The organism is Exiguobacterium sp. SH5S4 (assembly GCF_004337045.1).
In the GTDB taxonomy this organism is placed as follows: Bacteria; Bacillota; Bacilli; order Exiguobacteriales; family Exiguobacteriaceae; genus Exiguobacterium; species Exiguobacterium aurantiacum_A.
The window spans coordinates 1-54,036 of sequence record NZ_SJUQ01000022.1 but is presented as its reverse complement, the minus strand read 5'-3'; the positions used below and the strand labels follow the sequence as shown (position 1 = coordinate 54,036).

Here is a 54,036-nt window from a genome sequence, read left to right as displayed (position 1 = left end):
ACAGCGTCGCCCCGAGGGCACGCCGACTCCCGGGGGAACAGCGGGCAAGGCGAGACCCAGCAGCGACATCGTCGCGATGCGGCTCGCTGACCGCCCCCAGGAAAGCGGCGTGCCGGACAGGGCGGCTTGAAGGGCAATGAAAGCAGAGGAGCGCCATCCCATCCGGGATGACGCTCCTCTGCTCAAAATTATTTGAAGTTTTTCAGTGCCCTCCACGTGGGAAGAGATGTTTTTCAGCTTAGTAGATGCCGACCGCGTCAAACGATTTCGCGGCAGCAACGGCTTGTGTGCTCGTCGAACCGTAAAGGTCTTTAGCCGATTGGACGACCGCTTGGCGAAGACTCGAGAAGTTCGAAGTCGGTGTCAAGTAGACCGTGAGGGCGCGGTAGTAGATGTCCCCCATCTCCATGACGCCGACACCTTGGACCGAGACACCGTAATGCGATCCGCCATTCCCTAACAAGTAGGCCGCTTTGTTGACGATTCCTGAGTTGATATGGACACCGCCATTGTCTTGCGTTCCTGTATAACGCACCGAATAGTGATCCGGGTCACCGTAAGCGGCCGGGTTCGACATCGAACGTAGAGCGTCCCCCGCAACGCCTGGCGTGTAGATATCCTCCCCGACCAACCAGTCAAAGTTCGATCCGACACTGTATTCGGCGACCGTACCAAAGATATCAGACACCGCTTCGTTGATCGCACCCGATTCGTTCTGGTAGATCAAGCCGGCCGTGTACTCGGTGACGGCGTGTGACAACTCGTGGGCGACGACATCGAGCGCACCCGAGAGGTACGTGAACGTCTGTCCATCCCCGTCCCCGTAAACCATCTTGCTGCCGTCCCAGAACGCGTTGTTGTAACTGCGGCTGTAATGGACCGTCGAGTTGAGAGCCGCCCCGTTGTTGTCGTAACTATTGCGGCCGTAAGTGTTTTTGAAGAAATCGTACGTTTTAGTCGCATTCACGTGCGCACTGACCGCGGCCCGATCATACGTCGTGTTCAAGACGTTATCGACATCGGCCCAAAGTGATCCGGGAAGACGTGTCCGGTTGCCGGCATCGTACGTATAGATGCCTTTACCGCGCGTCGAGTCTTGTAAATAGTAATATGAACCGCTCTTCGTCGTCTTGAACGTTTGGCTCTGTCCGAGCACGTCGATGCCCGTTCCGGTAAACGTCGTTCCTGTGACGCCGTTCACCGGTTTGGCGTGGGCCAACTGGTTGTATTTGTTCAACACCTCGCCGCTCGCCGCATCGATGAAGTACGTCCAACGTGATGGTTCCTCAGCATCAAGGATCGTCCCGGTCACCTCATAGGCATAAGCCGCTTCACCTTTGTTCGGGTAGATGACGAGTTCCGCTGCCGGCTCGAGCTCGTAGGCGCCTGTATGACCGACAAGTTCTTTATAGCGGGCGATCGCTTTTCGTTCGTTCAGTTTGATCGATTTATGTAGTCCTTTCAGTTGCTTCGTGTCATCGACGACCGTCTTCAATTGCCCGGCCTCGTCGACCACTCCGACGACGATACCGCCGAATACGGGAACACCGTCCACCGTCTGTTGGAGTTTGACGACTTGTCCGACTTTGTCGCGCTTCGATTCGATCGTCTTGAATTCTCCTTTCGCTTTGGCGAACTCTTTGACGATCGTCGCCGGCGCCTCAGTCGATGGTTTTGTCAACGTGCCTGTCTTCAGTTCTGCCGCCCCGGCGAATTGTGGAACGAGTAAGACGCCTGCGATCAATGATGTCGATAAAACTTTTTTCATATGTGTTTCCCTCCTTATGTGGTGTCTCTTACTTTACATAGTTTCCCACAGTTAAGGAATCCAACTTATTGATTATTTTGACAATTCTAACTATTGAGACATTTAACCTATTCAGTCTTCCTGTTTAGTGCTTTCAACCGTATAAAAAAAGCGTCACCGGGATGGTGACACTTTCTCATTTAATAGACATCTTTTTGGGTGAAGTGATAGAACGCGTACGCCAACGCCGCGAGCGTCCAAACTAAAATGACGATGAGCGAGAACGGCAGTGTCATCCCATCGATCGGCGGGGCTTGTCCCTCGAGATAGGTATGAAGACCGAAGTTGACGTTCACCAAGTATTTCGAGCTGTCCCAGTTCGACCCGAGCGACGTGAGGAGTGGTCCTGAAATGAGGATGGCCATCATGATCCCGATCCCGGTCGCCGTATTTTTGACGAGGACCGAAATCATGAGTGCGATCGTACCGACGGCCGCCACGACGAACCACGATAGACCGACCGACATGAGCAAGTATTGCCACATCGGCAGCGTATGGACGAAGTCGGTCGAGAACGTCCCGGTCGCTGAGGCCTGGAATCCGGTCAAGATCGGTGCGGTCCAACCGTCCCATCCGAGCACGATCCCGGAAATGGCGTAACTGACGAACGCCGTGATGAAGATGAGGATCGATGTGTACAACAGCGTCGTCATCCATTTCGCCAACAAAATCTTAAAGCGCCGGACCGGACGTGACAACAGCGTCTTGATCGTCCCGTCGTTATGCTCGCCGCTGACGATGTCTGCCATCAGAACGATGATGAACAGCGGCAGGACGAGCGTCGTCCCTTGGGAGAAGAAGACACGCATGAACGTCGGCGCCCCAGGATAACTCGGGTTGATGTCGTTATCTAAGTAGTATTGATTTTGTTGCACTTGGAACTCGAGGATTTGCCGGAACTCGTCTTGGACGTTCGCCGAGGCGAGCCGGTTTTGCGTATCGACGATTTCTTGTTGCAGGTCGACACGCCAGTCGATCGTCCCTTGCTCTTCACGCTGCTTCTCGATTTGACGATAGTTGGCGTACGTGAACATCGAGACGAGTACGACGAGGATGACCGAGACGACCAATAGCCGTCGTTTCTTATGGATCTTCAACACTTCGTTACGAATCAGGCCGAGTAAAGATGGATTAGACAATATGGTCACCCCCGGTCAATGTGATAAACAGTTCTTCGAGCGTCTGAACACGTCGTTCGAGACCGAAGACTTCCACATCACGATCAAGCAAATAACGGTTTAATCGGGCCGTGTCTTCTAAGTTCATCGAGACACGAATCGTCCGTTCGTCGACGACGTCCGCCTGCTCGATCGATTCAAAACCACGAACAATCGGCAACACCGCAAAACTGTCCGCCACGTGAACGTCGACTGTCGACGCCAATTCGTTGATCAGTTCTTGAACGGTACCGACTTTCACAATTTTGCCGCGCGACATGATGGCGACACGGTCAGCAAGCAACTCGATTTCCGCCAAGATGTGGCTTGAAACGAGCACACTGAGCCCGGTCTCTTCGACGAGGCGACGGATAAACAGTCGCAAATCACGGATCCCCATCGGATCGAGCCCGTTCGTCGGTTCATCTAAAATCAACACACGCGGGTTATTGAGCATCGCCTGCGCGATTCCAAGCCGTTGGCGCATCCCGAGCGAGTACGTCTTCACTTTGTCATCGATTCGGGCCGTCAAATCGACGAGGTCGATCACTTCCTGAATCCGGGCCTCCGTGATACCCGGTAACATGCGCGCGAACACGTTCAAGTTCTCGCGGCCGCTCAAAAACTTATACAGCTCAGGGTTCTCGACAATCGCCCCGATCTGGTTCATCGCTTGGACGAACTGGCGCTCGACGCCAAAACCACAAATCGAGACGGACCCTTTCGTCGGTTTGATCAAGCCGACGATCATCCGGATCGTCGTCGTCTTACCGGCGCCGTTCGGTCCTAAAAAGCCGAACACTTCCCCAGGAAACACATCGAACGAGATATCGTCGATAATGGTTTTTTTTCCGATTACTTTTGTCAAATGGTCTATTTTCAATGTTGGTTGCATCGTCTCACCTCAACTCTATTCTAGCGGACTCGTCCGCTTCTGTCCTATTCGAACATTCACATAGGGCAGGTTCAAATATATTTGATATGATGGTTACATAGAAAGCGAGGTCATCAGATGAAAAATGGGAAATGGTATGCCTTTTTAATCGGCTCTGTCTTGTTGACGGCAACGGCCTTGTTTGGGCTGTGGATTGGGTATCAAGACATCGTCAATCCGCCAGAGCGTACATTATCAATTAGTGAAGAAGCAAGACCTGAACCGGACGGCGAGATTTATGTCGCCCTCGGCGATTCAATCACGCGCGGCGTCGGCTCGACGTCAGGTGCCGGTTACGTTCAACCGGTCCGCGCCGCTCTCGAAAACCAAGATATCCGGACACAAAACTTGGCCATATCGGGGGCACGCACCGAGGACCTGCTCGCTCAGCTCGCTCAGCCGGAAGTTCAGCGGACAATCAAAAACGCCCGCTACATCACGCTCACGATCGGCGGCAACGACCTGTTCAACCGGGGCGAGAACGTCGATAACTTCGAATCCGTCGATATCGAACAAGTCGTCACGTACGCTAAAGCAAACTTAAATGATATCTTTGCACAAATCCGTGGTCTGAACGACTCGGCTCAAATCGTCTATATCGCCCTCTACAACCCGTTCCCCGAGAACACGAACGGACAGGCGTTCAACCAGCTGATTCTCGACTGGAACGCTGCGGCGGCTAATCTTGGGAATACGTACCGCATCGACGTGATCGATCCGTTCGCGTACGTGAGCGACGTCACCCGAGACCTCGCAAGCGACCAGTTCCACCCGAGCGATCGGACGTATGGAAAGTTTGCCGAAGACATTTTGTTCATCCTCGACTAAACACGTTTGGCCTGATCCATGTGATCAGGCCATTTTTACCGTTCATATTGGATGAGCCACGTCTCGTCGACTCGTTTCATCGCCGTGCCGTACCAACCCGTCTTCAACAATTCGACTTGCCCGTCCGTATCACTCATCTCAAGCCACGCCGTCTCACCTAACGGTCGCCAACCCGTATGCAGTTCTTTCATAAAGATATAACGAAGTTTACCGCCATACTTTTGTTTGAGGGCGCCGATTCTTAGGCCCAGGACAAACTTGTCCTTCAAGCTCGGGATGTTGAACGGGGCGACGGTCGCACAGACGAGGTCAAACCGCTCGTCTTGGCTCAACTCTTCCATCAACAGCTTCCCTAAATGCTGCTGCAAACGGTAGCCCCGATAAGACGGATCGACGTTCGTCACCTCCTGATAGATGATGCGATCGAGCTCATCCTCACGCCGCCCGATGTCACGACCTAAATGTTCGTCATCGAGCGGCGGGATGAGCAACGCCCGAAACGCGATCAACACCCCTTGATGGAACGCGCCGATGATCGTCTGATCCGACAATAGCTTCATGAATTCGTCTGTCGTGAGCGCTTGGTAATGGCTACCTTCGGCCAGATCAGCAATCACGGTTTGTTGCACCGCTTCGATGGCCGTCAAGTCCATATCGGTCAGATGCCGAACGTCGAGTTCAAGTCCATTGCATTCACCGTGCCACATGATCGGCGCCTCCGACTTCGTAGTAATCGGTCGTCAGGCGGCGGAGTATGTCCTCATCGACGTCGACACCTAGACCCGGGCGGTCGTTCAAGCGGATGAACGGTAAATCGTACGTCAAATTGCCGACGTCCGTAGCGAACCGGAGCGGGCCGGTCAGTTCGACCGATTGAACGATTTTGCTCGAGAACGCGACGTGGAAGCCCGCGCTCGAGGCGATCGACGATTCGACCATCGAGCCGATTTGACACTCGATACCGGACATCTCGGCCATATGGACGAGTTTTTTCGCCGGATAGATGCCACCGCACTTCATCAATTTCACGTTCACTTTATGCGCCGCTTGCATCATCGTCAAGCGGCGCATGTCGGCGACACCCCGTACCCCTTCGTCAATCATAAGCGGGACCGATATTTTGCCTTTGACTTCGAGCATTCCTTCAAAATCGTCGGCTTTGACCGGTTGCTCGACCCAATCGATATCGAACGGTTCAAGCTTACGCATCGCCTGCAGCGTCTTCGCCGCGTTTACCCAGCCTTGGTTGACATCAACACGGATTGGGACGTCAGGACCGACCGCTTGCCTTACTGCCGCGACACGACGGACGTCCGAGGCGACATCGACGCCGACTTTCATTTTGACGGCCGTGTAACCTTCTCCGACCTGTTCCGACGCTTCCGCCGCCATCGCTTCAGGCTCACCGATACTTAAGACGTGTGTGACCGGGAAGGCGTCGTGATAGCGTCCGCCGAGCAACTCGTAGATGGGTTGCCCGAGCTTCTTCCCGATCAAGTCATGACAAGCGATATCGAGCGCTGCCTTGGCCGCTGGAACGTCGCGGATGGCCCGTTCCATCTCGTCGTGAATCCGTTCTAGATGCATCGGGTTCCGTCCGATCAACAGTGGACCGAGCAAGTGGCGAATGACACTGATCGTACTCTCAAGCGACTCGCCCGTCACGTGTTCGTCGGCAACCGCCTCACCGTACCCGACGAGACCGCATTCGGTCGTCATCTTGACGATCACCGACGGCATGACGTCATAGCGATGGTAGCTGACGATGAACGGGACTTTGAGCGGTAGTTCAATCGCAAACAGTTCTATTTTTTCTAGTTTCATGATAAGTGCTCCTTTACATTTAAAAGTTCATTGTATATATTGTCGTTAAATAGTCGCTAAATTGCAAGGAGGAGTTTTCGCATGTCGCTTCATTTAGCAATCGTCGGTTCAACCGACTTCGTCGCTACCATCACGGCGCTGGCCCCCGATTATGAAGACGTTCGCTTCGCCTACTATACGTATCAACATCCGCACGAGGCGGCCACGATCGCCAAACAGCTCGGTTCGTTCGACGGCGTCTTCTTCTCTGGCTCGTTCCCTTATTCCTACGCGCTGCCTTATCTCAGTTCGAGCCTGGCGCACCACGTCGTCCAAGACGAGACCGTGCTGTTGACGACGCTCCTGTCGGCGGCGCTCACTCGTGCCGTCTCCCTCGAACACGTGTCGATCGATGTGATCGAGCCGAAACGGTTGGCGTCGATTTTATCGTCCCTCCCCGCAGTGACGACACCACCTCGTTTAATGAAGATTCATCCTGACGTCGACTTTCAAGACGTATTCGCGTTTCATGCGGACTTACAACCCGCTCAAACGAACTTGGCCTTGACGAGCATCGAGCGTGTCCACCGCCAATTGCAAGAGCAAGGCTATGAGAGTCAGCTCATGATCGAGCCGCCGAGTACGATCCGGTACCACCTCGAGCAACTGATTCAACGTGTTCGTCAACTATTGGCGGACAACGCTCAATTTTCAATCATTTTATACGATACCGATTCCGAGGCGCTCCGCGACCATTTGGCAACGGTACACTACATCGGCGGACATCTCGAAACGACGGACGGTCCCTCGACCGCTCTACTGACGACGAAAGGCGAGACGATCAACGCCCTCGAAGAAAACACGCTCGCCCCCGCGTCTTTTGACTATTCAATCGGGATCGGCTACGGCACCCAATACCAACAAGCTTACGAACATGCACAAATCGCCTTGTCTGCAGCCACCGACGAACGAGTCCGCATCGTTGACGACTCGAAGCGATTGTCTTTCCCGAAACGCGACGACGTGATTTCTTACCGTGTGACCGAAGAAGTTGCGTTCGATATCGTCAAACAAGTCGGCATCAGCCCGGCCAACGCCGGCAAGATCATCCGGTTCTCGAAACGTAAACTCGAGTTCACCGCCAAAGAGCTGACCGACTACTTGAACGTCTCGCGACGGACGACCGAGCGGCTCATCAAAAAATTACACGACGCCCAGCTCGTCCGTGTCATCGGTGAAGAAATGAGTTACGCCCAAGGCCGCCCCCGCGCCGTCTATAAATTCAATTTCCCGGCCTAGAGGGCCGGGAAATTTTTATAATGCCGCTTGATCTTCGACTTGTGTTTCTGCTTGCAACACCGTGATCCGTTCGATCGTGAACCCTGTGAACGCATAGATGATCGAGATGACCGGGACGACGAAGTTGAGCACGGCGTACGGCGCGTACTCGAACGCCCCGACACCGAGCGTCCCGAGAATGAACACCCCGCACGTGTTCCACGGGATGAACACTGACGTCAGCGTGCCGCCGTCCTCGAGCGCCCGGGACAAGTTCTTCGAGTGGAGCCCCATCTTCTCATAGGCCCCGGCAAACATGCGTGCCGGCACGACGATCGATATGTATTGCTCGGAACACGTCGCGTTCGTCGCAATCCCGGCGAGAATCGTCGACGCGATCATCGATCCGGCCGTCTTCGCCAGTTTGACGATCTGGTTCATGATTGATTGCAGCATCCCCGAATACTCCAAAATCCCCCCGAACGTCATCGCGACGATCGTCATCGAGACGGTATACATCATCGCGTCAAGCCCACCCCGACTGAATAAGTTATCGACGAGCTCATTGCCGGTGTCGATGACATAGCCGCTTTGAAGCGCACCGACGCTATCCGAGAGCGATCCGCCTTGAATGACGACTTGGGCCAGGAAGCCGAGCGCGATCCCGACGACGAGTGCCGGGATAGCCGGTACTTTTTTCGTGACGAGCACGATGACCGCGAGCGGAATCAGTAGCAACCAAGGCGAGATGACGAAACTGTCCTCCAAAATGCCGAGCGTCTGCACGATATCTGAAGGATTCGTCGCCGTATCATTGAAACGCGTCCCGAGCCACCAATAGACGCCGAGCGCGATGATGAGTCCCGGAATCGTCGTATAAAGCATATGACGGATGTGGACGAACAAGTTCGTATGCGTCAAACCGGCCGCAAGGTTCGTCGTATCCGACAGCGGCGACATCTTATCGCCGAAGTAGGCGCCCGAGATGACGGCACCTGCGACCATCGGCGCCGGAATCCCCATGCTGAGCCCAATGCCCATCCCGGCGACACCGATCGTCCCCATCGTCGACCACGAACTGCCGATCGACAAAGCAACGACCGCACAGATGAGACAGATCGTCACGAGGAAGTAGGCCGGCGAGATGATCTTTAACCCGAAATAAATCATTGTGGCGACGACGCCTCCCCCGATCCAGGCGCCGATCGTCAAACCGACCAAGATGATGATGACGACCGCCGGCAAGGCGAGCCGTATCCCCTTGTACATCATCTCCTCGATGTCTTTCCATTTGTAGCCGTGACGCCACGCGACAAGCGAAGCGGTCGCCGTCCCGACGATGAGCGGGATGTGTGGCCCTTGCTCGAGTTTGACGATGGCGACGAGCATGACCCCAATCATGACAAGTAGCGGCAACAACGCCCAACCAAGCTTCATGTCTTGCCTGTTCCCCTGCAGTTCCATGTAAATTCCTCCCCGTTAGCGAAAATTCAGAATTGTCGTTATATTGTCGCTAATGAAATTATGATAACGCTTACATGAGAAGTTGGCAACAAAAAAATGGACGGCAAGCTCACGCCCCGTCCATTTCGTTTCACTTTATCGTATTGCAACCGCTCGGCGTAGCGTCTCGGCGAGCAAAGCCGCCCCTTCAGGCAAGACGTCGCGGTCGAACGTCATCTGCGGGTGATGCAGTCCCGGCGTCAAATTTGCCCCGATCCCGATCATTGTGGCATCGAGTCCCGGTTTCTCGACCGTGTAAAAATGAAAATCGTCACTTCCTGACGTCACGATGCGATTGACGAGCGCGTCCTCGCCATGGAGTGCGATGATCGCTTCCGCTGCAATCCGGCTCGAGTGTTTCCCGATCTCGGCACCCGGCGTGAAGTCTTGCCATTCCAACTCGATCTCGACGCCATGCAGCACGCTAATTTGATGTAACATCGTCTCGAGACGGTCACGAAGCTCGAGCAGTTCTTTATTTTGCTGGGCCCGCACGTCAATCGAGAACGTGGCGTTGCCCGGAATGATATTCATGTTGTCACTTCCTGCCTGGACACCGGTCAGCTTGATCGAATGCGGCTCAAACGGCGACAGATAGATGCTTTTCAACATCTGTTGGATCGTGAAGACAACGTCGAGCGCATTCTGACCTTGGTGTGGCCTCGCACCGTGGGCATCGTCCCCGATGATCCGTCCTTTCAAGAACAAAGCGGCGCCGTGTTGAATCGCAGCGGCGTATTGGCCGCGCTTCAGCTCTTCGAGTGGGCGCAAATGAATGCCGTATAAGTGGCTGACATCGTCAAGTGCCCCTTTATTGATCATCGCGAGCGAGCCGTTACCTTGTTCTTCCGCCGGTTGGAAGATAATGCGGATCCGTTTCGAGAGCGCCTCGTCCTTCAACAGCTCGAGCGCGCCGAGCACCATGCTTATGTTGGCGTCGTGGCCGCACGAATGGTTGGCCCGGAACTCTCCGTCGACTTGTTGCCATAAGGCATCGATATCGGCTCGGACGGCGATAACGTCGGCACCGGTGCCGATTTCAGCGATGACACCCGTCACGTCGTCAAACGTCTCGTGACGCACGTTCCATGACGCCAAGATGTCCGCAATCGTCTTCGTCGTCTTTTTTTCTTTCCAACTCACTTCCGGATGAGCATGAAAATGCTCGAACCAGCTCAGTACGTTCATAGTCATGATTGATTCCCCCGTTATGTAGTCACAGTTTCTTGACACCTTTGATCAACACCCATTGCAGCGGCAGTCGACCCCATGTCACCCATTTTGGTAACGTCTTGCCACCGATCCGAGACGGTTTGAGTGCCATATTGATGTTTGCCGGGAACACGGCAATCAAAAAAGCTGGCAACGTCTTCTTGACGAAGCCGGTCCCTTTGTTTAAGAGCAACAACACGCCATAGACGACTTCAATCACACCGCTAGCCTGTACCATGAAGCGCTTAAACGGCCATGATTTCGGAATAATCGACATGAAGGCGCGCTCTTGAACGAAATGCATGATGCCGGCCCCTAAAAATAACACACCGTATAACTTACGAATCACGTTATCCCCTCCTTTTTCTAAGCATAACAAAAAAGATGGGCATCGTGCCCATCTTTACAACGCGTCTCCGTTCGCATTTTGAATCTCGACATCGACCGTTTCGGTCTTGCCGTCCCGGACGTACTCGATCATGACGACGCCGTCCGTGTCACGAATCAATTCGCTCCGCAAATCGATGAACGAGGACACGGGTTGATCGTTGATTTTGACGATGACGTCACGAGCCTCAAGGCCCGCTGCCGCCGCCGAACTGTTCGCCTGCACGTCGACGATAATCGTCCCGGCCGTCACCGACTCCGGTAGCTTGATCTGTTCAGTCAAATAACCAGGCGGGAACTCATTAACGTCACGCAATGAGACACCGAGCGACGGATGGTTCACTTCGCCGGTCTGCTCAATTTGATTGATGAGCGGCAACGCGATGTCGACCGGAATCGAGAAGCCGACCCCTTCGACAGAATCGGTCGCGATTTTCATCGAGTTGATCCCGATCAACTGACCGGATTCATTGATCAACGCCCCACCAGAGTTACCGGGGTTGATGGCCGCATCCGTTTGGATGACTTCGGCATTGAAGTCGGCTTGTCCGTTCTCGTCCGTATCGACCGGTACGAGGCGCGACGTCGAAGAGACAATCCCTCGTGTGACCGAGTTCTCAAACTGTCCGAGCGGGTTACCGATGGCGATGACCGTCTGCCCTGGTTTCAATTCGCTCGATTTTCCGATTTTAATCACAGATGGTACGTTGTCCGCATCGACTTCGAGCACGGCCAAATCGTACGTCGCATCGCTTCCCATGAGCTTCGCCTCAGCAGTTGAGCCGTCGTTGAACGTGACGGTCAGACGGTCGGCGCCATTGACGACGTGATGGTTCGTGACGATGTAAGCCGAGCCATTTTCTTTTTTATAGATGACCCCTGATCCGACCCCCGCTTCGACCGCTTCGTTCGAGAATCCGCTCGCCGCGAAGTTGTTCACGGTCACGACTGCCGGTTGTGCCACCGCGACCGCATTGGTGACCGATGTGTCTTTGATGTTCGATGAGGTTTGGACAGGTGTCCCGTCTGGCGTCACATTCGTATTCGACGTAACGTCAGGTGCTTGATCAATAAACGGTAACGCAATCGCACCGGTCAACAACGCCCCGGCGACGCCGCCGATGAACCCTGGGAACATCCGGCTCATGAAAGAGGGCCGAGTGACTTGTTCCGCTTGCGGAGGCTCAGTCGCCCGCTTTGACGAACCTAGCTCTGTATCTAACCAATCTTCATGTCGATTTTGTTCATTTGGCCGATCATTTCGTTCCATAACATGTCATCTCCTCAATGATGTTTCCTCTAACTTCTACCCTGAGTATAATAGAAGCCGGCACCGTTTCATGGAATTGACGGAACGATTACAAGATTCTTCACAATTTGCGTCAATTTCGTCAGACGATGTCGTTCCGTAACGTGCCAAGCCCGGAAATCGTCACTTCGACCCGGTCTCCGGACTGGAGGTAGACTGGTGGCTTCATCCCATGTCCGACCCCGGCTGGCGTCCCGGTCGCAATGATGTCACCCGCTTCGAGCGTCATCCCTGTTGAGAGCGTCCGAATCAGTTCATCGATCGGCCGGATCATGTCATCCGTCGATCCGAGCTGACGGTTTTCGCCGTTCACGTCTGTGCGGATTGACAGTGGAAACTCGAGTTCTTCCGGCGTGACGATAAATGGTCCGAACGGACAGAACGTGTCGAACGACTTGCCGCGGAAAAACTGGACGTGCTGTTTTTGCACGTCTCGTGCCGTAATATCGTTAATGATGGTATACCCAAAAATGTGGTCCTCGACGTCTTGAATGTCGCGTCCTGACTTTCCGATGATGACGGCGAGCTCGCCCTCATAGTCAAGTTGGTCGGTAAGCGCTGCATGACGCTCGACGATGGCATCAGGACCGACGACCGAGGTCGGTGCTTTCGTGAAGATGACGAGCTTACCGGCTCCCGCCGTATCCATCTCTTTCACGTGCTCCTCGTAGTTTTTCCCGATGCAGATGACATTTTTCAGCGGTCGGTAAGGTGCGAGCAGTTTGACGTCTTCGAGCAATCGTACGCTTGCGACGTCTAAATCGATATCTGGCTCGAATTCGCGAGCAATCACTTCTAACAATGAGTTCGTATGTAGTTGATCACTGACGTCATATACTCGGTCCCCTTCGACCACCCCGACTCTTGTCTCCCCTTCGACTTCATAGCTACACCATTTCATAATGATTTCCCCCTTTTTTGTTAGTATACAAAAAATCGGGGCGTTGTCGCCCCGATCATGCTTTGTTCAGAAAAATGATCCGCTGGTTGCTCGACCCCCGGAAACGGAGCGAGCGGTCCATGAGCGGCTGCTCGAAACGCCCGTCGACGAGGACGTCGGCGTGGTCAAGGACGGTGTCGATGTCCTCATTTTCTAGCTGTTGTAGCGCCTCGAACGTGTAGCCAGTATAGATCCAGACGTTCTTCCCGAGTGTCTTGCAACCGCGCACGACCTCCGACAGCTCAGCCGGTTGCAGGAACGGTTCACCGCCCGATATCGTCACACCTTCCCATGCGGCCGTCTCGACACGGTCTAACAACTCTTCGACCGAGATGTCGCGACCGCCTCGCGGATTCCACGATTCAGGGTTGTGACAGCCCAGGCAACGATGCGGACAGCCCGCTGTAAAAATCACGGTTCGAATGCCCGGACCATCTACGACCGATTCTTCAAGTACGGATAGGACGCGCATGATGTTTCACCCTCGCTCGTTCTTCTTCTCGTTTTGCCGAGTTCCATCGATCCATCGTCCCGACCAAATAACCGGTGATACGACGGATCCGCTCGATCTGATCTCGTTCCCCGCACGTCGGACACGACTCGTCGATGATCCCTTCTAGACCGCAACTCCCGCAACGATCGACCGGATGATTGATCGAGCCATAGCCGACGTCATGCGCCCGCATGAGCCGCACGATCGATTCAACCGCTTCCGGGTTATGGGCGAGCGAACCGTCGACCTCGACGTACGTAATATGTCCGGCGTCACATAAGGCGTGGTATGGCGCCTCGATTCGAACCTTGTCCCGGATTGAGACGTGTTGATAAACCGGGACGTGGAACGAATTCGTGTAAAACGCGCGATCGGTCACACCGGCGATCATCCCGAAATCGTGTTGATCGTTTAACACGAACTTCCCGGACAATCCTTCGGCCGGCGTCGCCAGTAGCGAAAAGTTTAAATCATGATCGTCCGCCGCCTGCCTCATCCGGTTCGCGAGATGGGTCACGATATCAAGCCCGAGACGTTCTGCTTCTCTTGATTCAACGTGCGTCCCGCCAACGAGGACACGTAGCGCTTCGGCGAGACCGATGAATCCGAGCGACAACGTCCCTTGTTTTAACACGTCTCGTAATTCCGATTCAGGCAAAAGCGTCTCACTCCCCCGCCAGACATGCTGCGCATAAAGAAAGCGGAATTCGTCCGCATGTCGCTTACATTGATAGTCGAAGCGCTCGAGCAATTGCTCGATGGCGATGTCAACGAATCCATCCAACGTCTTATAAAATGACTCGATATCGGATGACACGAGTGCCATCTTCACTAAATTCAACGTCGAGAACGATAAATTACCTCTTCCGATCGACGTCTCTGCCCCATGACGGTTTCCCATCACCCGCGTCCGGCAGCCCATGTAGGCAACTTCCGAAGCATGTGTCCCGTCATAGTACTGAAGGTTGAACGGCGCATCAACGAACGAGAAGTTCGGGAACAACCGCTTACCCGTCACGCGGCATGCGTGGCGGAACAAATCGACGTTCGGGTCCCCGTCATTGAAATTGACGCCTTCCTTTACTTTGAAGATTTGAATCGGGAAAATCGGCGTCTCCCCGTTGCCTAACCCTCGCTCTGTCGCTTTTAACAACTCGCGGATAAACACTCGTCCCCACCGACTCGTGTCGGTGCCGTAGTTGATCGACACGAACGGAACTTGACCGCCGCCGCGCGAGTGCATCGAGTTGGCGTTATGGATGAACGCCTCGCACGCCTGGTACGTCGCCGAGACGGTTTCCGCTTCAGCGATCTGCTGTTTTTGCTCCACCGTCAGCTCAATCGGTAATCCGTTCAACCGCTCGAGTTGACGTTCATACGTCTTCTCGACGTAAGGAGCGAGATCGACGTCAAACATCGGGAACGCCTGTCCCCCGTGCTGCATGTTCTGATTCGCTTGAAGAATGATCGAGGCGAGCGCCAGCGCCGAACGAATGTCCTGCGGGGGACGAATCGTCCCGTGTCCGGTGTGGAACCCGTTCGCGAGTAACTCTCCGAGCGGGATTTGACAACACGTCGTCGATCCGGTCACATAGTAATCGGCATCATGCACATACAAGTAGTTATCACGGATCGCTAGACGTGACCGTTCCGACAATAGGTACGTGGTCGATAATTGTTTTGACACTTCTGAAGATAAGCGCGCTAGTTTGCCGAGTGGCGACTTCCCGTCGACGTTGGCGTTCTCTTGGATCAAATCTTGATCTGGTAGCACACAGACATCATTATAAAGCTGGAGCATGTTCACTCCGCATCACCTCGCTATATATTGATTATTTAACGGCTGATAACCGATAAAAATTCTATATATAGATTATGTCACGTTTTATCGATTTGAGGCACGTCGATATTGTGACAGTTGCAACCGATCCCGAACGTAAAAAAACAGCCGAATCCCTGATGTGGGCTCGACTGTGCGCTTCGTGATGTATGTCATACTTCTTTGGCTGGCTTGACGATTTTCAGTTCGACTTCTTCTTGCTCTGACTCTTGTGCTTCACGCAATCCTTTAGCGTTCAACCATGTATAGATTGCTCCCATGAATAACGCGCCTCCGATAATGTTTCCGAACGTAGCCGGAATCAAGTTGTGGATGGCTCCAGCAAAGCTGATTGCTTCTGGATGCGGAACAACGAGTGTGAGTGCGAACAAGACGAAGTTGGCGATGACGTGATCAAACCCTGAAGCGAAGAAGACGGCCACTAGGAAGATCATCGAGAAGATTTGGGCAAATTCATTTTTCATTTGTTTCGGCAAGAAGATGGCGAGACAGACCATCCAGTTACAGAAGATGGCTCTAAAAAAGATTTCGACTGTCGTATGATGCATCTTGCTCTCGACGACGGCAAATAACCAGTTGTTCATGCCGAGCTCTTGAATGACTCCAGTCGGCGCGAGCAACAAGGCGAAAAGAATGCCGCCGAGCGCGTTCCCGACGAAGCAAAGCAACCAGACGAGCATCGTATCACTCAGCGTCGTATAGCCACGCATCGTTGAAGTCGTAAAATACATCGTATTCCCGGTAAATAGTTCAGCGCCTCCGTAGATGATCATGACGAGCGCGATCCCGAACGAGAATCCCCCGATGAGCGTCGTAAATGGTGAATCTACAAGATACATGCCGTTGACGACTTTTAATGTGAAGATTGATGCGAACCCGATAAAAATCCCCGCGAGCATTGCCCGTAAAAAATATTCCATCGGCCGATAGTGAATCATCGCTGAGGAAGCCTGTGCTTTCTTCCGTAATGATTCGAGTGCATGGATTTCCATTGATGCCATGTCACAAACCCTTCTTTCTGTTTAAATGAACCATATAATAAGAACAAACATGTGAAATCATTAACAATATAAGCCCGGAGCGACATTTTTGCAACTGCCCATTCGAACTGTTGACATACTTTTCACATCGTAATCGGTTACATTTGTCGGATTTGTGACTAAAAAAAGCGACCCTTCGTAAAGGGCCGCATGAAACCAATTATTCTTTCTCAGAAGACTCTGTCGTCTCATCAGTCGATGCTTTAGTCGATTTTTCTGGAGCTGAAGCTTCTTCACCTTCAGTTTCCTCTTCTTCGACTGCTACCGGCTCGTTCACTGATGCGATTTGAAGATCGCCTTCAGATAAGATTTCGTAATCTTTATTCTTCGGAATATCAGCAACTGTGAGTGAGTCACCGATCCCTAGCTCGCTGACGTCGAGCTCGATCCGCTCTGGGATGTTAGCAGGTGTTGCCGAAACAGTGACTTTATAGAGTGCTTGCGACAAGAAGCCGCCTTCTTTGACACCTTTCGCGTCGCCGACGAGTGTGACGTCTGCTTCAACTTCAGTTGCCTCATCCATTTTGACTGCCATGAACTCGACGTGCTTGTATGTGTTCGTGAACGGGTCAACTTCCGTCCCGTGAACGAGTGTGTTTACTTTCTTGCCGTCGATGTTGAGTTCGATCAAGGCGTTGTCACCGTGTTCCCGGAGAATCTTGCGCAATGCCATTTCTTCAAACGCGACTGGTGTGCTTTCGACTTTGTAGCCGTAAACGACACCAAGTACTTTTCCTTCTTTACGTAAGTTTGTTCGAACCGAACGTGGTCGTAATTCTCGTGTCGTTACTTTAAGCGTGTCTGTCATAATCATTTCCCCCTACTGGTTTATGAATCATGTCTACATCTTGAGGGTGAGGCAGTGTGAACTCCACCTCTCAACCTCGATGCGTTTGACGACATGTGTATATTGTTCCCATAGCTAAGCATCCATAAACGTTACAGTCGGTTAAATTAAGATTACAACGTTTGTCACATGACACGTTTGAACAACTTCTCGAGTTCATACGTACTCCACTTCACTAAAATCGGACGTCCGTGTGGACACGTATACGGAGACGTCGTCTCGCCAAGGTCGCGGATCAACTGTCGCATCATCTCGAGGTTTAACGGATGGTTCGCTTTGATCGATCGTTTGCACGCCATCAGGATCGACGCCTGTTCGCGATATTTAGCGATATCGATTGATCGGTCCCGAATCGCCATCTCGATCAAATCACGGACTGTCCCTTCGAGATCGTGCTGCGGGTACCATGTCGGGATTTCCCGGACGAGAAACGTATTGCCTCCGAACGCCTCTAAATCGAGGCCCGCTTCTTTAAGAAGTGGGGCGACTTCTTCGATCGCAAGCGTCTCTTGTTGGGTGAACTCGAGCGTGAGCGGCAACAGCAACAACTGATACTCTTTTTCAGGCTGGCCGAGTTGGTCATAAAACAGCTCGTACTTGATGCGTTCTTGGGCGGCGTGTTGGTCGATGATGTACATGCCATCGTCCGCGCCGCAGACGATGTAACTCGCATGGAGTTGGCCGATGACGTCGAGCGCCGGCAACCGGCTTTCCGCCTTTTCAACCCCCGGTTCTTCTGGCAGCACTGTTTCGACCGGTGTCTCTTGAACGAGTGGTGTCGGCGACCAGCGACTCGGAGATGTCACCGGCTCGCGTGGGATCGGATAGTTCCATGCGTTCGGCTCAACTGCTGTGTCTGAGCGTTCGACGGTGAAATCAAGCTTCGATTGCTCTGTCGGAACGGACGGCTGTCTTGGTTTGACCGACGGGATCAACCGTTGCTCCCGAAGTGTCAGTTGAACCGTCTCCCGGATCAGTTGACAGAGTTCCTTCTCTTTTGACAGCCGCACTTCCCGCTTCGTCGGATGGACGTTGACATCAATCAGCATCGGGTCCATGTTCACTTCGAGCACGGCGATCGGGTAACGTCCGATCGGCAGGAGCGTATGATAGCCTTCGAGCACGCTTTGCGTGAGCGCGAAATTTTTGATGCTCCGCCCGTTCAAGATCAGGGTCACATACTGTTTATTTGAACGCGTCACTTCGGGCCGCACGAGGTGAGCACTCAAGCTGTAGTCATTCGTCTTGCTCGACGCCGTCACGATTTGGGCGGCGACTTGCCGACCGTAGATCGCGAGCATGACTTGCTTGATGTCCCCGTTCCCGTTCGTTCGGAGTAGCTCCTTGTCTTCATGGAAAGCCGTCAATCGAACTTCTGGGTGTGACAAGGCGATCCGGTTCAACGTGTCGGTGATGCTCGCGAGCTCGGTCGCAGACGTTTTCAAGTATTTCAAACGGGCTGGCGTATTATAGAACAATTGACTGACCGTGATCTCTGTCCCGACGTTAGCAGCAGTCGGTGTTTGCTCGATCACGACGCCGCCATGTAGCGTCATCTCAAAGCCGGCCTCATCAGCCCGGCGCGACTTTAACGTGACGTGACTGACCGATGCGATCGAGGCGAGCGCCTCGCCCCGGAATCCGAGCGTCCGGATCCGGAACAAATCATGTTCGTCTCGTATCTTGCTCGTCGCATGTCTTAAAAAAGCACGGGCCGCGTCATCCTCGTAAAAGCCGTGGCCGTTATCCCGCACTTTGATGAGCCGGATCCCGGCCTCTTCTAGCTCGACTTCCACTTTCGTCGCGCCGGCATCAATCGCGTTTTCGACGAGTTCTTTCACGACCGATGCCGGTCGTTCGACAACTTCCCCGGCCGCAATCCGGTTGGCTAACTGTTCTGGCAACTCTTGAATGATTCCCATCGACTCACCCTTTCTTCGCAGACTGTTGGAGCGCATAGAGCGCCTGCATCGCCTCGATCGGGTTCATCGCTAAAAGATCGAGCTCGAGCAATTGTTGTTTTAACTCATCTTTTGTCTCGAACAAAGAGAGCTGAGCGGTTTCATCGCTCGACTTCTTCGTTATCGGGTCAGTCGGGGCAGCGACCCGCTCTTTCTCTTGTTCGAGCTCTGTTAAGATCGTCCGGGCTCGTTCGATGAGCGATTGCGGCAAATCGGCCAGTTCCGCGACGTGGATGCCGTAAGACTTGTCGGCCTTGCCTGGATGAACTTCATGCAAGAAGACGACGCGTCCGTCGCGTTCGATGGCGCGGACGTGGACGTTCTCGAGCGTCGGGATCGTCGTTTCGAGGACGGTCAGCTCATGATAATGCGTCGAGAACAGCGTCTTCGCGCCGATTGAGGAGGCGATATATTCGACGATCGCTTGCGCGAGCGCCATCCCATCATACGTCGACGTCCCGCGCCCGATCTCATCAAGCAAAATCAGGCTGTTCGCCGTCGCCTCGGTCACGGCCTGGCGCGTCTCGGTCATTTCGACCATAAACGTGGACTGACCGCTCACGAGGTCGTCCGCTGCCCCGATGCGAGTGAAGATGCGGTCAAACAGCGGCAGTTCGGCCGCCTCGGCTGGGACGAACGATCCGATTTGGTGCATGATCGCGATCAACGCGAACTGGCGCATGTACGTCGATTTACCGGACATGTTCGGTCCGGTGATCAACAGCATCTGACGCGAGTCGTCAAGCGTCAAGTCGTTGGCGACATAGTCACCGCGTGGCAGAACCGTCTCGATGACCGGGTGCCGGCCGCGATCGATTTGAACGTTTGCGGACGCTGTCGGACGCACGTAGTCCCGCTTTTCGGCGACGATCGCCAAAGCGAGCAGGACGTCAAGTTCACTGAGCGACCGTGCGAGCTGTTGCAACCGTTTCGTCTCGAGTTTGACTCGGTCGCGCAGTGTGACGAACAAGTCATACTCGAGCGTGCAGCTCTTCTCTTCCGCACCGAGGATGAGCGCTTCTTTTTCTTTCAGCTCGGGCGTGACGTAGCGTTCGGCGTTCGTCAGCGTCTGTTTCCGCTCGTACCGACCTTCTTCGAGTAAACGGGCGTTCGCTTTCGTCACTTCGAGATAATACCCGAAGACACGGTTGTAGCCGATCTTTAATGACTTGATCCCGGTCGCGATCCGCTCTTGTTGCTCCAGGTTCGCGATCCACGACTTCCCGTTCGCTTTCGCTTCAAGCAACTGATCGAGCTCTTCAGAATAGCCTTTACGAATCATTCCGCCTTCTTTCGTCGAGATCGGTGGAGATTCGACGAGCGCCGCTTCAAGAAGCGCCGCCAAGTCTTCGAACGTGTCCAAGTCTTCATGGATATGATGCAACCGGCTTGATGCGACCGCTTCGAGCATCACGCTCAAAGCCGGGATGCGTGCTAGTGTGTCGCGCAATTGTACGAGATCGCGCGCGTTCGCCGTCCCGTAGCCGACTTTCGCGACGAGCCGCTCGATATCATAGACGTGTTTCAATTCGTCCCGGAGTTGGTCGCGCAGCATGAAATCGTCAAGTAAGTTCTCGACCGCGTCTTGACGCTCATGGATCGCTTGCTCTGTATAGAGCGGTTGTTCGAGCCAACGCTTTAAAAGACGTCCACCCATGGCGGTCGTCGTCTCGTCGAGCAGTGATAAGAGTGAGCCTTTCCGTTCTCCGGACCGGGCCGAGCGGAACAGTTCTAAATTGCGTGCCGTATTCGGGTCGAGCTGCATGTGGGCTTCGACCTCATAGGCGATCGCCGGCTGCAAGTGGTCGAGCGCCCGCTTTTGCGTCCGTGTCAAATAGGCGTACAGCAAATCAAACGCGCTCACTTGGGCGTCGTCTTTCGCCGATGCGGACAGTTCGCTCGACCGGCGTTCGACTTGAATCGACAGCGGGATCCCGAGCGGCTGCAACATGTCCGCGAGCTGATCGTCATCGACTAATATCTCACTCGGGATCAATCCTTCGACTTCACGGAGGACCGCTTCTTTCGTCGGCAACGTCGTCAGCCAAGATTCACCTGTCGTCACGTCACCACGGGCGACCCCGTAGGTTTCACCAACTTTGGCGACGGCGACCAAATAACGGTTGTCTTTGTCTCCGAGCGCGGCCATGTAAGTACCTGGCGTGATGACTTGGATGACTTCCCGCTTCACAAGGCCTTTTGTCGCTTTCGGATCTTCCATCTGCTCACAGATCGCGACGTTGAATCCTTTTTCGATCAACTGCTCGATGTAGACGGCTACCGAGTGATGCGGGACTCCACACATCGGGATCGGATGCTCGGCGTTTTTGCCGTTTTTCGCGGTGAGCGTCAATTCGAGTTCTTTCGCCACGATTTGGGCGTCTTCAAAAAAGAGCTCGTAAAAGTCACCGAGCCGGTAAAATACAAAGGCGTCAGGATAATCCGCCTTGATTGAAAAATATTGCTTCATCATCGGTGTCTGATGTATCGCTTCCATTTCGTCTCACCTCTATAAAGTAGAACAGCTGACCAAAGGCCAGCTGTTGTTTTTTAGTATCCGCAACCGCCGCGTGATTTCTCCGCTGCCATGCCGCTTCCTGTTTTACCTGCGAGTACGTCGCCTTCCGTCGCTTCGATGATTCGGTCCGTCACCGAGTTGGCGAGCGTCACCGTCACGTATTGAAGGAGGTCGTTCACTTCGACTTGTGTCTCTTGGAACGCCTGGACGACCGGAATCGAATCGAGTTCGTCCATCGCCTCGTCGATTTTTAGTTCGACTTTGGCAAGCGCTTCGGTCTTGCCGTAATGTTTGCAGTTGACCGCTTCTTTTTGTAAATATTTGATCCGTTTGATCAACGTTTGGACGCGTTCACTTTCGTTCACTTTCGTTTCCGCTTCTTTGAAGCGGGCCACTTCTGGAGTCTTTGCCAAAAGGTCGGCTAATTCTTTCGCTTTTTCAATTACTTGTTGGTCAGTCACCATCGTAAACCCCTTTGCACGCTATAATGTTATCGCACGTTTTCATGTGCGCATGTATTCCTCAACATTCTACCATGAACTTCTGGCGAACGGTACCGCACTGCTTTAGGAAGATTTTGTTCTTTCCCGCGTCATATCGACATGCGGGATACCGTCTTCTAAGTATTCTTCACTCGTTCGCGAAAAGCCGAAACTCGCATAGAACGGTTCGACGTATGTCTGAGCTTGTAAGTAGAGCTCGACGGACCCGAAGTCAATGACAGCTTCTTCCATTAGCCTGCGCGAGTACCCTTTGCCTCGATGTGACGCTTTCGTGACGACACGACCGATGGCGATCGGCGTTTCTTCGACGAGAACTCGGAGTGCGGCGACCATCACACCGTCTTCTTCGATCCAGTAATGATGCGCCGTGACATCTTTCCCGTCGACTTCCTGATACGGACAATCTTGCTCGACGACGAACACCTCGGTCCGCAGCGCCAACAGATCATACAGTTCTTTCGTCGTCAGCTCATTAAATGTTTTCTTATGCATGACACCGTCTCCTTCATTATAGCTTTGCACCGAGCGCACGTCCGACGTGCAACCCGCTCGTCATTGCCCCGATCGTCCCCGCTCCCGGGAACACCGTATCCCCGCACACGAAAAAGTTCGGTAGCGTCGTCCGATAGCTCGCGGCATGGAACAGAGCCTGACGCGGTGTTTGCGCATAGCCGCCGACAGCACCGTGCGGTCGTCTCGTATATTTCACCCACGCTCCTGGACCCCCGGGAAGGAGGACCGCTGATTCGCCCGTCCAGTCCGGAAACGCCCGCTTCACGGCCGAGATGAGACGCCCGGTCCATATTGCTTCTAGTTTCTCATAGGTGGCCCTGTCTTTCCAATCGTCCCACTCTGATAAATCGATATGCGTCGAGACCGTCACGGTCCGTTCGGGGAGAGACGTCCGTAACACGTCGTCCGGAGCCGACATCGAGATGAAGGCATGGCCGGACGGCAAGTCGTCCGTATACACTTGTTGGAATAAGGGCCGGTCCAGACAGACGCGCTCGGGCAACGTCACGTATAGACTGAACGTGCCCCATTGCGATTGCTTCAACTGACGTCGATATTGCCCGGCAAATCGACGCTCGTCGGCACCGCTCAGCAAGCGCTGTGTCGCCTCGAGCGGGATCGCGGCAACGACGACGTCGACGATCTCAAGCCGGCCCCGGCGATCGGTCAATAACCAGCCGTCGGCGACGCGCTCGATTTTCATGATTTGACGACCGAGCAGCGTTGTGCCTCCGCTATGTCGAATCGAGCGTTCCAAGGCGTGGGCGAGTGTGTACAATCCACCTTCGACGTAAAATGCCCCTTCATGATAAATCGATAGCGCGACGGTCGCGAGCAAGTGACTCGCCTCGCGTGCTCCCGTCTGTAAACTATCGAGTAAAATGCCATCGATGAATTGCTCGAACGGTGTCCCGCCCAACCGATGACGTCGCAACGTTTCATGTAGCGGACGATATAGTTTTACGAGTGCCGCTACTTGATTCGGCCGAAATCCGCGAAATGCGGTCAGCGCATCGTCAAGCGTCCGGAGCGGTAAAGCCGGCAATCGCTCGAACAGCGGTCGGATTCTATCAAAATCCGTCCATACTTCTTGAAAAAATGACCGGATATCCGACTGCAGTTCCGGAAACTTCATACTCAGTTCATCGAGAAACGCTTGGCGCGCTTGATAGTAGACGACCGTTCGATCACTCAGATGGACATGCATCACTTCGTCGAGCTTCTCGACTGCGACCGCCTCGTCTAAGTAGTCGAGCACGCGTTGATGGAGTCCGCCTCGTTCGAACCCCATCCCGAGCGTCGCGCCTGCCGGGAAACGGTAGTCCCCGCGGTCAAACTTACCGGCACATCCGCCCCATTCGCGCGATGATTCAAACACGATCACGTCATGTCCCGATCGACTAGCGAGAGCCGCCGTTGTCAACCCGGCAATTCCCCCGCCGATAACCCCAATCTTCATCCCAATCCCCTCCTGAATTCATCATACATCCGGTCGTCCTATTTTTGACGATTGAACGTGCTGCTCGTGACATTTTTCAAGTGTCAGGCAGGGTTCTGACAAATTATGGCGAAAAAACTCGATAAAGGACAGGTGAAGCCATATGCAAAGTCGGGTCATCATTTATTTGCTCATCCCTATCTTGATCTTTATCGGGATTCTCATCACACCGCCATCGGAAGAATCGCAAAAACTCGCGACGATGACGGCCGTCAACATTCAAGAGATGATTCCATATGAACGAGAATACACGGCGCAAGAAGTTTTATTCGAAGCGAATCAAAACGATCATGAGGCCGTGATTGAGGAATGGCGGCTCGAACGCGGGGCCCGAACGACGTACAGTTACGTACTACGACTACAAGGTTTCGAGACAGTCATCCAAGTTGACGCCGGTGCGGCCAATACCCGGTCTGACGGCTATTACGCGATGCAGGCCCACAGTCCGATTTATGAGGCGGACGAGCCGCTGTCGACCGGCTATCCGCTCGTCCTTTTTGCCTCGGAGCAACGGCTCGTACTGAGTCAGATGGAAGTCCGGGTCATTTACGAAGAAGACGGAGCGTTGAAAAAATGGAACATCACCGCAAAAGAAGACATGAACAAATAAGAAGTTATCGCTTCAACACGTTCAAAAGTATATATTGATTCCTCCAGCCATCCTAAAGGAGTGCATAGTTTGAAACATCGAATCGAACCTATCGAAGCAGCACAACAATTTGTTGATCACTACTTCCCGAACTGTCAGGCAGCTGGATTGGCAGGAAGCATCGTCCGCGGCGAAGCGACGGAAACGTCTGACTTAGACATTGTCGTCTTCGACCAAACGCTCGTCTCGTCTTATCGTGAATCGCTGATCGAATACGGATGGCGCATCGAGCTATTCGCCCACAACCTGACGTCCTACCGCGCCTTTTTCGTTCAAGATTGCCAACGCGCCATGCCGTCCTTACCGACGATGGTAGCGGAAAGCGTCGTATTGAAAGATACAGGCGTGATCGAAGCCATCAAACGTGAAGCTAAAGACTTACTCGAGCGCGGCCCAGATGTGTGGTCTGATGAGACGATTGAGATGAAACGATATTTTTTGACAGATGCGCTCGATGACTTGATTGGCTGTCAAAATCGGCAAGAAGGTCTGTTCATCAGCAGTACGATCGGGGATTTAATCTGCGAATTCATCTTGCGCACGAACGGAAAATGGACGGGTACATCAAAATGGGCGTACCGCGCCCTCGCCCGCCACGACAACGAGTTGGCTCATCAACTTGTAGCTGCTCTCGAGTCGTATTATCGAAACAACGAAATTGACGACCTCGTCTGCTTCGTTGACGAGGCGATGTTGCCGTTCGGTGGCAGGTTATTCGCCGGTTTCAGCCGTGGTAAATCAAACGAAAAGTAAGGTGAGACCATGTTCTTTTTACAAATGTCCGGATTTCCGGGCTCAGGCAAATCGACGCTGGCCCGTGCCATCGCGCCTCAGCTCAATGCGGTCATCGTCGACCATGACGTGACGAAGACAGCCTTGCTCGAATCAATGGTGGATCATCCGCTTGACCCGGCACTGGCCGGAAAAGTCGCCTATGACATCGATTGGGCGCTTGTTGCGTTCAATTTGTCACTAGGCCGGAACGTCATTCTGGACAGCCCTTGCCTGTATGATGTGATGCTTGAACGCGGATTGGCACTCGCCGAAAACCATGGCGCCACTTATCGCTACGTCGAGTGTGTCGTCGACGACGTCGATGAAATCAATCGCCGCCTTTCCGAGCGCGAACGCAAGATTAGTCAAATCGAATCCATTTCCCCGGACGATTTTCATCGAACTGTCGCAAACCGTAAAAAACCCAACTTTATGCATACGCTTACAATCGATGCAAATCGCCCGATCGAGACCTATTTGACCGACGTCATCAGCTACGTGCAGCAGATTGACGGATGATTCTTGTCATCCAGCTTAAAGCGGACTGGATGATTTTTTTAGCTTTTTTGTATTTTTATACTTTACAATTAATAATTATGCAATTACACTTAGTCTCATATCTTGAAGGAGGAATTTATACATGAAAAAGTGGATCGTTACTGGGGGACTAGTCGCAAGCGCATTATTAGCGGGATGCAGCCAAGAGACAACGGGAGAAGAAAAAAAGACACTCGTCATGGGCACAAGTGCTGATTACTTCCCGTATGAGTTCGTTGATACGGCGAACGGGGATGAGATTGTCGGCTTCGACATCGAGATTGCCGAAACCGTCACAGAGCGTCTCGGCTATGAGTTAAAGATTGAGGACATGGACTTCGGCAGTTTGCTCGGAGCCTTGAACGCTGGACGGATCGACTTCGTCATGGCCGGCATGACGCCGACCGAAGAGCGGAAAGAAAACGCGTCGTTCTCGGACATCTATTTGTCGGCGACGAACTTGATTATGACAAAAGATGAATCGTTAAAAGAAATCGAAGCGCTAGCCGGTAAGAAGATCGGTGTCCAGACCGCTTCAATTCAAGAGAATATCGCTAAAGACCAAGCGCCAGACGCTGAACTCGTGTCGTTGAACAAGATTCCAGAAATCGTTCAAGAGTTGAACACGGGCCGCATCGACGCGATGGTCATCGAAGACACGGTCGCTCAAAAATACTTAGACCAAGACGCGGGTTTTTATACGTTCGCGCTTAAAGAAGACGGCGAGAAAGGATCGGCGGCCGCTTTCAAATTGGAAGACGATTTGCGTGATCAGTTCAACGACGAGTTGAACAAGATGATCGACTCAGGGGAGATCGATGAGCTCGCTAAAAAATGGTTCTCGATGGAGCCGACGGAATGAGGCAAGTCGACCTCCCAATCTATCCCGTCACTTACCCGGAAGGATATCGATTGAATCAAAACGAAAGCCAGTTCCCGGCGCCGAAGCGGTTGCATGAACAGCTGGCAACGATCTCTTTCCATGACTTGCACGAATATCCGGTCCAACCGATCGATGAACTGTTCACCCGCTACGCGGCCTATGCTGGCGTCGAACCGAACCAGTTGCTCGTCGGCTGTGGCAGTGACGAAATGATTCACGTCGTCACGCAGGCGCTCTTGTCACCAGAAGACGTCGTCTTGTCACCGAGTCCTGACTTCTCGCTCTACCCGATCTTCACGACGATTGCGCACGGTCGGCATGTTCAGGCGGACGATTTATCGTATGAGGCGCTCGCCCTGGCGATTCAGCAACATGCACCGAAGCTGTTACTGTTGTCGAACCCGAACAATCCGACCGGTAAGTTGTGGACGGTCGGTGAGTTGACCGAACTGGCAGGCCTCGTCCCTTATTTGATCGTCGACGAGGCGTATATCGATTTCACGCCTGCATCGAGTATCGTCAAGCACTTGAATGAACTGACGAACGTGATCGTCTTACGGACGCTATCAAAGGCGTTCGGCTTAGCCAACGCCCGTCTCGGGTTTATGATCACGACGACCGAACTCGCTCAGTATTTCCGGCAATTCGTCCCTCCGTTCAATATAAGCGGTGTGAGCGCGAAAATTGCCAACGTCTTTTTGGCTGATGCGACCTACTTGAACGAGTCAATCGCTTGGCATCACGATATGCGGGTCAAGTGGTCGGAGTTACTCGGGACGATCGGTCAAGTCCAGCCAGCTGAGGCGAATTTTTTATACGTCACACTCGACCAGCCCGAAGCGGTTTGGTCTCACTTAGCCGAACACGGCATCCATACGTCGCGTCAACCGGACGGGATCCGCGTCACGCTCGGTAACGAGCAAGCACTTGCCCTTGCTCGACAAACATTGATTGCTTGGGCGCACACATCAGAAACAATTTCATAGCTAAAACTAAAAACAGGACCCAGGTCCTGTTTTTAATTTGGGTCAATATTTTTTATGCACGACGCATCATTTGTTGACTTTATAAGCATTCCCCATCAAAATTCAATTTGCTGTCTGTATATCTAACTTGAACGATAAATTTTCAATATTAGACAAGCTCGTTTCCATTGAAACAGAATTGAGGACATCACATGATTTCACGAAATGAACCGGTCGAATCGAGATGGGGACGCAATCGCATCGGGAATCGTTGGTATTGGACGATTTTGACTCGCTTTTGGTTGGCGCACGGTTTTTCATGGCTCTGGTTATTGTTTTCTATCTACATTTCTTTACCTTGGTTGACCGATTTGGCTGCAGTGACGAATTGGGTGCTCGCCTTGTTCATCATCGGTGGTATCGCTTACGTCCCGGGCTATTTGATGGCATTCTTGCTCGCGAGTCTCGTTCTCGATCGGCAGCCGCCGTTCACAAACGAACATCCGGACGAAGCCGTGACGGTCATGATTGCCGCCTACAACGAACAATCATCCATCTACGAGACGATTCGTTACGTGACACTGCAAGACTACACGGGACCGCTCCAAGTATTCGTCATTGATAACAACTCAAGCGATGCCACGTCGGCCGAAGTGATACGGGCGCAAGAAGATTTCGCCTTACAAATCGAGCTATTGCATGAACCGAGAGCCGGGAAGTTCCAAGCGCTCAATTACGGTTTAACGAAAGTGACTACCCAATACATCATCACGCTCGATGCCGATACGTTGATTCATCCGTCCGCGATTCGCTATTTGGTCGCACGGCTCGTGTCGAGTCCGAAAGACGTCTGTGCCGTCGCCGGCAGCATGCTCGTTCGCAATAGCCGCAGTTCGTTTTGGACACGGCTTCAAGAGTGGGATTATTTTCTCGGCATCGCATCAATCAAGCGGCTTCAAGGGCTTTACCAAGGGACACTCGTCGCTCAAGGTGCGTTCAGTTTGTACGAGACCGATGCCGTCAAACGAGTCGGTGGTTGGCCAGATGCGATCGGGGAAGACATCGTTCTCACGTGGCGACTCCTTGAAATGAAGCGTCGCGTCTATTTCGAACCGCTCGCCGTCGCGTTCACGGACGCACCTGAATCGTTCCGCCACTTTGCGCGTCAACGGTCGCGTTGGGCCCGTGGGATGATCGAGGGATTGCAAGAAGTGAAACCGTGGCGTCAGCCCCAGCTTTATACGAAGTACTTGACCGGGGTCAATTTGATCATGCCGTATCTCGATATCGCCTTCACGTTCTTCTGGATCCCAGGTCTCGTTCTCGCTCTGTTCGGTCATTATTGGATCGTTGGACCGATGACGCTCCTCGTCCTGCCATTGACCGTCCTTAGCTATGGACTGCTCTACTTCTACCAACGGGACTATGTATTCAAGAACTTGAACTTACGGGTACGTAAAAACTTCTTCGGATTCATCTTTTTCGTACTGAGCTATCAATTGTTCATGTCCCCGATTTCCGTTTGGGGTTATGCCCAAGAAACGCTCAACGTAAAACGAGTCTGGAAATGAACAATGACCTTTCCGAACGAGTTCGGAAAGGTCATTTTAAGATTCATGGAATTAGCTTGATCACTCGGGCCGGATTGCCTCCGACGACGGCACGGGCCGGCACGTCTTTCGTCACAACCGCACCTGAGGCGATGACTGTGTCATCCCCAATCGTCACGCCCGGATTGATGATGGCCCCGCCACCGATCCAGACGCGATGGCCGACCGTAACCGGCTTACCGTACTCGAGGCCAGAAATTCGTTCTGTCGGGTCGAGCGGATGGGTCGCCGTGTAGACGTGGACACCGGGACCGAGCATACAGTCATCCCCGAACCGGATCGGACAGATATCTAAAAACACGCAGTCGAAGTTCGCAAAAAAACGGTCCCCGAGATGAATATTGTATCCGTAGTCACACTTGAACGTCGGTTCTAGGTAGAACGATGCCCCGGTCGAACCGAACAGTTCACCGAGTACTTGCTTGCGGACGTCGAGCTCATCGATCCCGGACTGATTGAACCGCTCTGTCAGACGTCGCGCCTGTCGCCGGTCAGCGACGAGTTCCGAATCAGCGGCCAGATAAAGTTCACCTTGAATCATCTTTTCTTTTTCTGTCATGTTTTCGCCTCCATTCTGTTTTATTATAGAGGGATATTGGCACGAATAGGGAATAGGAAAATGGACGAATCTGAGGAGGTAGTTGACTATGAAACGCATTCTTGATTGCAAAGCGAGTGATTTCTTGACGTTCAACCGTAACGATTTGATTGAGTCGATCCGAAAAGCCGAAGGCCGGACCGTGCTCGCCGAGGTCATTCCGACCGTGCAGCCGCTCTATCCCGAAGTGACGAACGCCGAGCTCGCCCGGGCGTTCGGCGCCGACATGATCTTGCTCAACATGCTTGACGTGTTCCATCCGTACATAAAGGGACTTGAAAGCCACGCCTTATTCGGCGACATCCCGGGTGAGACGATGTCCGACAATCCGATCACGGAATTAAAACGGCTGATCGGACTGCCGGTCGGTGTCAATCTCGAGCCTGTCGACTTCAGCGAGAAGTCCTCGGACATGTTCGACGTGAAACAAGGCCGACTGGCGACGCAGGAAGCGTTCACCCGCGCTTCCGAACTCGGAATCGACTTCGTCTGTTTGACCGGTAATCCGAACACCGGTGTCACGAACGAGGCCATCGAAAAAGCGATCATCACGGCCCGGTCTGAATTTGCCGGCGTCATCATTGCCGGGAAGATGCATCAAGCGGGTGTCGGTAACGTGATCGACCGTGATGCGTACGTCCGCTTTGCCGAAGCTGGTGCCGACATCATCTTGATTCCCGCGCCAGGAACCGTCCCAGGTGTCCGTGAAGACGAGTTCTATCACGTGACGCAAGAAATCCAAGCACTGAACAAGCTCGTCTTGGCCGCCATCGGAACGTCACAAGAAGGCGCCGACGAAGGGACGATCCGCGACATCGCCTTATCATCAAAACGCGGCGGTACCGACATCTTCCATATCGGCGACGCCGGTCTGTCCGGAATCGCCACACCTGAGAATATTCAGGCGTTGTCGATCGCCATCCGCGGACGCCGTCATACGTACATCCGTATGGCCGCTTCCGTCAATCGTTAACCACAAAGGGAAGGAAGCCGCGGCTTCCTTCCCTTTGTCTGTCACCATTCCGTGACGTCGCGGCGCGGTTTCGCCGGTGTCGTCGTCCCATGCCGTTCGGCGAGCAACGTCTCGACGTCGTGTAAGGAGACGCCTTTGGCTGCGAGCAAGACGAGCAAGTGGTACAACAAATCAGCCGTCTCTTCGACCAAGTCTTCATCGTTCAATGCCGCAATGACGACCTCGAACGACTCTTCCCCAAACTTTTTCGCGATTTTGTCTAACCCTTCATCAAACAAGTACGACGTATAAGAACCTTCCTTCGGCTCTGTCTTTCGTTCTTGAATCAGTTTTTCGAGTTCGTGGATCATATGTTCACCTCCGTAAAAAAGCAACTGCGATTTCCAGTATGACACGTCGGTCCGTTCGCATGGACGCGGACTAACAGCGCGTCTTGATCGCAATCGACATGGATGCTCTCAAGGTCGAGCGTGTTGCCGCTCGATTCACCTTTCATCCAAAGCCGCCCTTTCGAACGTGACCAGAACGTGACTTTGTTCGTCTGGAGCGTCGCTTCGATCGCCTCGTGATTCATATATCCTAACATGAGGACGGTCTCGTCATCCGTCGACACGATAATCGCCGGGATTAGTCCGTTTGCGTCGTAACGAACCGCATCGGCAAGTTGTTCGCGCTGCATACGTGCTTCACCTCTTCTACTGTCGTTTTTCGGTCGTGCAAGATCGAAGCGAGTAAGGCGGCGTCGACTGTTTCAAGTGCCTCGACGACGTGTTCAGCGTTCCCGGCCCCGCCTGAGGCGATGATCGGGATATCGACCGCTGCCCGTAGCAATTCGAGAATTTTTAAATCATAGCCACTCTGTTTCCCGTCTTGGTTCATCGACGTGACGAGCAACTCCCCGGCCCCGAGTTCAGCGACGCGCTTAGCCCAATCGACCGCCGTCAGCTCGGTCCGGTGTTTCCCGCCGTACGTGTATACGTAATAGTCACCTTCTTCGAAACGGACGTCGATGGCGACGACGATACACTGGGAACCGAAACGTTCGGCTGCCCGCTTGATCAAGTCAGGTGACTCGACGGCGAGCGTGTTGAGCGACACTTTGTCGGCTCCTGCTTTGAGCAGGGACGAGATGTCTTCAAGGGAACGGATGCCGCCCCCGACCGTGAGCGGGATGAACACTTTCCGGGCGACGGCACTGACGACGTCAAGCATCGTCTGTCTTCGTTCCGTGCTTGCCGTAATGTCTAGAAAGACAAGTTCATCCGCACCTGAGGCGTCATAGTACTTGGCAATCTCGACAGGGTCACCGATGTCACGCAGTTCGACAAACTCGATGCCTTTGACGACACGTCCGTCTTTCACGTCTAAACATGGGATGATTCTACGCTTTAGCATGTCGCGCCTCCCATTCGATCAAGTCGTCAAGACTGACTTTGCCAGACAAGAGCGCTTTCCCGACGACCGCCTCATCAATTCCGGCCTCACTCAGTGCCTTGACGTCGGCTTCGGTCGTGACACCGCCCGAGGCGATGAGCGTGACCGAGACAGCTTCCCGGAGCGCCTTCATGCGCTCTAAGTTCGGTCCGTTCAGTTTCCCGTCCGAACCGATGTCCGTGTAAAGAATCGTCTCGACCCCGCGGCTGGCAAGATCGATGGCCACATCGATGTCTTTTAGTTCGGTCGCGTCTTGCCAGCCGTTGATGGCGACGATGCCGTCGTAGGCGTCAAGGGCGACGGCGACACGACTCCCGTACTTGGCGAGTGCCCGGTCTAGGAAATCAGGATCGGTGAACGCTTTCGTACCGAGCAGGACACGGTCCACCCCAGTTGCCATGACAGCATCAAGCGCTGCTTCGGAGCGAATCCCTCCGCCCGTCTGGACGAAAAAGCCGCACGATTTGGCGAAACGGACGACATCGAGATGTTTCGGCTCACCAGCTTTCGCACCTTCTAAATCGATCAAGTGGAGCATCGGGACGCGCCCGGTCCATTCTTTTAACTTCTCATACGGGTCGCCGTATTGCTCTTCCGTGTTGAAATCTCCTTCAGTCAGGCGGACAATCTTGCCGCCGATTAAGTCAATTGCCGGTAGCAGTTTCACGTTCGACCGCCTCCTTCCATTCTTTTAATAAGCTGAGTCCGAACGCGCCGCTCTTCTCCGGGTGAAATTGCATCCCGGTCACGAGACCTGATCGGACGATGGCCGGTACGCGCTCTCCCATATAGTCAGCTGAGGCGACGATATTGTCGTCAGCGGTCACGACGTGATACGAGTGGACGAAATAGACGTCCTCGTCGCGTAAAATCGAGTTCCAGCCGACGTGAGGCAACCGTTTGGCCCGCATCCGTTCGACTCGTCCTTCAATCAAACCGAGTCCTGGCGTCGGCATGCCTTCCGTGCTCGACTCGAATAACAGTTGCATCCCGAGACAAATCCCAAGCAACGGCTTCTCGGTCGCCACTCGCTTGAGCAACGGAATGAGTCCCGTGTCCTCAAGCGACTGCATCGCTTGCGGGAACGCACCGACGCCAGGCAAGAGGATGGCGTCGGCCGCTTCGATTTCAGCCGGATCGTTCGTGATCGTGACGTAACAACCGATCGCTTGTAGCGCCCGTTCGACGTTGAAGACGTTTCCCATGCCGTAGTCAATCACCGCGACGTTCATCCTTCGATCCGTCCTTTCGTCGAAGGGAGGCGGTCGAGCCCGTCTTTCCCGATCGCTTCGGCAAGGGCGCGGCCGAACGCTTTAAACAGCCCTTCGATCATATGGTGCGAGTTCGAGCCGTATAACACGTCAAGATGGAGCGTCAACCGCGCGTTCATCGCGACGGCGCGGAAGAACTCTTCCGCGAGTTCCGTGTCGAAGTCACCGAGCTTCGGATTGTTGATTTCAGCTCGGTAGACGAGGAACGGGCGTCCCGAGACGTCGATGACGGCCCGGGCGAGTGTCTCGTCCATCGGTAAGTAGCTCGTCCCGTAGCGACGGATCCCGACTTTGTCCCCGAGCGCTTCTAAGATCATCTGCCCGAGGGCGATGCCGACGTCTTCGACCGTGTGGTGCGCATCGACCCACGTGTCCCCTTCGACTTGCACCGTTAAGTCGATGCGGCTATGGAAGGCGAACAGCGTCAACATATGGTCGAAAAAGCCGACGCCTGTCTTAATGTCACTTTGACCTGTACCGTCTAAATCGAGACGAAGCTCGATGTTCGTTTCTTTCGTCTCACGTTTAATTTCAGCTGTTCTCAAAAGAAGTCACCTCTTCTAACATTTGTTTGATGAATCGATACGCCTCGTCCGTTCCCGCACTGACGCGCAGTCCGGTCGGAAACGCACGGACGTGGACACCGTAAGCGAGGAACCGCTCGACCCACATCTCACTATTGGGCGTCTCGACGTATAGGAAGTTGGCCCGGCTCGGCAAGACGTTGCCGATTGGCGCGAGCAGTTGTTCGAGCTTTTGACGTTGACCGTTATGGAAGGCGACGGACTGAGCGATATAATCCGGGTCGTCAAGGACGACGGTCGCAACAGCCGCGCTCAATCCACTGACGTTGAACGGCGAGCGGAACCGGTCGATCTTCTCGATCAAATCGGGATGGGCGATCATGAAGCCGATCCGTAAGTTCGCGAGTCCGAACGCTTTCGATAACGTCCGCAAAATGATGACGTTCGGGTAATCCGCGAGTCGCGACTTGAAGGAATCACTCATCGTGAAGTCGATATACGCCTCGTCGACGACGAGGTACGGGACTTTTTTCGCGATCGTCTCTAATTGGTCGAGCGTCCACATCTTCCCGGTCGGATTGTTCGGGTTCGACACGAGCACGAGTTTCGGTTCGTTCGCTTCAATCAATCGAAGCAATGAATCGATCGTGAGGCCGTCTGCCTCAGGTTGGAAGAACTGGCCCCGGGCGATGTGCGCGTAAATGCCGTACATCGAAAAGTCGGGTGCCGGTGCCAAGACGACGTCTTCTGTGTCGAGAATGGCTTGGCAAAGTATGGCGAGCAGCTCATCGCTGCCGCTCCCGACCATCAATTGGTCAGGTTGTACACCCGCATAAGTCGCATAGCTAGTTTTAAGGGCCGTCAGCTCATCGACCGGATAACGGCTGAGTGAGCGGAGCGTCACGAGCTGAATCGCTCGTTGCAGGCGCTCTGGCAGCTCGAATTGACTCTCGTTTTGATTTAGCGCGTATCCGCTCACCGCATGTGGGACATAGCGCGGGATCGCTGTATAGTTACGTCTCATACGTCCTCCAATCGGACCGCCATCGCTCGGGCGTGTCCTTCAAGCTGCTCTTGTCTCGCGATTCGGATCGCGGCGCGTGTGACCGCTTCGTCGATCGCTGTCATCTCGAGAAACGTCTGTCTGCGGTAAAAATCATCGACCGACAGTCCGCTCGAGAAGCGGGCCGTCCCGCTCGTCGGCAAGACGTGGTTCGGTCCGGCAATATAGTCACCGAACGCCTCGGCCGCCTCATGGCCGAGGAAGAACGAGCCGCCGTGGCGAATCTGTGCCATATAATCGGCTGGATCTGTCACCGCAAGTTGCACGTGTTCGGCCGCCATATCGTTCGCGTAGCGAATTGCTGCTGCTTTCGTTTTGACGAGGACGCCTCCGCGCTTGAGCGCTTCGACTGCGATGTCGCGACGTGGCAGATCGAGCAGTTGCTTGTCCAGCTCAGACCGAATCGCTTCGGCCTGTTCACTTGTCGTCACGAGGGCGAGTGCTGTCGCTTCAACGTCATGCTCGGCTTGCGCGAGCAGGTCGGCTGCGACCCATCTAGGATTGGCCGTTTCGTCGGCGATGATCAACACCTCGGACGGACCGGCGACGGAATCGATCCCGACGAAATGCGAGACGAGTGATTTCGCGGTCGCCACATAAGCGTTGCCCGGCCCGACGATCTTATCGACGGCCGAAATCGTCTCGGTGCCGAACGCGAGTGCGGCGACAGCTTGGGCGCCACCGACGAGATAACATTCGTCGGCACCGGCAATCTTCGCGGCAATCAACAGCGATAAGTCGATCCCGCCTTGTTTCGGTGGCGTCACCATGACGACCCGCTTCACTCCGGCCACTTTCGCTGGGATGATGTTCATCAACACACTCGACGGGTAGACCGCCGTCCCGCCAGGCACATAGACGCCGACCGAATCGAGCGGCATGAACCGACGACCGAGCCGGAACATCTCATCTTCAAAGACGTCGTCTTGACGCTGTTGCCGCGCATGAAACGTACGGATCCGTTTGGCCGCGAGCGTTAGCGCCTCGGTCAATTCCCGATACGCCTCCGGCGGTTCAAACGTCTCAAGGTCGACCGTTTCAATCACATCGACCCCGTCAAATTGCTTCGTCCATTCGAGGAGCGCCGCGTCACCTCTCGCCTCAACCGATTCTAAAATCGGTTTGACGGCTTCTGCCCACTGTTCTCGGCGCGTCCGATTCGTTTGTCCGTTCATCTGTCTCCCTCCTTGCTTAACCGGCGAATCCACGCTTTCAATTCGTCCGGGTCGTTCGCGAGCGCTGTCTCGCTCGTGATGAATTTCGCGTTAACCGTGAAAATCGTCTCATATTCTTCTAAATCGTTCGCGCGAAGCGTCGCCCCCGTCTCGACGATATCGACGATGCAGTCGGCGAGACCGGTCAACGGCGCGAGTTCGACCGAACCGTTCAAAGCGATCACTTCGACGTTTTGACGTTTCGAGGCAAAGTGCGAGATGGCGATATTCGGATACTTGCTGGCAACTTTCAGTTTCTTCGTACCGTTTCTCCGTTCTCTCGGACCACATACCGCCATGCGGCAACGGCCGAATGGTAAATCGACGACTTCGAGGACGCCTGGTGTCTTCTCGCGTAAAATGTCGCCGCCGACGACTCCGACGTCCGCTGCGCCATGCATGACGTATTTATAGACGTCATCGCCTTTGACGAAGATGAATTCATGACCGTCTACTTCGACGGTCAACTCACGGCCCCGCTTTTCCGGCCAAACGGTGAGACCGACTTGTTCAAAATACTCACGGGCCGCTGTTTCGATGCGCCCTTTCGCGATTGCGACTTTCATTTGATCACCTCACCTAACTGTTCTAAATCGAGCGATAGTCCGAAGGCACGTCGCGACTGTCCGAAGTGCCCGTATAACGAGTCGTAACGGCCACCTGAGAGGACGCGTCTGCCGTCGATACTGCCGGTCACGGTCAAACCTGAATAATAATCAAAGTCGCCGGTCTGTCCGAAGTCGTACGAGACGTTCAATCCGATCGCACGTAGATGTTCGACCGCATGCTCCACTTCGTCGATGGCCGGTTTTAAGCCCGGTTCCGCGAGGTCGCGTAACTCTGCTAGCGCCGAGTCACCGATCAAGAACGGCAGCTTGGCGATCAACGGGTATTGATACGATTCCGCGAGGTCGCGAAGTGACTCCAAATTACGGAGTGCTAAGTATTGACGCAACGTCCGTTCCGGGATACCGGCCTCGTTCGCCACTAACGCGATCAATGCAGCGGATCCGACTTGGATGCGTAAACTTCCTTTCGGCAGGACCCGTTCCGTCATACTAAGGAACGATTCAATCAACTCCATATCTTTTGAATCCCCATCGATCCATTCAAGACCGAGTTGCTGACGTTCATGCGGTTGTCCCGAATGCTTCGGCGTGCGTCGGTAGACGGCACCGGCGTAAGCGACGCGCATCGGTTCATGTCCGTCGGCGAGCTTCCTTGCGATCTGGAGCGTGTAGTCCGGTCGCATGACGAGCAACTCCCCATCGTTGCCGAACAAGCGATAATACGCCGACTCATCGAAGAGTGCGAGATCTTGATAATGGGAATAGTATTCAACGAGCGGCGGCTCGATCACACTATAGCCGTCCCCCTCGGCCCGCTCTAAAAATGATTTTATCCATTGCTTCGGACGCAGCACGTCCTCACCTTGCAATTCGTGCCATCCTTCCGGGATGGATCCTTTTTTATTGAACCAAATCATCAGTATCACCCTTTACCTTATTATCACTTTACCAAACTAAAGTAGTGTGTTAAATTTATCAAATCAAGCCAATGCTGTCAACCGGCGAACTCGAAAGGAACGATGTTTGATGATTGATTACACCCATGATGGCCACGTCCATACCCCATTTTGTCCGCACGGATCGACCGATTCACTCAACGCGTACGTCGAACAAGCACTTGCTCAAGGCGTTCGGACGCTGACGTTCACCGAGCACGCCCCGCTGCCGGCACGTTTCATTGATCCGACGCCAGAACAAGACTCGGCGATGGCGCTCGACTTATTGCCCCCTTATATAGAAGAGGTCGGACAGTTGAAACGAGATTACGCCGGAAGACTCGAGATTCGGGTCGGTCTCGAGATCGACTATTTGCCGGGATATGTCGATGAGACGCTCGCCTTGCTCGAGCCCTATCGCTCATACCTCGACGAGACGATCTTGTCTCAACACTTTCTACAAGTCGAAGGCGAGCTCCTGCCCGTCGACTTCTCACCGGAGACGTTTGATGCGCTCGTCAGCCGAATCGGGTCGTTCGAAGAAGTGCTACGCCGGTATTACGAAGCGCTCGGGACCGGGTTACAGTTCCCGTGGGAGCGACTGAACGTCGCGCGCATCGGGCATATCGATTTACCGATTAAATATCAGACGAACTACTCATGGAACCGTGCGAACGTCAAAGATGCCGAGTCGCGACTGTTGCGTGCAATCGCCTCACGCGGGTTCGGACTAGACTTCAACACTGCCGGTCTCCGTAAAGCCGCCTGCGGACAGCCATACGCCATGGCCGTCGCCGCTGAAGCGACCCGGCTCGGCATCCCACTCGTACTCGGTTCGGACGCCCATATCGCGGCAGATGTCGGTGCCGACTTTAAAAATATGCAAAAAAAAGCCACGTTCCTATGAACGTGGCTCCTTAACAGCGATCTAGCTATCTAGATCCCCATGTTTGGTTTGTCGACAACGATATGGCGTTCCATTTCTTCATCTACTATCTATATTACCATACTCGTCACGAGTTACAAGACAAAAGTGAACTACTCACCACTTATTTGCTTCGCAACTTGAAGTGGGAGCTTCTTGGGAAGACCGTGCTTTGACCAGCCACGGTTGTGGACCAAGCTCGTCGGGCAGTCTCTGCCCTGGAGTGTTTCAGTCGGCGAGACCCAACAGGTTGAGGCTCGCGTTGACGTCGCGGTCATGGTGCGTGCCGCATACGGCGCATGTCCACTCGCGGACGTGCAGGTCCTTCTTGCCGCCGTTCTCGCCACAGGCCGAACAAACCTGGGTCGAGGCGAACCACGGGTCGGCCTGGATCAGTGTGCGGCCGTGGAACCTGCATTTGTAGGCGAGCTGGCGGACGAACTCGCCCCACCCGGCGTCCCCGATCGATTTTGCCAGGCGGCGGTCCTGCATCATCTCCCTCGGCTTCAGCGTCTCGACCACGACGACTTGGTTCTCGTCGACGATGCGTCGCGACAGCTTGTGGAGGAAGTCGTGCCGTCGGTTCTTGACCTGCTCGTGTTTCTTCGCGAGGACGAGCCGGGCCTTCTCGCGGTTCCTGCTGCCGGGCTTCTTGCGGGAGAGCGCGCGCTGCGCCCGTTTGAGCCGTTCCTCGGCCTCGCGCAGGTTGCGCGGGTTCGCGATCTTCTCCGTCACGAGCGCGTCGTTCGTCATGACGGCGAAGTGCCCGAGGCCGAGGTCGATCCCGATTTTGTGCTCGGCCGGGACCCAGGGCTCGTCGGGCTGCTCGACGAGGAGCGACACGAAGAACTTGCCCGTCTTCGTCATCGACACGGTCGCCGAGCGGATCTCGCCGTCGAAGATTCGGTGCTGTGTGAAGCGGATGAACCCGACCTTCGGGAGCCGGACCCGGTCCCCCTCGATGCGGATCGTGCCGTGCTGGTTGTTCGTCGTGTAGGAGGCGCGCGATTTCCGTCTCGACTTGAACACCGGAAAGCCGGCCGTCCCGGCGAAGAACTTCGCGAACGCCGCGTCGAGGTGAAGCTTCGCATTCGCGAGCGCGAGGCTGTCCGCCTCGGCGAGGAACGGGAACAGGGGCTTGTACGAGGCGGGTGTCGGCAGTTTTCGCTTCGGGCCGGTCCCAGCCTTCGCCTCCTCGTGGATGGCGATGCGGTCCTCGAGCAGCTTGTTGTAGATGAACCGGGCACAGCCGATCGTCCTGACCAGGAAATCGGCCTGTTCCGACGTCGGGTGGAGCCGGTATTTGTAGCCATTCAGCATGTCTCCCCCTCCTCTCGGCCGATGATCGTGATGAACGCCTTCCTCATCCGATACCCGCGACGGGGGAAGGGAAATCTGACGGAATCACGAACTTATGTTCGTCATATCTGTCACAGGGGTGGCCAAGAAGTTTATGTACGGGCGATTCATCTCCCACCTACGCTGGGCTTCGCCCCAGACGCTTAGAGGTGGGAGAATTCTCGCTTAATTATGTTAAAAAGGATGACCCGAAAGTCATCCTAACTTTTAAACTGCCATTTCGGCATACATGTCTTTCAACTGTTTCGTCGCGGCTTCATCCATCTGAAGGGCGACGAGCTCGACGAAGCGCAGGGCTGGATCGGTATCACCTGACAAGGCGACGATTTCAGCAGCCGCGCCGTCAAGGGCGAGTAGAATTCCTGAAACACCTAGCGTCGGATAGTAACGGAGCAACGCCCGAACATGCTTCATCTCGGAGACGTCATTCCCATTAATTTTGAGTGATTTAACGGCAAGCTCTTTGTGCGTGCCGATGGCAAATTTATCTTCCCATACCTCTTCAAGTGTGATCAACGCTTCCACATCATAGGCACCATCTGTGAAACGAACTAGTTTTTCCATGTGACATATCCCCTCTCGTTTATCTACTCTTATTATAAAAAAGATTCAGCGGAATAGTTTGTGAAATATTGAACATTATGTGTAAACTTTGTCTCACCTCACGATTAGACATAAAAAAAGGCCCCTCCGAGGAGGGGCAAATAATGGAAGAGTAAAACACCATTGGCAGTACATTAATAATATAACATCGAATGTAAACGTTTACAATGTGTTTCTGAAACTTTTTTCAAGCGGCATATGTAAGACGTCAATCCCACTTTCCCGCATCAAATCAAGTCCATCCCCGTGCTCATAGCCGACAGCGTACACGACTCGGGCCACGCGCGCAGCGATGAGCGCGAGCGAGCAAGAATGGCATGGTGAATGGGTCACATAGGCGGTAGCGCCGAATGCGTTCGTCGAATCAGCGGCCAATTTCCCGATCGCATTGATTTCGGCATGGATCTCGTGTTGTTTTGACCAATTGTGATGTTCGAACGGGTCGCTACATTTAACAAATGTCACACCTTGCTCGATGATGCGCACAGACGGCTCGGTCAAGTCGACCGTATCATCCGTCACATATTCGGCTCGTTGGTAAAATCCGTCATCACGTTTTAGAAAGATTTCATTACAGTTCGTATGTCCCGGCGGTGTCCCGTTCAATCCGATCGAGATCGGTTTCTCATCTTTGACGATGACACAGGCGACACTCTTCGAGGCACATTTCGAGTGCCGTTCCGCCATCATGTCGGCGAACTGTAACCACGTCTCGTCCCACAATCGTTGTTTCTCCATCCTGATCCTCCTCATGGAAAAAGAAAGTCTGAATGCTCAGACTTTCTTTTTAGTATCCAGTCTCTTTTGGCAACTCTTTATTCTTTGAGGCAATTTCGATGACTTTTTCTTTCAGTTCGTGCTCCATCCGATCGAGCTCACGTTCGGCCTCACGACGCTTCTGCTTGCCTTCCTGTTGGATACGCAGCGTTTCGTCGAGCGTTGACAATAGATTCTCGTGCGCGACTTTGAGCGATTCGACCGAAACGATCCCTTTTTCGTTCTCGGTTGCGATCTCGATCGACGAATCTTTCAACATTTTCGAGTTTTGTTCGAGCAGTTGGTTCGTCGTCTTCGTGACGTCTTGTTGCATCCGGAGTGCCGTTTTCTGGCGCGTCAAGCTGAGGGCGAGGACGACTTGGTTTTTCCAAAGCGGAATCGTGTTGACGACAGCCGACTCGATTTTCTCGGCTAAGATTTGGTTATTTTGTTGGATGACACGGATTTGCGGCGCCATCTGCAGACTGATCGTCCGACTCAACTTCAAATCATGCAACTTCTTCTCGAACCGGTCTGTCAATTGGATCATATCGTTTAGCTGTTGCAGCTTCACTTGATCTCTCGTCGTTTCGACTTCTTGACGGAGCGGCGCGATCTCGTGATCGCGGACGTGGTCGAGCTTCGTCTCACCGGCTGCGATATAGACGTTCAATTCTTCGAAGTAGCGCTTGTTCTTATCATACATTTGATCGAGCATCGTAATGTCCTTCATCAGACCGAACTTAGCTCGGTCGAGATTGTGAATGACTTCTTCCAAATAGACGTTCATTTTTTCAAATTGAAGCTTATAGTTTTCAGCTTTCTTTTTCGCTCGTCCGATGAGCGGTAAGTTGTCTATAAAACTCTTCTTCTCCGGTTGAAGCATATCCGGGTCCATCTTCCGAACGTTTTGCATCAAATCGGACAACAACTTACCTGCGTCGCCACCGTCTTTCATGCGGACCTCGGTCAAGATTTGGTCAGAGAATTGAGACAGTTCCCGTTGGACGTTCGATCCGAATAACATGACGGAGTCTGTTTTTTTAATATCGATCGACTCGGCGATCCGGGTGATTCGTTCCCGGTGTTGTTGCGGCACGTCGGCTTTCGGTTGGATGGCCGGCACCTCATGTTTTTCTGTCATCGAGGACCAATCCACAGACGGGTCAGAGATTTCCTCTGTCTCGGTCTTTGTTTTCGTCTGTGAAGTGAGCTCTTCTTCTGGCCATGACTGCCAGTTCGTTTCATTCGATGAAGTCATGTTTTTTTCTCCCTTCCGGTTGATCTGCCAATACCCGTTCCATCATGATCAATTCGCGTTCGAAGTCGACAGCGTCGTCTTCGAGCAGACGGCTCCGTTGTTCTTTGAACTTATCGACGATGAGCCGCATATTGGTGATCAGTTGCTCTCGTGTCTCTTCTTGAATGACGACACGTTTTCCTTCTAGTTCTTTAAATTTCAAGACGACGGACACGAGCGAGTCCAAATAAAACGTGAACAGATCTCTGACGTGCTTCGCATCTTGGGGGTTCTCGAACAATTCGGCAAACAGTTCGTGTGCCTCTCTCGAGACCGCCTTCATTTCACGACGAACTTCGACATCTTTTATTTCAGGCAAGATACGATCGATCTGCTGGAGTTTTTCGTACCCTTGCTCGATCGTCCGTTGTAAAAATTGCAGTTCCAAGTCGTCTGTCGCTTCGAACTGACGGACCGGTGCCACATCTTCCATCGGTTTAAGGATGCGGGAACCGACGAACGGTTCTTCTTCATCGAGCAACAGTTTTTTCTTCGCCCGTTTCGCTACCGGTGCGGGTGCCCGCTTACGTCGTTTGTTACTCGACCACACCTCATTCAATACGAGCGCCCCGACGATGATAAACAGCCAGGAGAAATCAAACACACTTATGGCAAAATATAGGATTGCCCCGGTCAGGGCCCATTTCATCCATGTCTTCATCCTTGTCACCTCGTCTCATGATACTTCTATTGTACCTTACGTGAACCGTCAACAAAAGTTTCGTCATCTTTATAAGCTTAGCATAATGAAGCCGTTCGCTCTCTCGGTCGCAAGTACGAAAAAAAGCAAGGGGAAGTTCCCCTTGCTTAGCTGATTAACCATGTCGAGACCATAACGATTGCGACCGTCACCGGGATGACGTAACGAATGAGGAAACGCCATACCGGATACAATTTAGCGCCCGTCCCGGACGTTTTAATCTCGTCTTGCAAAATACGCTCATCGACGACATGGCCGACAAAGATTGACGTGAGTAACGCCCCTGTCGGCATGAGGATGTAACTGACGACATAGTCCATCGAGTCAAAGAACGTACGGCCGTTCAAGAACTGCAACTCACTCATCAGTCCGAACGATAAGGCCGAGGGGATCCCGACGGCGAACACGATGGCCGCTGAGAGGAGTGTGACGTTACGCTTCGACATCGTTTGTTTCTTCTCGTTCAATTTATCGGTCACACCGGCGACGACGACTTCGAGCATCGCGATCGAAGACGTGATCGAGGCAAACGTGAACAATAAGAAGAACAATACCATGAAGAAGCCGCCGAGTGGGACTTGGTTAAATACGGCCGGCAACACGACGAACAGGAGCGCCGGGCCTTCTGCCGGATCGAGCCCCGAGGCGAAGACGGCCGGGAAGATGGCGAGTCCCGCCAAAATTGAAACAGTGACGTTCAACAAGACGATCATATTTGCCGAGCGGTTGAGCGTCCCTTTCGTTTGAATGTACGAGGCGTATGTGAGCATCGCCGCCACCCCGAGCGACAGCGAGAAGAACGCTTGCCCGAGCGCGAACAAGACCGACTCGCCGGTCAGTGCCGAGAAGTCAGGCTGCAAGAAGAAGCGGACCCCTTCCATGGCACCGTCAAGTGTCAACGAGCGGATGACGAGCACGATGAAACTGACGAACAGGAGCGGCATTAAAATCTTGCTCATCCGCTCGATTCCGCCTTCTACCCCTTTCAAGACGATGAGTAGCGTGATCAATAAGAACAAAAATTGTCCGAAGATGGCAATCCCAGGAGATGCGACGACGTCCGCGAACACGGTCCCGAACTCGTCAGGTGACCGGCCACTGAGCGTCCCGCTCAAGCCGAGCCCGACATAGATCAACACCCATCCACCGATGACACTGTAGAATGATAGCAGTAAGAAGCAAGCGATTACGCCGAGGTAACCGACCAATGTCCAATGGCGATGGCCGAGTTTTTTAAAGGCAAGGAGCGCCGTCTTTTGCGTCGAGCGCCCGACGATGAACTCTCCGATGAGAAGCGGCAGACCGAGTAAGAATGTGAATGCTAAAAACATGAGCAAAAAGGCGCCGCCCCCACTTGTTCCCGTGACATATGGAAATTTCCAGATGGCACCGAGACCGATTGCGGACCCTGCGGCCGCTAAAATGAATCCAATTTTTGAGGCGAACGAATTTTGCGCCATTACTATCCCTACTTCCTAATTTCATTTCATTTTCATAATAATAGTGAAATACTAACACGGTTCAGAAACGAGAACAACAAAAAACAGAGAAAAGTCTGAATTCTTTCCTCTGCCTTCGTAAACGATTATGGGACGAGAAATGTCAGTTCATTCGGTAACACTTTAATCTGTAAATGATCCGTTTCAAAGTGTTCACCATCCACATCGATGACTTGTGGCTCACGCAAAAACACATCAAGTTGCTCCATTTGGAGATGGACCCATTCTGACGACGACTGTTCGAGTCCGAGCTGTTGCGTCAATAGCTGACGAATCATCGGGAAGCCGATGGCCGAGCTATGGACGACTTCGACGAGACCGTCCGTGAACGATTGCGTCGCGATCTTCGTCGGGACCGTGCCGAGATAGGCACCGTTGCCGACGTATAGAAAGCTGACGGCCCCATCATGGATGACCTCGCCCGCCCGCTCGATACGGACCTTGAACGGATCGAGTTCACGGAACTGACGAATCGTCGCTAAAAAGTAACCGATCGAGCCGAGCGTTTCTTTTTGGAGCGGGTCGATTTGTCGGGAAGCATCCGCGATCAATCCGACCCCGACAAAGTTGAGGGCGAACCGGTCGTTGACACGCATCACATCGACCGATTGCTGCTCGCTCATTTTAAACAGGCGAGCCGCCTCAATCGGTTCAACAGGCAGTTCAATCGCCCTCGCGAAGTCGTTGCACGTCCCCGCTGGCACGAGACCGACGCTCGGACGTTCGTCACGAGGCAACGCCATCAATCCGTTGACGACTTCATGAAGCGTCCCGTCCCCACCGATGAGGATCAAATGATCGAATCCACTGCTCGTTCGAGCAAGGTGCGCTGCATCCCCTTCAGCTAGCGTCTTTTGGATGAGGATCTCTTGATACATCGACTCGACTGTCCCGACCACTTCGCCGAGCATCGTCTCGCTCGCACCCGACTTCGGGTTCGAAATGATCATCGCTTTCATAGTAGACCAGCTTGTTCCAAGAAGTCTTGGGCTACGTCGTAGGCCCGTTCTTTCCCGTAAGCGACCCGACGGTTCAATTCAGACATCTCTTCGTCAGTGATGAGTCCGCCCAACTGGTTGAGCGCGTCCTCGATCTCCGGATGTTCTTCAAGCGTTTCTGCTTTCAAGAGTGGAGCACCTTGATAAGGCGGGAAGAACTGTTGATCGTCTTCTAACACGAGCAGGTCGTTTTCGGCGATATCCGCGTCGGTCGAATACGCATCGATAAGATTGACGTCGCCCCGTGCGATGGCGCTGTAACGAAGTTTCTGCTCCATCGAAACGACAGAAGGGAAATCAAGTCCGTACGCTTGCTGGAGTCCTGGATATCCGTCTTCACGGTCCGTGAACTCGAGCGTGAATCCGGCCTGGATGTCATTTTGCACGCTACGTAAATCTGAAATCGTCGTGACGCCTTCAGTTTCCGCATAGTCACGCGGGATTGCGATGGCGTACGTGTTATTGAATTGCATCGGTTCAAGTAAAACGAAGCCGTCATCTGCTAGCGCATCCCGTGCTTGTTCGTACACTTCACGGGCATCGTTTGAATTCGGTGTTTCTTTCACCAGACTCGCGAGTACCGTCCCGGTGAATTCAGGATAAATATCGACATCACCGGATTTCAACGCTCCCCAGACGAACGTCGTCTCTCCGAAGTTCGGACGGACCGATACGGTCAGATCCGTCTCTTCTTCGATCAACAGTTTGTACATGTTCATCAAGATCTCCGGTTCAGGACCGAGCTTCCCGGCGACGACGAGGTCGGTCTGTTGGGTACGGCCCAATGCGAGTGGTGCCGCGACAATTATCGCCAAGACGGTCGATACGGCGATCAGCTTCGTCTTGTTGCGGGTCGCCGTCGCACCTTCCATTTGACGGAGCAAGAAGTCGAACAATAATGCGAGAATGGCTGCTGGGATCGCACCGAGCAAAATCAAATAGTTGTCGTTTCGATTAATTCCAAGCAAGATCAACGTCCCGAGTCCTCCTGCTCCGACGAGTGCCGCCAGCGTGGCTGTACCGACAATTAACACCATCGCTGTTCGAATCCCGGCCATGATGACCGGTAGCGCGAGCGGTAGTTCGACTCTCATCAAACTTTGGTTCGGTCTCATGCCGCAACCTTGCGCGGCTTCGATCAGTGACTTATCGACTTCGTTCAACCCCGTGAACGTATTGCGAAGGATTGGCAACAACGCGTACAGAACGAGCGCAATCGTGGCAGGAAGTGCACCGATCCCAACGAGCGGAATCATAAGACCGAGTAGAGCCAAAGAAGGAATCGTTTGGATGATGGCGGTGAAGCCGATTGCTGTTTCGGCCACTTTTTTACGCCGCGTCAGCCAGATACCTAACGGGACCGCAATTAACACCGCAATCAAAAGGGAGACAACAGAAAGTTGTAAATGCTCGATTAGCGCTTCGACCAATTCCCCGCGTCGATTTTGGAACGTTTCAAGCATCTGCCTCACCTCTTCCGTGTTGTGTAAAGTTGAGCACGAACGGATCATCACTCGCCCGAATCTCGTCAGGCGTACCGACGACGACCAGTTTCCCGTCACGCATGAGAGCGATCCGGTCCCCGAGTTTCATCGCCTCCTCAATGTCATGAGTGACGAACAGAATCGTCTTCCCTAACTCATCGTTCAACCGTTTGATGTCATCTTGGAGCTGGGCCCGACTGATCGGATCGAGCGCCGAGAACGGTTCATCCATTAAAATGACTTCCGGGTCGGCCGCAAGCGCTCGCAAGACGCCGACTCGTTGTTGTTGACCACCCGACAGTTCAGGCGGTTTTTTAGAACGGAGGACAGGGTCGAGACCGGCGATTTTCATCAGTTCGGTCACACGGTCTTTCGTCTTCGTCTTCGGCCATTTCAATAGGTCCGGAACGACGGCGATGTTCTCTTCGACCGTCAAATGCGGGAACAATGCGATTTGTTGGAGCACGTAGCCGATGTTGCGTCGCAGTTCATAAATGTCGAACTGATAGATTTCGCGCTCATCAATCAGGATTTTCCCGTCAGTGTGGTCAATCAGACGATTCACCATCTTCATCGTCGTCGTCTTGCCACAACCCGATGGCCCAATCAATACGAAAATCTCTCCTTTTCGTACCGTCAAACTCAAGTTTGCAACAGCCAATGTCCCATCATCGTAACGCTTGGAAACATTTTGAAATTCAATCAACACAATCCCTCCTCGGCTTTTCACATTATATGAAAGTCAAATATTAGTTTGCCCGTTTCCAGCGATTGTTAAACAATAAAAGGTTCTCCCGCGGGAGAACCTTTTCGTTATGGAAGTGTGATGGTAACGTGGCGACGACCCCAATTGATCGCCTCGCTCTTCGTATCGACGAGTAAATCGACGATGTTGCCTTTAATGCGTCCCCCCGTATCGAGAGCGATCGCTTGACCGATCCCTTCGATCTGTACGACCGTACCGAGCGGGATGACGACCGGATCGACGGCGATGATGCGCATGCCGTTATAAAAAATCGAATCCGTCACGTCGTGTCCCGTCGCCGTCAACACCCGGCCCCCGTATGAGCCGTTGTCTGCCGCATCATTCGTATAAGCTGTCGACTCAGCTTGAATGACGCGCCCGCTGTTTGTCGAGACAGGTTTCGCCACAGCGTTTGTCGTGGCTTGCTCTGCTTTCGCTTCTGCCTGGCGCTTCGCTGCTTCTGCAAGTCGCGCTTTCTCAGCCGCGACCCGCTTTGCTTCCGCCAACCGTTTCGCTTCCCGCTCTGCCTGCTGCTTGGCTTTTTCTTCTGCCACTCGTTTCTCTTCCGCGAGTCGCTTCTCTTCCGCGAGTCGCTTTTCGCGCTCGATTTTTTGTTGGCGCTCAAGCTCGATCGCAATCCGTTCCAACTCCAGCGGGTTTTGTACGATTTTCTGTTCTGTTCCGATTCCAATTTGAGCGGCGTCGGCAGTCGTAGCAACTACGAACGTACCGGCGACGACAAACAGAAGCGTCATCATATATTTTAAATATTTCATAGTGATTAGGTCAGCCCTTTCTCGTCTTCTAACGAACAGGAGTAAATTTACCATGCCGTCTCGAACCCGAGAAGTGGTTTTGACGAAGTGAAATATTGCTGACATATGAACGAACGTTTAGTTACAGATTGTAACAATTGCCGAAAACGTTGCTATACAAGCGACCTAACAAAAAAATTACAGATCGGTTACAAACGTCCTCGTAACAAATCTGTAATCTGTTTGTCATTCTGTTTCAGCTGTAATCGGGCGTAAATCATGGGCCCGGACCATCCCCCAAGGCGCCACATCGACTTCAACTTCGAACGTTTTCGCACCTTCGATCACAGCTTTCTCGTCCTCGGCGACACGGTATGAACTCATGTCGGTGATGAAGACTTGGCGATCGTAATATTCAGCCCGCGTCCCACCAAAGAACGGTCGGGAGCTGACCCGGTCTATTGTGGCAAAACCAGCGTCATCCGTTTTGAATGAGACGTAGACCGTCCCGGAATCGACATCTTGTCGCCCTTGCAACGAATCAAACTCGAGATAGACGTAATCCCCAAAAAATGGGTCATACGGCTCGTACGACGTCGCTTTGAACGTATACGACTGGCCGAACCAAGACACCGCATAAACGAGCAAGATAAAACCGATGGCAATCAATACTTGTACGATCGGTACAAGCCAAGGAGTGATTCGTTTCATGTCCGAGCATCCCCTCTCGTACGGCTACGCCACCACAACGCGAGCGACAACGCGAATACGATCAACGCCCCGATCAAGAAGAAGAGCGAGATGTCGAGCCGATCCCAAACATAAATGAAATAAATCGTCATTTGGACAAGTAAGAAATAGATGAACGCCAAAACGATCGGTTTCCGCTCATGGTCTTGCATGATCAAGTAAGCGAGCGCCACCACTTCAAGCAAGATCGCGAGTAAGATACCTGAATCTTCGAATAGCGAGAACGGGATGACCGCGAGTAGGCTCACCCACAGCAAATCGGGGCGACGATGTGTCAAGTACACAGCCACGAGGACGACGGAAAGCAGCGTGGCCTCGATGACGGACGGCTGACGTTGAGACAACCAACCCTCGGTCGCATTGACCAAGTAACCGATGGACAAGATGGCAGCGACGAACAAGAAGAGATACTGCCACTGAGCCCGCTCCCGGTAGACGAGGAACAGGATATGCAGTGCTGCGAGTGCCCAAAGCGGCCAAAACCGTCCCTCGTAATCGATATACTGACCGATCGTGAGCAACAGTCCGTAAAAGCTGAACCAGGCGAAAATCCGGTCAAGCTCGTTATCACCGTAATGGAACCAAACCCACGTCACGAGCAGGCCGAACAGGATGAGTGTGATCCCGATTCCTTGAAAGCTGTTCGTGACCGCTAAAAAAGCGGCTAGCGCTGCGATGAACGTGAAGATCGGGTGCTTATAGATCAGTTTGTGCAGGACGGCGACAGCAAAGAATAGCCAAAACAGAAGCGGTAGTTGCGAGGAAAGATTATACGTTGTGAAGATGACAATCATCGTGGCGACGAAGAAAACGACGCCGAGGACGCGGAACAACGTCACATACCGAGGGGCTTTCACTTGAAGCCGCTCCGCTGCTACGTACATCCCGAGCATGAAGACAAGGAATATGGATACTTTGACGAGGTCTGGGATCGCTTGCCAGTTGGCGGCGACAAAACTGAATAGACTAAGGGCGAGCAGGATTGATCCGATAATGACAAGAATTGGCGGTTTGTGCTCACGTTTGTCACTAACCGCCAATTTCTTATATTCAAAATCAATCAACCGTTGACCGGTCGTTTCATCTAGCAAACCCGCCTCTTTCCATTCACGAACTTTTTTGTCAATGGACACCTGAATCATCCCTTTCGGTTAAAAGGTCAGCTGGCGCGTTCGATCAATTCCAATTCTTTTTTCAACAAAACTTGTTTCTCAAACTCGAGGCCGAGCTGTTGATATTCCTCCATGATGGAAACGTCCCCGATGACCGTATTCGTTAATACGGCAGTCACTTCTGCGACCCATCCTTCACGAGTTGACTTGACGATATCACCCACAGCGAATTCTAAAGACACACCCATTCACTTCCAATCTTAAATTTGTTTTTATCATTATAACTAAATTATATAGGTTTGAATACGTTTTCTTTTGTACATTTGATGAATTGTGACAAAATTTTTCCAGTCAATCCCCAAATAATGTAGTCTTCATGTTCGTAAAAAGGTTCTCTCATTTTAATTACCCGTTTTTCATACGCTTTAGCGTTCGCCATTCGGTCAAACGGAATATTTTGATCCGGATTCATCGTCCATTCCATCTCGCCGTGAAACGGATCAATTAACAGTAACGTTTCGACAGGAACGGTGAACAGATGATCGACTTCATCCGTTTGACGTACGTCCGGAACTGTCGGAATCATCCCGACGAACGGATAGATGAGTTGACGGTGCGGCGTGGCGAGCGGCTGTAAGCGACCGATGACCTCGATCGTCTCGAGCGGTACCTCGAGTTCTTCACTCGTCTCTCGGACCGCGGCCTCGACAGGTGTCTCCCCTCGCTCGAGCCGACCTCCCGGGAACGAGATCTCTCCAGGTTGGCGGCGCATCGTATGGGCCCGGACTTCAAAGACGACGTGCCAGACGTCATCGATTCGCGTCAACGGGATCAAGACGGCGGCGGTCTGTTCATAATTCTCTTCCATCGAGAAACTTTCTCGTAATTTCGCTTCAGTAACCCATGATTGTTTCATGATTTTCAACCTCGCTCTCTCTGTTTTACAGTTCCACCAGCGTCTCCTCGTTTAAACGTGGCAAATGTCGGAAATATCATTATTAATGATAGGAGATGGTGGAATTGGTTCAACAAGTTGATATATTGATCGTCGGGGCGGGGCCGACAGGACTCACACTCGCTTTGACATTAGCCAGATATGGAATCTCTTTTGAAATCATCGATCGAAAAACGACGCCTTCGAACAACTCACGGGCCATCGGGATTCAGCCACGAACGATCGAAGTGTTTTCACGCCTTGATGTCGCCAAAGAAGTACTCAGTCGCGCCAGAACAATCGAAAAAGGAAACTTATACTTTTCTGGGCAGTGGACGGCCAAACTCGAGTTCTCACGTCTCGTCACGCCTTACCCGTTCGTCACGCTATTGCGACAAAACGAGACCGAGGCCATCTTAGAACAGGCGTTGAACGACCACGGGCACTACGTTCAACGCGGCGAGTCACTCGTCTCGTTGACCCACTATCCGACACGTGTGCTCGCCCATCTCGAATCCGACTCGAACCGTACGATCGAAGCCAAGTATATCGTTGCGGCCGATGGCGCCAACAGTTCGATTCGCCGTATGCTCGCGCTCCCGTTCAGCGGGAAGTCGTTCAAAGAGTCTTGGGTATTGGCCGATATGAAGGCGAAATGGAACATCTCCCGTGAAGAAGTACACATCTTTTTCTCGGACCGTGGCGTGTTAGAAGTGTTCCCGCTGACGGATGACACGATCCGGATTACCGGTAACCTCGCGAGCGACGAATCATTCAGCGAGGCCGAGTTGCACGAATTGGTCGAACAACGGAGCCACATGCCGGTAGAGATCGACGAGGTCGAATGGTTTTCGCTGTTTAGGGTGCACAATCGCATGGTCGACTCGTTCATCCATAACCGTGTCATCTTAATGGGCGACGCGGCGCATATCAATTCGCCCGTCGGCGGCCAAGGGATGAATACGGGCATCGCCGACTCGTTCAACCTCGGCTGGAAGCTTTGGCTTCATCTGAAAGCAGGGGCGCCGTTCAGTGTCGTCGACACGTACCGGGACGAGCGTGAACACGTCGCCAGAAACGTCTTGCAGACGACGAACGTCGCGACCGAAGTGCTCCAAACGACGCTCCCGATCTTATTGCCGTTTCAAGCAGTCGGAGCGGACGTGTTCACCCGCGTCAATTTGATTAATGAAAAGATCACCGAACGGATCGCCCAGCTCCACTTGTCTTACCCTGGGCACTCACGTATACCGTTCATCCGGGTCGCCGAAGGAAAGATCTTTCCCGAGATCGAGATGATCCGATCCGATGATGGCCTTCGTCAAAAGATCTCTGAAGTCGCCGATGGCCGCTTCCAAGTGCTCGTCCTCGATGACGGCAAACGTGACCCAAGTGAGTTATATGAGTACTTGAACGCTCATCAATCATTCTTCCAAATCATCACGTTGTCTAAAACAAGCCGTCCTTTCTTTGACCAAGGCAACGAACTTGCGAAATCCTTGTTCATGCGTCGGGGCGTCCTCGTCATTCGACCGGACGGATACCTGCTGCATAAACAGCGTCATATGCGACCTGAACCGCTACGTGACAAACTGTCGGTCTGGTTACCGTCTTAAGTCAAAGGGGCTGGGACATAACTAGCCTGTTTTAAAGCTTTTCAATAAAAAGAGGGGTCCGGTCACCGATTTTCGGTGGCCGGACCCCTTCTTTGCACTTCCCCCGATGCCCACGGCGATGAACTTCCGT

The 54,036-nt window shown here is 53.2% G+C and carries 54 protein-coding genes and 1 pseudogene; 11 read left to right on the top strand and 44 right to left on the bottom strand.

The window, feature by feature from the left end:
* Positions 1-238: 238 nt before the first annotated feature.
* The 3 genes from EVJ32_RS12235 to EVJ32_RS12225 form a co-directional block, all read right to left on the bottom strand.
* Positions 239-1,768: a M4 family metallopeptidase gene (locus EVJ32_RS12235; protein ID WP_131458632.1), complete on the bottom strand. Its 1,530-nt coding sequence runs from the start codon at positions 1,766-1,768 to the stop codon at positions 239-241.
* Positions 1,769-1,947: 179 nt separating this feature from the next.
* The gene (locus EVJ32_RS12230; RefSeq protein ID WP_131458631.1) at positions 1,948-2,946 is read right to left on the bottom strand and encodes an ABC transporter permease; all 999 of its coding nucleotides are present in this window, start codon (positions 2,944-2,946) and stop codon (positions 1,948-1,950) included.
* Complete coding sequence (locus EVJ32_RS12225) at positions 2,939-3,859, bottom strand: ABC transporter ATP-binding protein (protein WP_131458630.1); 921 nt, start codon at positions 3,857-3,859, stop codon at positions 2,939-2,941. Before EVJ32_RS12225 ends, EVJ32_RS12230 begins: the two co-directional genes overlap by 8 nt.
* A 117-nt stretch (positions 3,860-3,976) precedes the next feature.
* Here EVJ32_RS12225 and EVJ32_RS12220 point away from each other — a divergent pair, with 117 nt between their 5' ends.
* Entirely contained in the window at positions 3,977-4,726 is a 750-nt protein-coding gene (locus tag EVJ32_RS12220; protein WP_131458629.1) for a GDSL-type esterase/lipase family protein, read from the top strand.
* A 35-nt stretch (positions 4,727-4,761) separates the two neighbouring features.
* Here the strand turns inward: EVJ32_RS12220 and EVJ32_RS12215 are convergent, their stop codons facing one another.
* Positions 4,762-5,433 carry a hypothetical protein gene (locus tag EVJ32_RS12215; protein WP_131458628.1) on the bottom strand — a complete coding sequence of 224 codons (672 nt, stop codon included), beginning with the start codon at positions 5,431-5,433 and terminating at the stop codon, positions 4,762-4,764.
* The gene (locus EVJ32_RS12210; RefSeq protein ID WP_131458627.1) at positions 5,420-6,550 is read right to left on the bottom strand and encodes a mandelate racemase/muconate lactonizing enzyme family protein; all 1,131 of its coding nucleotides are present in this window, start codon (positions 6,548-6,550) and stop codon (positions 5,420-5,422) included. The genes EVJ32_RS12215 and EVJ32_RS12210 overlap by 14 nt, the downstream gene beginning before the upstream one ends.
* 81 nt (positions 6,551-6,631) lie before the next feature.
* Here EVJ32_RS12210 and EVJ32_RS12205 point away from each other — a divergent pair, with 81 nt between their 5' ends.
* Positions 6,632-7,828 carry an HTH domain-containing protein gene (locus tag EVJ32_RS12205; RefSeq protein ID WP_131458626.1) on the top strand — a complete coding sequence of 399 codons (1,197 nt, stop codon included), beginning with the start codon at positions 6,632-6,634 and terminating at the stop codon, positions 7,826-7,828.
* A gap of 15 nt (positions 7,829-7,843) precedes the next feature.
* Here EVJ32_RS12205 and nhaC read toward each other — a convergent pair whose 3' ends face one another.
* The 14 genes from nhaC to EVJ32_RS12135 form a co-directional block, all read right to left on the bottom strand.
* Positions 7,844-9,244: a Na+/H+ antiporter NhaC gene (gene nhaC / locus EVJ32_RS12200; protein ID WP_370246370.1), complete on the bottom strand. Its 1,401-nt coding sequence runs from the start codon at positions 9,242-9,244 to the stop codon at positions 7,844-7,846.
* Between the two features lie 162 nt (positions 9,245-9,406).
* Positions 9,407-10,504: an amidohydrolase gene (locus EVJ32_RS12195; protein WP_131458625.1), complete on the bottom strand. Its 1,098-nt coding sequence runs from the start codon at positions 10,502-10,504 to the stop codon at positions 9,407-9,409.
* A 22-nt stretch (positions 10,505-10,526) separates the two neighbouring features.
* Positions 10,527-10,871: a DoxX family protein gene (locus EVJ32_RS12190; RefSeq protein WP_173647363.1), complete on the bottom strand. Its 345-nt coding sequence runs from the start codon at positions 10,869-10,871 to the stop codon at positions 10,527-10,529.
* 54 nt (positions 10,872-10,925) lie between these two features.
* On the bottom strand, positions 10,926-12,179 hold the full coding sequence (locus EVJ32_RS12185; protein WP_131458624.1) for a S1C family serine protease: 1,254 nt from the start codon (positions 12,177-12,179) through the stop codon (positions 10,926-10,928).
* A gap of 121 nt (positions 12,180-12,300) precedes the next feature.
* Complete coding sequence (locus tag EVJ32_RS12180; protein ID WP_131458623.1) at positions 12,301-13,119, bottom strand: fumarylacetoacetate hydrolase family protein; 819 nt, start codon at positions 13,117-13,119, stop codon at positions 12,301-12,303.
* Positions 13,120-13,174: 55 nt separating this feature from the next.
* Positions 13,175-13,630 (bottom strand): anaerobic ribonucleoside-triphosphate reductase activating protein, encoded by a 456-nt coding sequence (gene nrdG, locus EVJ32_RS12175; protein ID WP_131458622.1) that lies wholly within the window; start codon positions 13,628-13,630, stop codon positions 13,175-13,177.
* Complete coding sequence (locus EVJ32_RS12170; protein ID WP_131458621.1) at positions 13,608-15,452, bottom strand: anaerobic ribonucleoside triphosphate reductase; 1,845 nt, start codon at positions 15,450-15,452, stop codon at positions 13,608-13,610. Before EVJ32_RS12170 ends, nrdG begins: the two co-directional genes overlap by 23 nt.
* A 191-nt stretch (positions 15,453-15,643) precedes the next feature.
* Entirely contained in the window at positions 15,644-16,483 is an 840-nt protein-coding gene (locus EVJ32_RS12165) for a formate/nitrite transporter family protein (protein WP_070327936.1), read from the bottom strand.
* A gap of 208 nt (positions 16,484-16,691) precedes the next feature.
* Positions 16,692-17,339, bottom strand: a complete 648-nt coding sequence (locus EVJ32_RS12160) for a 50S ribosomal protein L25/general stress protein Ctc (RefSeq protein WP_131458620.1) — start codon at positions 17,337-17,339, stop codon at positions 16,692-16,694.
* 164 nt (positions 17,340-17,503) lie between these two features.
* Positions 17,504-19,300 (bottom strand): DNA mismatch repair endonuclease MutL, encoded by a 1,797-nt coding sequence (gene mutL, locus EVJ32_RS12155; RefSeq protein WP_131458619.1) that lies wholly within the window; start codon positions 19,298-19,300, stop codon positions 17,504-17,506.
* 4 nt (positions 19,301-19,304) lie between these two features.
* Positions 19,305-21,836: a DNA mismatch repair protein MutS gene (gene mutS, locus EVJ32_RS12150; RefSeq protein ID WP_131458618.1), complete on the bottom strand. Its 2,532-nt coding sequence runs from the start codon at positions 21,834-21,836 to the stop codon at positions 19,305-19,307.
* 53 nt (positions 21,837-21,889) lie between these two features.
* Positions 21,890-22,321, bottom strand: a complete 432-nt coding sequence (locus EVJ32_RS12145; RefSeq protein ID WP_131458617.1) for a YlbF/YmcA family competence regulator — start codon at positions 22,319-22,321, stop codon at positions 21,890-21,892.
* A gap of 102 nt (positions 22,322-22,423) precedes the next feature.
* Positions 22,424-22,852, bottom strand: a complete 429-nt coding sequence (locus EVJ32_RS12140; RefSeq protein WP_071397378.1) for a GNAT family N-acetyltransferase — start codon at positions 22,850-22,852, stop codon at positions 22,424-22,426.
* A gap of 16 nt (positions 22,853-22,868) precedes the next feature.
* On the bottom strand, positions 22,869-24,332 hold the full coding sequence (locus EVJ32_RS12135) for a phytoene desaturase family protein (protein WP_131458616.1): 1,464 nt from the start codon (positions 24,330-24,332) through the stop codon (positions 22,869-22,871).
* Positions 24,333-24,474: 142 nt separating this feature from the next.
* Between EVJ32_RS12135 and EVJ32_RS12130 the strand changes: the two genes are divergently transcribed.
* The 6 genes from EVJ32_RS12130 (at position 24,475) to EVJ32_RS12105 (ending at position 29,750) form a co-directional block, all read left to right on the top strand.
* The gene (locus EVJ32_RS12130; RefSeq protein WP_070327376.1) at positions 24,475-24,981 is read left to right on the top strand and encodes a hypothetical protein; all 507 of its coding nucleotides are present in this window, start codon (positions 24,475-24,477) and stop codon (positions 24,979-24,981) included.
* A 60-nt stretch (positions 24,982-25,041) separates the two neighbouring features.
* Positions 25,042-25,773, top strand: a complete 732-nt coding sequence (locus EVJ32_RS12125; protein ID WP_131458615.1) for a nucleotidyltransferase domain-containing protein — start codon at positions 25,042-25,044, stop codon at positions 25,771-25,773.
* Between the two features lie 9 nt (positions 25,774-25,782).
* Positions 25,783-26,313, top strand: coding sequence for a P-loop nucleotide/nucleoside kinase family protein (locus EVJ32_RS12120; protein ID WP_131458614.1), 531 nt, complete (start codon positions 25,783-25,785; stop codon positions 26,311-26,313).
* 121 nt (positions 26,314-26,434) lie between these two features.
* Complete coding sequence (locus tag EVJ32_RS12115) at positions 26,435-27,193, top strand: transporter substrate-binding domain-containing protein (protein WP_131458613.1); 759 nt, start codon at positions 26,435-26,437, stop codon at positions 27,191-27,193.
* On the top strand, positions 27,190-28,200 hold the full coding sequence (locus EVJ32_RS12110; RefSeq protein ID WP_131458612.1) for a pyridoxal phosphate-dependent aminotransferase: 1,011 nt from the start codon (positions 27,190-27,192) through the stop codon (positions 28,198-28,200). Before EVJ32_RS12115 ends, EVJ32_RS12110 begins: the two co-directional genes overlap by 4 nt.
* 191 nt (positions 28,201-28,391) lie before the next feature.
* Positions 28,392-29,750 (top strand): glycosyltransferase family 2 protein, encoded by a 1,359-nt coding sequence (locus EVJ32_RS12105; RefSeq protein ID WP_131458611.1) that lies wholly within the window; start codon positions 28,392-28,394, stop codon positions 29,748-29,750.
* A 43-nt stretch (positions 29,751-29,793) separates the two neighbouring features.
* Here EVJ32_RS12105 and EVJ32_RS12100 read toward each other — a convergent pair whose 3' ends face one another.
* On the bottom strand, positions 29,794-30,348 hold the full coding sequence (locus EVJ32_RS12100) for a maltose acetyltransferase domain-containing protein (protein WP_131458610.1): 555 nt from the start codon (positions 30,346-30,348) through the stop codon (positions 29,794-29,796).
* A gap of 88 nt (positions 30,349-30,436) precedes the next feature.
* Between EVJ32_RS12100 and EVJ32_RS12095 the strand changes: the two genes are divergently transcribed.
* Complete coding sequence (locus tag EVJ32_RS12095) at positions 30,437-31,360, top strand: DUF7916 family protein (RefSeq protein WP_131458609.1); 924 nt, start codon at positions 30,437-30,439, stop codon at positions 31,358-31,360.
* Between the two features lie 41 nt (positions 31,361-31,401).
* On the opposite strand, the gene hisE is transcribed toward EVJ32_RS12095, so the two are convergent.
* The 10 genes from hisE to EVJ32_RS12045 are packed head-to-tail and all read right to left on the bottom strand — an operon-like array spanning position 31,402 to position 38,352.
* Positions 31,402-31,710, bottom strand: a complete 309-nt coding sequence (gene hisE, locus EVJ32_RS12090; RefSeq protein WP_070327382.1) for a phosphoribosyl-ATP diphosphatase — start codon at positions 31,708-31,710, stop codon at positions 31,402-31,404.
* Positions 31,707-32,039, bottom strand: a complete 333-nt coding sequence (hisI, locus tag EVJ32_RS12085) for a phosphoribosyl-AMP cyclohydrolase (protein ID WP_131458608.1) — start codon at positions 32,037-32,039, stop codon at positions 31,707-31,709. Before hisI ends, hisE begins: the two co-directional genes overlap by 4 nt.
* Entirely contained in the window at positions 31,988-32,755 is a 768-nt protein-coding gene (gene hisF / locus EVJ32_RS12080; protein ID WP_070327383.1) for an imidazole glycerol phosphate synthase subunit HisF, read from the bottom strand. The genes hisI and hisF overlap by 52 nt, the downstream gene beginning before the upstream one ends.
* On the bottom strand, positions 32,742-33,461 hold the full coding sequence (locus EVJ32_RS12075; protein WP_071397366.1) for a 1-(5-phosphoribosyl)-5-[(5-phosphoribosylamino)methylideneamino]imidazole-4-carboxamide isomerase: 720 nt from the start codon (positions 33,459-33,461) through the stop codon (positions 32,742-32,744). Before EVJ32_RS12075 ends, hisF begins: the two co-directional genes overlap by 14 nt.
* Positions 33,439-34,026: an imidazole glycerol phosphate synthase subunit HisH gene (gene hisH / locus EVJ32_RS12070; RefSeq protein ID WP_071397365.1), complete on the bottom strand. Its 588-nt coding sequence runs from the start codon at positions 34,024-34,026 to the stop codon at positions 33,439-33,441. Before hisH ends, EVJ32_RS12075 begins: the two co-directional genes overlap by 23 nt.
* Positions 34,023-34,610 carry an imidazoleglycerol-phosphate dehydratase HisB gene (gene hisB / locus EVJ32_RS12065; protein ID WP_070327386.1) on the bottom strand — a complete coding sequence of 196 codons (588 nt, stop codon included), beginning with the start codon at positions 34,608-34,610 and terminating at the stop codon, positions 34,023-34,025. Before hisB ends, hisH begins: the two co-directional genes overlap by 4 nt.
* Positions 34,597-35,613 carry a pyridoxal phosphate-dependent aminotransferase gene (locus EVJ32_RS12060; protein ID WP_131458607.1) on the bottom strand — a complete coding sequence of 339 codons (1,017 nt, stop codon included), beginning with the start codon at positions 35,611-35,613 and terminating at the stop codon, positions 34,597-34,599. Before EVJ32_RS12060 ends, hisB begins: the two co-directional genes overlap by 14 nt.
* Positions 35,610-36,827 (bottom strand): histidinol dehydrogenase, encoded by a 1,218-nt coding sequence (gene hisD / locus EVJ32_RS12055; protein WP_131458606.1) that lies wholly within the window; start codon positions 36,825-36,827, stop codon positions 35,610-35,612. Before hisD ends, EVJ32_RS12060 begins: the two co-directional genes overlap by 4 nt.
* Complete coding sequence (hisG, locus tag EVJ32_RS12050) at positions 36,824-37,432, bottom strand: ATP phosphoribosyltransferase (protein ID WP_131458605.1); 609 nt, start codon at positions 37,430-37,432, stop codon at positions 36,824-36,826. Before hisG ends, hisD begins: the two co-directional genes overlap by 4 nt.
* Positions 37,429-38,352 carry an ATP phosphoribosyltransferase regulatory subunit gene (locus EVJ32_RS12045; protein WP_070327390.1) on the bottom strand — a complete coding sequence of 308 codons (924 nt, stop codon included), beginning with the start codon at positions 38,350-38,352 and terminating at the stop codon, positions 37,429-37,431. Before EVJ32_RS12045 ends, hisG begins: the two co-directional genes overlap by 4 nt.
* A gap of 109 nt (positions 38,353-38,461) precedes the next feature.
* On the opposite strand from EVJ32_RS12045, the gene hisJ reads away from it, so the two are divergent.
* Complete coding sequence (gene hisJ, locus EVJ32_RS12040) at positions 38,462-39,277, top strand: histidinol-phosphatase HisJ (protein ID WP_131458604.1); 816 nt, start codon at positions 38,462-38,464, stop codon at positions 39,275-39,277.
* 246 nt (positions 39,278-39,523) lie between these two features.
* Here hisJ and EVJ32_RS12035 read toward each other — a convergent pair whose 3' ends face one another.
* The 14 genes and pseudogenes from EVJ32_RS12035 to EVJ32_RS11970 form a co-directional block, all read right to left on the bottom strand.
* On the bottom strand, positions 39,524-40,615 hold the full coding sequence (locus tag EVJ32_RS12035; protein WP_131458603.1) for an RNA-guided endonuclease TnpB family protein: 1,092 nt from the start codon (positions 40,613-40,615) through the stop codon (positions 39,524-39,526).
* 246 nt (positions 40,616-40,861) lie between these two features.
* Complete coding sequence (locus EVJ32_RS12030; RefSeq protein ID WP_016509485.1) at positions 40,862-41,218, bottom strand: hypothetical protein; 357 nt, start codon at positions 41,216-41,218, stop codon at positions 40,862-40,864.
* Between the two features lie 201 nt (positions 41,219-41,419).
* Positions 41,420-41,995, bottom strand: coding sequence for a deoxycytidylate deaminase (locus EVJ32_RS12025; RefSeq protein WP_131458602.1), 576 nt, complete (start codon positions 41,993-41,995; stop codon positions 41,420-41,422).
* Between the two features lie 49 nt (positions 41,996-42,044).
* Positions 42,045-43,274: a toxic anion resistance protein gene (locus EVJ32_RS12020; RefSeq protein ID WP_131458601.1), complete on the bottom strand. Its 1,230-nt coding sequence runs from the start codon at positions 43,272-43,274 to the stop codon at positions 42,045-42,047.
* Positions 43,258-43,974: a 5-bromo-4-chloroindolyl phosphate hydrolysis family protein gene (locus EVJ32_RS12015; protein ID WP_016509957.1), complete on the bottom strand. Its 717-nt coding sequence runs from the start codon at positions 43,972-43,974 to the stop codon at positions 43,258-43,260. The genes EVJ32_RS12020 and EVJ32_RS12015 overlap by 17 nt, the downstream gene beginning before the upstream one ends.
* A gap of 146 nt (positions 43,975-44,120) precedes the next feature.
* Positions 44,121-45,473: a sodium-dependent transporter gene (locus tag EVJ32_RS12010; RefSeq protein WP_131458600.1), complete on the bottom strand. Its 1,353-nt coding sequence runs from the start codon at positions 45,471-45,473 to the stop codon at positions 44,121-44,123.
* A 125-nt stretch (positions 45,474-45,598) separates the two neighbouring features.
* Positions 45,599-46,471 (bottom strand): diacylglycerol/lipid kinase family protein, encoded by an 873-nt coding sequence (locus tag EVJ32_RS12005; RefSeq protein WP_131458599.1) that lies wholly within the window; start codon positions 46,469-46,471, stop codon positions 45,599-45,601.
* On the bottom strand, positions 46,468-47,973 hold the full coding sequence (locus EVJ32_RS12000; RefSeq protein WP_131458598.1) for an ABC transporter permease/substrate-binding protein: 1,506 nt from the start codon (positions 47,971-47,973) through the stop codon (positions 46,468-46,470). The genes EVJ32_RS12005 and EVJ32_RS12000 overlap by 4 nt, the downstream gene beginning before the upstream one ends.
* A 58-nt stretch (positions 47,974-48,031) precedes the next feature.
* Positions 48,032-48,700, bottom strand: a pseudogene (locus tag EVJ32_RS11995) (ABC transporter ATP-binding protein); the annotation flags it as partial.
* Between the two features lie 107 nt (positions 48,701-48,807).
* Positions 48,808-49,515 carry a 3D domain-containing protein gene (locus EVJ32_RS11990; RefSeq protein ID WP_131458596.1) on the bottom strand — a complete coding sequence of 236 codons (708 nt, stop codon included), beginning with the start codon at positions 49,513-49,515 and terminating at the stop codon, positions 48,808-48,810.
* 225 nt (positions 49,516-49,740) lie between these two features.
* Positions 49,741-50,205 (bottom strand): GDYXXLXY domain-containing protein, encoded by a 465-nt coding sequence (locus EVJ32_RS11985; RefSeq protein WP_131458595.1) that lies wholly within the window; start codon positions 50,203-50,205, stop codon positions 49,741-49,743.
* The gene (locus EVJ32_RS11980; protein ID WP_131458594.1) at positions 50,202-51,386 is read right to left on the bottom strand and encodes a DUF2157 domain-containing protein; all 1,185 of its coding nucleotides are present in this window, start codon (positions 51,384-51,386) and stop codon (positions 50,202-50,204) included. Before EVJ32_RS11980 ends, EVJ32_RS11985 begins: the two co-directional genes overlap by 4 nt.
* 17 nt (positions 51,387-51,403) lie before the next feature.
* Positions 51,404-51,604 carry a DUF2187 family protein gene (locus tag EVJ32_RS11975; RefSeq protein ID WP_035386447.1) on the bottom strand — a complete coding sequence of 67 codons (201 nt, stop codon included), beginning with the start codon at positions 51,602-51,604 and terminating at the stop codon, positions 51,404-51,406.
* Between the two features lie 41 nt (positions 51,605-51,645).
* Positions 51,646-52,272, bottom strand: coding sequence for an NUDIX hydrolase (locus tag EVJ32_RS11970; protein WP_083274014.1), 627 nt, complete (start codon positions 52,270-52,272; stop codon positions 51,646-51,648).
* A 95-nt stretch (positions 52,273-52,367) separates the two neighbouring features.
* On the opposite strand from EVJ32_RS11970, the gene EVJ32_RS11965 reads away from it, so the two are divergent.
* Positions 52,368-53,906, top strand: a complete 1,539-nt coding sequence (locus tag EVJ32_RS11965) for an FAD-dependent monooxygenase (protein ID WP_131458593.1) — start codon at positions 52,368-52,370, stop codon at positions 53,904-53,906.
* Positions 53,907-54,036 lie beyond the last annotated feature (130 nt).

What these genes read in the sequence shown, in the direction of transcription:
- EVJ32_RS12235 (WP_131458632.1), bottom strand. Translation starts at nt 1,768, where the DNA reads ATGAAAAAAGTTTTATCGACATCATTGATCGCAGGCGTCTTACTCGTT.
- EVJ32_RS12225 (WP_131458630.1), bottom strand. Translation starts at nt 3,859, where the DNA reads ATGCAACCAACATTGAAAATAGACCATTTGACAAAAGTAATCGGAAAA.
- EVJ32_RS12220 (WP_131458629.1), top strand. Translation starts at nt 3,977, where the DNA reads ATGAAAAATGGGAAATGGTATGCCTTTTTAATCGGCTCTGTCTTGTTG.
- EVJ32_RS12215 (WP_131458628.1), bottom strand. Translation starts at nt 5,433, where the DNA reads ATGTGGCACGGTGAATGCAATGGACTTGAACTCGACGTTCGGCATCTG.
- EVJ32_RS12210 (WP_131458627.1), bottom strand. Translation starts at nt 6,550, where the DNA reads ATGAAACTAGAAAAAATAGAACTGTTTGCGATTGAACTACCGCTCAAA.
- EVJ32_RS12205 (WP_131458626.1), top strand. Translation starts at nt 6,632, where the DNA reads ATGTCGCTTCATTTAGCAATCGTCGGTTCAACCGACTTCGTCGCTACC.
- nhaC (WP_370246370.1), bottom strand. Translation starts at nt 9,244, where the DNA reads ATGAAGCTTGGTTGGGCGTTGTTGCCGCTACTTGTCATGATTGGGGTC.
- EVJ32_RS12195 (WP_131458625.1), bottom strand. Translation starts at nt 10,504, where the DNA reads ATGACTATGAACGTACTGAGCTGGTTCGAGCATTTTCATGCTCATCCG.
- EVJ32_RS12185 (WP_131458624.1), bottom strand. Translation starts at nt 12,179, where the DNA reads ATGGAACGAAATGATCGGCCAAATGAACAAAATCGACATGAAGATTGG.
- EVJ32_RS12180 (WP_131458623.1), bottom strand. Translation starts at nt 13,119, where the DNA reads ATGAAATGGTGTAGCTATGAAGTCGAAGGGGAGACAAGAGTCGGGGTG.
- nrdG (WP_131458622.1), bottom strand. Translation starts at nt 13,630, where the DNA reads ATGCGCGTCCTATCCGTACTTGAAGAATCGGTCGTAGATGGTCCGGGC.
- EVJ32_RS12170 (WP_131458621.1), bottom strand. Translation starts at nt 15,452, where the DNA reads ATGCTCCAGCTTTATAATGATGTCTGTGTGCTACCAGATCAAGATTTG.
- EVJ32_RS12165 (WP_070327936.1), bottom strand. Translation starts at nt 16,483, where the DNA reads ATGGAAATCCATGCACTCGAATCATTACGGAAGAAAGCACAGGCTTCC.
- EVJ32_RS12160 (WP_131458620.1), bottom strand. Translation starts at nt 17,339, where the DNA reads ATGACAGACACGCTTAAAGTAACGACACGAGAATTACGACCACGTTCG.
- mutL (WP_131458619.1), bottom strand. Translation starts at nt 19,300, where the DNA reads ATGGGAATCATTCAAGAGTTGCCAGAACAGTTAGCCAACCGGATTGCG.
- mutS (WP_131458618.1), bottom strand. Translation starts at nt 21,836, where the DNA reads ATGGAAGCGATACATCAGACACCGATGATGAAGCAATATTTTTCAATC.
- EVJ32_RS12145 (WP_131458617.1), bottom strand. Translation starts at nt 22,321, where the DNA reads ATGGTGACTGACCAACAAGTAATTGAAAAAGCGAAAGAATTAGCCGAC.
- EVJ32_RS12140 (WP_071397378.1), bottom strand. Translation starts at nt 22,852, where the DNA reads ATGCATAAGAAAACATTTAATGAGCTGACGACGAAAGAACTGTATGAT.
- EVJ32_RS12135 (WP_131458616.1), bottom strand. Translation starts at nt 24,332, where the DNA reads ATGAAGATTGGGGTTATCGGCGGGGGAATTGCCGGGTTGACAACGGCG.
- EVJ32_RS12130 (WP_070327376.1), top strand. Translation starts at nt 24,475, where the DNA reads ATGCAAAGTCGGGTCATCATTTATTTGCTCATCCCTATCTTGATCTTT.
- EVJ32_RS12120 (WP_131458614.1), top strand. Translation starts at nt 25,783, where the DNA reads ATGTTCTTTTTACAAATGTCCGGATTTCCGGGCTCAGGCAAATCGACG.
- EVJ32_RS12115 (WP_131458613.1), top strand. Translation starts at nt 26,435, where the DNA reads ATGAAAAAGTGGATCGTTACTGGGGGACTAGTCGCAAGCGCATTATTA.
- EVJ32_RS12110 (WP_131458612.1), top strand. Translation starts at nt 27,190, where the DNA reads ATGAGGCAAGTCGACCTCCCAATCTATCCCGTCACTTACCCGGAAGGA.
- EVJ32_RS12105 (WP_131458611.1), top strand. Translation starts at nt 28,392, where the DNA reads ATGATTTCACGAAATGAACCGGTCGAATCGAGATGGGGACGCAATCGC.
- EVJ32_RS12100 (WP_131458610.1), bottom strand. Translation starts at nt 30,348, where the DNA reads ATGACAGAAAAAGAAAAGATGATTCAAGGTGAACTTTATCTGGCCGCT.
- EVJ32_RS12095 (WP_131458609.1), top strand. Translation starts at nt 30,437, where the DNA reads ATGAAACGCATTCTTGATTGCAAAGCGAGTGATTTCTTGACGTTCAAC.
- hisE (WP_070327382.1), bottom strand. Translation starts at nt 31,710, where the DNA reads ATGATCCACGAACTCGAAAAACTGATTCAAGAACGAAAGACAGAGCCG.
- hisI (WP_131458608.1), bottom strand. Translation starts at nt 32,039, where the DNA reads ATGCAGCGCGAACAACTTGCCGATGCGGTTCGTTACGACGCAAACGGA.
- hisF (WP_070327383.1), bottom strand. Translation starts at nt 32,755, where the DNA reads ATGCTAAAGCGTAGAATCATCCCATGTTTAGACGTGAAAGACGGACGT.
- hisH (WP_071397365.1), bottom strand. Translation starts at nt 34,026, where the DNA reads ATGAACGTCGCGGTGATTGACTACGGCATGGGAAACGTCTTCAACGTC.
- EVJ32_RS12060 (WP_131458607.1), bottom strand. Translation starts at nt 35,613, where the DNA reads ATGAGACGTAACTATACAGCGATCCCGCGCTATGTCCCACATGCGGTG.
- hisD (WP_131458606.1), bottom strand. Translation starts at nt 36,827, where the DNA reads ATGAACGGACAAACGAATCGGACGCGCCGAGAACAGTGGGCAGAAGCC.
- hisG (WP_131458605.1), bottom strand. Translation starts at nt 37,432, where the DNA reads ATGAAAGTCGCAATCGCGAAAGGGCGCATCGAAACAGCGGCCCGTGAG.
- EVJ32_RS12045 (WP_070327390.1), bottom strand. Translation starts at nt 38,352, where the DNA reads ATGATTTGGTTCAATAAAAAAGGATCCATCCCGGAAGGATGGCACGAA.
- hisJ (WP_131458604.1), top strand. Translation starts at nt 38,462, where the DNA reads ATGATTGATTACACCCATGATGGCCACGTCCATACCCCATTTTGTCCG.
- EVJ32_RS12035 (WP_131458603.1), bottom strand. Translation starts at nt 40,615, where the DNA reads ATGCTGAATGGCTACAAATACCGGCTCCACCCGACGTCGGAACAGGCC.
- EVJ32_RS12030 (WP_016509485.1), bottom strand. Translation starts at nt 41,218, where the DNA reads ATGGAAAAACTAGTTCGTTTCACAGATGGTGCCTATGATGTGGAAGCG.
- EVJ32_RS12025 (WP_131458602.1), bottom strand. Translation starts at nt 41,995, where the DNA reads ATGGAGAAACAACGATTGTGGGACGAGACGTGGTTACAGTTCGCCGAC.
- EVJ32_RS12020 (WP_131458601.1), bottom strand. Translation starts at nt 43,274, where the DNA reads ATGACTTCATCGAATGAAACGAACTGGCAGTCATGGCCAGAAGAAGAG.
- EVJ32_RS12015 (WP_016509957.1), bottom strand. Translation starts at nt 43,974, where the DNA reads ATGAAGACATGGATGAAATGGGCCCTGACCGGGGCAATCCTATATTTT.
- EVJ32_RS12010 (WP_131458600.1), bottom strand. Translation starts at nt 45,473, where the DNA reads ATGGCGCAAAATTCGTTCGCCTCAAAAATTGGATTCATTTTAGCGGCC.
- EVJ32_RS12005 (WP_131458599.1), bottom strand. Translation starts at nt 46,471, where the DNA reads ATGAAAGCGATGATCATTTCGAACCCGAAGTCGGGTGCGAGCGAGACG.
- EVJ32_RS12000 (WP_131458598.1), bottom strand. Translation starts at nt 47,973, where the DNA reads ATGCTTGAAACGTTCCAAAATCGACGCGGGGAATTGGTCGAAGCGCTA.
- EVJ32_RS11990 (WP_131458596.1), bottom strand. Translation starts at nt 49,515, where the DNA reads ATGAAATATTTAAAATATATGATGACGCTTCTGTTTGTCGTCGCCGGT.
- EVJ32_RS11985 (WP_131458595.1), bottom strand. Translation starts at nt 50,205, where the DNA reads ATGAAACGAATCACTCCTTGGCTTGTACCGATCGTACAAGTATTGATT.
- EVJ32_RS11980 (WP_131458594.1), bottom strand. Translation starts at nt 51,386, where the DNA reads ATGATTCAGGTGTCCATTGACAAAAAAGTTCGTGAATGGAAAGAGGCG.
- EVJ32_RS11975 (WP_035386447.1), bottom strand. Translation starts at nt 51,604, where the DNA reads ATGGGTGTGTCTTTAGAATTCGCTGTGGGTGATATCGTCAAGTCAACT.
- EVJ32_RS11970 (WP_083274014.1), bottom strand. Translation starts at nt 52,272, where the DNA reads ATGAAACAATCATGGGTTACTGAAGCGAAATTACGAGAAAGTTTCTCG.
- EVJ32_RS11965 (WP_131458593.1), top strand. Translation starts at nt 52,368, where the DNA reads ATGGTGGAATTGGTTCAACAAGTTGATATATTGATCGTCGGGGCGGGG.